This window comes from Streptomyces sp. NPDC037271 (assembly GCF_055603605.1).
Genome location: NZ_JBVJVN010000009.1, coordinates 133762 through 183849, shown reverse-complemented (window position 1 = coordinate 183849; position 50088 = coordinate 133762). Strand labels below are relative to the sequence as shown.

At 74.0% G+C, this 50088-nt stretch carries 39 protein-coding genes and 2 pseudogenes (1 of these 41 only partly in view); 12 read left to right on the top strand and 29 right to left on the bottom strand.

The genetic code is table 11. The features are described 5' to 3' along the window. Positions 1–137: 137 nt before the first annotated feature. The 6 genes from ACZ7G3_RS18245 to ACZ7G3_RS18220 all read right to left on the bottom strand — a co-directional run bounded on the left by ACZ7G3_RS18245 (position 138) and on the right by ACZ7G3_RS18220 (position 12292). Positions 138–527, bottom strand: coding sequence for a hypothetical protein (locus ACZ7G3_RS18245; protein ID WP_470926684.1), 390 nt, complete (start codon positions 525–527; stop codon positions 138–140). Between the two features lie 80 nt (positions 528–607). Continuing rightward, positions 608–4045, bottom strand: coding sequence for an ALF repeat-containing protein (locus ACZ7G3_RS18240; RefSeq protein ID WP_470926682.1), 3438 nt, complete (start codon positions 4043–4045; stop codon positions 608–610). A 258-nt stretch (positions 4046–4303) separates the two neighbouring features. Then, positions 4304–4789: a hypothetical protein gene (locus tag ACZ7G3_RS18235; protein ID WP_426599310.1), complete on the bottom strand. Its 486-nt coding sequence runs from the start codon at positions 4787–4789 to the stop codon at positions 4304–4306. Positions 4790–5004: 215 nt separating this feature from the next. Further along, complete coding sequence (locus tag ACZ7G3_RS18230) at positions 5005–6612, bottom strand: AMP-binding protein (protein WP_470926680.1); 1608 nt, start codon at positions 6610–6612, stop codon at positions 5005–5007. Continuing rightward, the gene (locus ACZ7G3_RS18225) at positions 6609–8282 is read right to left on the bottom strand and encodes an AMP-binding protein (RefSeq protein ID WP_470926678.1); all 1674 of its coding nucleotides are present in this window, start codon (positions 8280–8282) and stop codon (positions 6609–6611) included. Before ACZ7G3_RS18225 ends, ACZ7G3_RS18230 begins: the two co-directional genes overlap by 4 nt. 212 nt (positions 8283–8494) lie before the next feature. Beyond that, positions 8495–12292: a WD40 repeat domain-containing protein gene (locus ACZ7G3_RS18220; protein ID WP_470926676.1), complete on the bottom strand. Its 3798-nt coding sequence runs from the start codon at positions 12290–12292 to the stop codon at positions 8495–8497. Positions 12293–12668: 376 nt separating this feature from the next. Here ACZ7G3_RS18220 and ACZ7G3_RS18215 point away from each other — a divergent pair, with 376 nt between their 5' ends. After that, positions 12669–13049: a hypothetical protein gene (locus ACZ7G3_RS18215; RefSeq protein ID WP_426599314.1), complete on the top strand. Its 381-nt coding sequence runs from the start codon at positions 12669–12671 to the stop codon at positions 13047–13049. Positions 13050–13223: 174 nt separating this feature from the next. Then, positions 13224–14141: a polysaccharide pyruvyl transferase family protein gene (locus ACZ7G3_RS18210; RefSeq protein ID WP_470926812.1), complete on the top strand. Its 918-nt coding sequence runs from the start codon at positions 13224–13226 to the stop codon at positions 14139–14141. Between the two features lie 106 nt (positions 14142–14247). On the opposite strand, the gene fxsT is transcribed toward ACZ7G3_RS18210, so the two are convergent. From fxsT to ACZ7G3_RS18145, 13 genes and pseudogenes are all read right to left on the bottom strand, one after another. After that, complete coding sequence (gene fxsT, locus ACZ7G3_RS18205) at positions 14248–16875, bottom strand: FxSxx-COOH system tetratricopeptide repeat protein (protein WP_470926674.1); 2628 nt, start codon at positions 16873–16875, stop codon at positions 14248–14250. Positions 16876–17092: 217 nt separating this feature from the next. Further along, entirely contained in the window at positions 17093–17989 is an 897-nt protein-coding gene (locus ACZ7G3_RS18200; protein WP_470926672.1) for a glycosyltransferase family 2 protein, read from the bottom strand. After that, positions 17986–18921: a glycosyltransferase family 2 protein gene (locus tag ACZ7G3_RS18195; RefSeq protein ID WP_470926670.1), complete on the bottom strand. Its 936-nt coding sequence runs from the start codon at positions 18919–18921 to the stop codon at positions 17986–17988. Before ACZ7G3_RS18195 ends, ACZ7G3_RS18200 begins: the two co-directional genes overlap by 4 nt. Further along, positions 18918–19955 (bottom strand): glycosyltransferase family 9 protein, encoded by a 1038-nt coding sequence (locus ACZ7G3_RS18190; RefSeq protein ID WP_470926668.1) that lies wholly within the window; start codon positions 19953–19955, stop codon positions 18918–18920. Before ACZ7G3_RS18190 ends, ACZ7G3_RS18195 begins: the two co-directional genes overlap by 4 nt. A gap of 425 nt (positions 19956–20380) precedes the next feature. Continuing rightward, entirely contained in the window at positions 20381–21751 is a 1371-nt protein-coding gene (gene rfaE2, locus ACZ7G3_RS18185) for a D-glycero-beta-D-manno-heptose 1-phosphate adenylyltransferase (protein WP_470926666.1), read from the bottom strand. 8 nt (positions 21752–21759) lie between these two features. Beyond that, positions 21760–22386 (bottom strand): D-sedoheptulose-7-phosphate isomerase, encoded by a 627-nt coding sequence (locus ACZ7G3_RS18180; RefSeq protein ID WP_470926664.1) that lies wholly within the window; start codon positions 22384–22386, stop codon positions 21760–21762. Continuing rightward, the gene (locus tag ACZ7G3_RS18175) at positions 22386–23603 is read right to left on the bottom strand and encodes a glycosyltransferase family 4 protein (protein WP_470926662.1); all 1218 of its coding nucleotides are present in this window, start codon (positions 23601–23603) and stop codon (positions 22386–22388) included. Before ACZ7G3_RS18175 ends, ACZ7G3_RS18180 begins: the two co-directional genes overlap by 1 nt. Next, the gene (locus ACZ7G3_RS18170; RefSeq protein WP_470926661.1) at positions 23600–24553 is read right to left on the bottom strand and encodes a glycosyltransferase; all 954 of its coding nucleotides are present in this window, start codon (positions 24551–24553) and stop codon (positions 23600–23602) included. The genes ACZ7G3_RS18175 and ACZ7G3_RS18170 overlap by 4 nt, the downstream gene beginning before the upstream one ends. Further along, positions 24550–25539 carry a glycosyltransferase family 9 protein gene (locus ACZ7G3_RS18165; protein WP_470926659.1) on the bottom strand — a complete coding sequence of 330 codons (990 nt, stop codon included), beginning with the start codon at positions 25537–25539 and terminating at the stop codon, positions 24550–24552. Before ACZ7G3_RS18165 ends, ACZ7G3_RS18170 begins: the two co-directional genes overlap by 4 nt. Before the next feature lie 422 nt (positions 25540–25961). Then, positions 25962–26528 (bottom strand): annotated as a pseudogene (locus tag ACZ7G3_RS18160) (D-glycero-alpha-D-manno-heptose-1,7-bisphosphate 7-phosphatase); the annotation flags it as partial. Beyond that, positions 26525–27559, bottom strand: coding sequence for a glycosyltransferase (locus ACZ7G3_RS18155; RefSeq protein ID WP_470926657.1), 1035 nt, complete (start codon positions 27557–27559; stop codon positions 26525–26527). The gene ACZ7G3_RS18155 and the pseudogene ACZ7G3_RS18160, both read right to left, overlap by 4 nt. Then, entirely contained in the window at positions 27556–29190 is a 1635-nt protein-coding gene (locus tag ACZ7G3_RS18150; RefSeq protein WP_470926655.1) for a carbamoyltransferase family protein, read from the bottom strand. The genes ACZ7G3_RS18155 and ACZ7G3_RS18150 overlap by 4 nt, the downstream gene beginning before the upstream one ends. Positions 29191–29332: 142 nt before the next feature. Continuing rightward, positions 29333–30325, bottom strand: a complete 993-nt coding sequence (locus tag ACZ7G3_RS18145; protein WP_470926653.1) for a UDP-glucuronic acid decarboxylase family protein — start codon at positions 30323–30325, stop codon at positions 29333–29335. A gap of 129 nt (positions 30326–30454) precedes the next feature. Here ACZ7G3_RS18145 and ACZ7G3_RS18140 point away from each other — a divergent pair, with 129 nt between their 5' ends. The 3 genes from ACZ7G3_RS18140 (at position 30455) to ACZ7G3_RS18130 (ending at position 32675) form a co-directional block, all read left to right on the top strand. Continuing rightward, positions 30455–31240, top strand: a complete 786-nt coding sequence (locus tag ACZ7G3_RS18140) for a polysaccharide deacetylase family protein (protein ID WP_426599326.1) — start codon at positions 30455–30457, stop codon at positions 31238–31240. A 42-nt stretch (positions 31241–31282) separates the two neighbouring features. Continuing rightward, positions 31283–31723: an SRPBCC family protein gene (locus tag ACZ7G3_RS18135; protein ID WP_470926651.1), complete on the top strand. Its 441-nt coding sequence runs from the start codon at positions 31283–31285 to the stop codon at positions 31721–31723. An 85-nt stretch (positions 31724–31808) separates the two neighbouring features. After that, on the top strand, positions 31809–32675 hold the full coding sequence (locus tag ACZ7G3_RS18130; protein ID WP_470926650.1) for an endonuclease/exonuclease/phosphatase family protein: 867 nt from the start codon (positions 31809–31811) through the stop codon (positions 32673–32675). A 216-nt stretch (positions 32676–32891) separates the two neighbouring features. Here the strand turns inward: ACZ7G3_RS18130 and ACZ7G3_RS18125 are convergent, their stop codons facing one another. Further along, on the bottom strand, positions 32892–33557 hold the full coding sequence (locus tag ACZ7G3_RS18125; protein WP_470926648.1) for a YdcF family protein: 666 nt from the start codon (positions 33555–33557) through the stop codon (positions 32892–32894). A 44-nt stretch (positions 33558–33601) separates the two neighbouring features. On the opposite strand from ACZ7G3_RS18125, the pseudogene ACZ7G3_RS18120 reads away from it, so the two are divergent. Beyond that, a pseudogene (locus ACZ7G3_RS18120) lies at positions 33602–33776 on the top strand (SpoIIE family protein phosphatase); the annotation flags it as partial. Positions 33777–33825: 49 nt separating this feature from the next. Here ACZ7G3_RS18120 and ACZ7G3_RS18115 read toward each other — a convergent pair. The 5 genes from ACZ7G3_RS18115 to ACZ7G3_RS18095 all read right to left on the bottom strand — a co-directional run bounded on the left by ACZ7G3_RS18115 (position 33826) and on the right by ACZ7G3_RS18095 (position 40719). Continuing rightward, positions 33826–34977 (bottom strand): XdhC family protein, encoded by a 1152-nt coding sequence (locus tag ACZ7G3_RS18115; protein ID WP_470926646.1) that lies wholly within the window; start codon positions 34975–34977, stop codon positions 33826–33828. A gap of 49 nt (positions 34978–35026) precedes the next feature. Further along, positions 35027–36484 carry an NCS2 family permease gene (locus ACZ7G3_RS18110; RefSeq protein ID WP_426599331.1) on the bottom strand — a complete coding sequence of 486 codons (1458 nt, stop codon included), beginning with the start codon at positions 36482–36484 and terminating at the stop codon, positions 35027–35029. Between the two features lie 316 nt (positions 36485–36800). Next, positions 36801–39185 (bottom strand): xanthine dehydrogenase family protein molybdopterin-binding subunit, encoded by a 2385-nt coding sequence (locus tag ACZ7G3_RS18105; RefSeq protein ID WP_470926645.1) that lies wholly within the window; start codon positions 39183–39185, stop codon positions 36801–36803. 2 nt (positions 39186–39187) lie between these two features. Next, on the bottom strand, positions 39188–39829 hold the full coding sequence (locus tag ACZ7G3_RS18100) for a (2Fe-2S)-binding protein (RefSeq protein ID WP_470926643.1): 642 nt from the start codon (positions 39827–39829) through the stop codon (positions 39188–39190). Further along, complete coding sequence (locus ACZ7G3_RS18095) at positions 39829–40719, bottom strand: FAD binding domain-containing protein (RefSeq protein WP_470926641.1); 891 nt, start codon at positions 40717–40719, stop codon at positions 39829–39831. Before ACZ7G3_RS18095 ends, ACZ7G3_RS18100 begins: the two co-directional genes overlap by 1 nt. Before the next feature lie 290 nt (positions 40720–41009). On the opposite strand from ACZ7G3_RS18095, the gene ACZ7G3_RS18090 reads away from it, so the two are divergent. Both ACZ7G3_RS18090 and ACZ7G3_RS18085 read left to right on the top strand, forming a co-directional pair. After that, entirely contained in the window at positions 41010–42719 is a 1710-nt protein-coding gene (locus ACZ7G3_RS18090; protein WP_470926639.1) for a PucR family transcriptional regulator, read from the top strand. Between the two features lie 162 nt (positions 42720–42881). Then, complete coding sequence (locus ACZ7G3_RS18085; protein WP_426599336.1) at positions 42882–43670, top strand: hypothetical protein; 789 nt, start codon at positions 42882–42884, stop codon at positions 43668–43670. A 174-nt stretch (positions 43671–43844) separates the two neighbouring features. Here ACZ7G3_RS18085 and ACZ7G3_RS18080 read toward each other — a convergent pair whose 3' ends face one another. From ACZ7G3_RS18080 to ACZ7G3_RS18065, 4 genes are all read right to left on the bottom strand, one after another. Further along, positions 43845–44483 (bottom strand): Rv1733c family protein, encoded by a 639-nt coding sequence (locus ACZ7G3_RS18080; RefSeq protein ID WP_470926637.1) that lies wholly within the window; start codon positions 44481–44483, stop codon positions 43845–43847. Between the two features lie 534 nt (positions 44484–45017). Then, on the bottom strand, positions 45018–45842 hold the full coding sequence (locus tag ACZ7G3_RS18075; RefSeq protein WP_470926636.1) for a rod shape-determining protein: 825 nt from the start codon (positions 45840–45842) through the stop codon (positions 45018–45020). Beyond that, positions 45839–46219: a TraR/DksA family transcriptional regulator gene (locus ACZ7G3_RS18070; protein ID WP_470926810.1), complete on the bottom strand. Its 381-nt coding sequence runs from the start codon at positions 46217–46219 to the stop codon at positions 45839–45841. Before ACZ7G3_RS18070 ends, ACZ7G3_RS18075 begins: the two co-directional genes overlap by 4 nt. A 57-nt stretch (positions 46220–46276) precedes the next feature. Then, the gene (locus ACZ7G3_RS18065; protein ID WP_426599457.1) at positions 46277–46603 is read right to left on the bottom strand and encodes a TraR/DksA family transcriptional regulator; all 327 of its coding nucleotides are present in this window, start codon (positions 46601–46603) and stop codon (positions 46277–46279) included. A 377-nt stretch (positions 46604–46980) separates the two neighbouring features. Here ACZ7G3_RS18065 and ACZ7G3_RS18060 point away from each other — a divergent pair, with 377 nt between their 5' ends. The 4 genes from ACZ7G3_RS18060 to secD all read left to right on the top strand — a co-directional run. After that, positions 46981–47934: a HAMP domain-containing sensor histidine kinase gene (locus tag ACZ7G3_RS18060; RefSeq protein ID WP_426599458.1), complete on the top strand. Its 954-nt coding sequence runs from the start codon at positions 46981–46983 to the stop codon at positions 47932–47934. Between the two features lie 2 nt (positions 47935–47936). After that, complete coding sequence (locus ACZ7G3_RS18055) at positions 47937–48665, top strand: response regulator (RefSeq protein WP_426599339.1); 729 nt, start codon at positions 47937–47939, stop codon at positions 48663–48665. Positions 48666–48860: 195 nt separating this feature from the next. Next, positions 48861–49310, top strand: a complete 450-nt coding sequence (locus ACZ7G3_RS18050) for a hypothetical protein (RefSeq protein WP_426599340.1) — start codon at positions 48861–48863, stop codon at positions 49308–49310. Positions 49311–49452: 142 nt separating this feature from the next. After that, positions 49453–50088, top strand: the 5' end (the start) of a protein-coding gene (gene secD / locus ACZ7G3_RS18045; RefSeq protein WP_470926808.1) for a protein translocase subunit SecD. 1710 nt of this gene lie beyond the right edge of the window; 636 of the gene's 2346 nt are visible here — the first part of the coding sequence; its start codon is at positions 49453–49455; the stop codon falls past the right edge of the window.

The window sequence follows — 50088 nt, the reverse complement described above, 5'->3', positions numbered from 1 at the left end:
CCTGGTCGCCCTCCCCCCCTTCCCCCCCCCCCCCCCCCCCCCCCCCCCCCCCCCCCCCCCACCCCCTCTCGCCCCCCCCCCCCCCCCCCCCCCCGGAACCATCCGAGTGAGCGACCACCTCGCCGCGCACCCGAAGACTACTCGACAACACGCCACAAGTAAGCTCCCACCGCGATGCAAACCGTGGCCGAGCCGAGCATCCAATACAGAGAAAAGATATTGAGGGGAACCTTGTCCCACGGCTTCTCTTCCTGCTCCGCAATATCAGCTGCGACCTTTTTCGCAACGGGCGCGAACATAATCACGAACATGAGCAGGACACCACTGTAGATATACAGGGTGTGGTCCACGGAATAACCTTTCACCGCAGCATTGGGAATCAGGAAGACCCAGCCGGCGAACGGGGCCAGAACCGTGCGCAGCCTCGCTTTGGGCGTCGGCATGACCCATGCCATGGTTGCCATGTATACGACGGTGGCGCCGGCGGAGACAAATAACCACTGAGCTGTGGTGAGGTCGGCAGACATTACTTGAGGTCCTCCCGGACAGAACGCAAAACTAATTCAAAAGTATTGACATTTCTATCCGGGAGGCTACCACTCTCGTTCTACCAGGGCGTCAGATCGTCCCAGGTATCACTGACCGCGTCACCCACGGCCTTTCCGGCCTCAACGATCGTGCTGGTGGCCGGGGAGAGAACTGCCGCACCCACGCGCCTGGCCTGGACGCCGACCGACATGGCACCGGCCCCCAGTCCGCGGAAGGCGTCGTCGATGGCGCCGACCGTGCCCCCGAACTTGCCCCACGGAAGACCGGTGGTGTAAATGCCGACGGCGACGCCGAACGCCGAGGTGAGAAACGCCTCGGACGTGAAACCGTCGGTGAATCCGTAGATGACGCTGCTGGCGACACCGGTGATCAGGGAGACGCCACCGAGGGCGCCGTAAAGCACCTCGCCGGCCGGCGGCGGGACCAGGAGGCTCAGTGCCGCGGCGTATCCCGAGTAGGTGGAGATCGTACCGAGCACGGAGGCGGCGTTGCGCCACTCGTCCTTGTCGGCGCCGAGGAAAGTCTCCGGCTCCTTCGCTCCGTCGTTCTCCGCGGTGTCGGCCTGGTCGATGCCCGCCTGCTTGGCCTTGTTCGCCTCCTCCTTGGCCTTCCGGGCCGCCTCTATTTGCTCCTGCCTGCGCTTCTGGGCGGCGATCTGCTTCGCCTCGGACGCGGCCGCCGCCGCCTCCTTGGCGTCCTTGCCCGCCTGCGTCGCCGAGGCACGGGCGGCGTTGGCCGAGGCCTGGGCGTTGTTGGCCGACACCACCGCCGAGGCGGCGGCCGCGGTCGCCCGGTTGGCGGAGTAGTTGGCGCGCCGGGCGGCGGTTCGTGCGGTCAGGGCCGCGTTCTTCGCCTTGTCGGCGGAGGCCTGGGCATCCTTCGCCGACTTCTCGGCGTCGTCCGCGTGGGCGTCCGCCTGCTTCTTGTACACCTCGGCCTGTTCCGCGGACTTCGAGGCGGCCGTGGCCCACCGCTGCGCGTCCTCCGCCGCATCGCGCGCCTCCGCCGCCACCTTCTGCGCGTAGGCCGCGTTCGTCACCGCGTCCTGGGCGTGCTTGGCGGCCTGGGCGAGCAGGGCCTGCATCGCCGCGATGTGAGCGGCGGCGTCCGCGTCGATCTGCAGCATCCGCTGGTACACGGTGTTGACGAAGTTGCGGCGCATCCAGCTCGGGCCCTCGAGCGCCACGGTCGCCGCCGTCCTGGTGTACGGCCCCGCGGAACCGATGGACGAGAAGACGGCTACGTTGTCGTCCTCCGCCAGCGCCGGCCCGTACTTGACGGTGAAAAACTCGTGCACCGCCTTCGCCGAACCGTCGTTGAGTGCCTCGGTCGCTGCCTGGGTGACCGCCTTGCCGGGCTTCTGGCCGAGAATCCGGAAGATAGCCGCGGTCTGGTCCTCCCTCGCCGCCTCGATGGCCCCCGTGGTGAGGAACTCGGTGGGAGCGGCCTCGTCCGTGGACTCCAGCGCCGCCTGGGCCGCGCCGGCCACGTCGGCCGAGGAGACCTGGGCGACGAACACGACCGTCTCGCGGTCGTCCTGCTTCTGCGCGATGCCCCGGTCGGTGTCGACCCAGTTCAGGACCGATTCCTCACCGGCGGCGAGGGCGAAGGCCGCCGCCTCGCGGGTCCAGGTGCCGCTGGAGGAGCACAGGTTGAAGCACGCCTTGCGGCCCTGGTCGACGGCCGTCGCGCGGTCACCGGCCCTGAGCGCCTTCTCCGCCGCCGCGATCAGGTCCCGCGTGGCCGAGTCCATGGCCTGCTGATGGGTCAGCTGATTGCGCGCGTCCTCGATGTCCTGCTTCTCCAGCAGGGCGAGTTCGGCGGCCTCCGCCTTGCCCTGGTCGGCGTACTCCTCGAGCTTGACGAGCTCCGCCTCGCGCGCCTCCTTCTCCACGGCCTGGGCGTCCAGCACTGCCTTGATGGCGGCGTCGGCCGCCTCCTGGGCGTCGGCAGCCCAGGCAGTGCTCTTGTTGGCGAAATCGACGGCCTGCCCGGCGGCCTTCGCTGCCTCCTCGGCTGCGGCGGCGGCCTTCTCCGCGTGGCCAGCGGCGGAGTTGGCCGCGTCGCGTGCCGCCTCGGCCGCGGACGCCGCCTTGTTGGCCAGGGACTGTGCCGTGGAGGCGGCCCGGGTGGCGCGAGCCGCCTGGGCGTCCGCCTGCCGGGCGGCGGCACGGGCGGCGGCGGCCTCCGACTGGGCGGCACCGGCGGCGCCGGCCGCGGTGGCCGAGGCGTTGGCCGCGACCGCGGCGTCCCGCGCGGCGGCGGCGGCCGAGTTGCCGGCCACGACGGACTGGGCGGAGGCGATCCTCGCCTGGTCGGCAGCCGCGGCGGCCGACCGCGCCTTCGCGGCCGCGTTGCGGGCAGCGACGGCCGCGTCCTTCGCGGCGGCCGTCTTCGAAGCGTCCTTGGAGGCGGCCATGGCGGCCTGGTAGGCCGTGGAGGCGGCGCGTGCGGCCGTGGCCGCGGCGGACGTCGCCGCATGGGCGGCCCAGGCGGCCTTGCGGGCCGCGGTCTGTGCGGCGTAGGAAGCGGAGATGGCGGTCGCCGCCGCGTTGGCCGCGCCCTTGGCGGCGCTGGCCGCCTTGCGGGCCGCGGCCGCGGACCTGGCTACGTCCTCCTTCGCGGCCTGAGCCTCGGCGGCGGCCTCCAGCGCGGCCTTCTTGGCCTCGGCGGCGGCCTTCTTCGCCTTGTCCGACTCTTCCTTGGCCTTCGCCGTCGACAACTCGGCACGCGAGGACTGACGTGCGGTCACGGCGACAAGCTGCTCGATGGACGCGGCCTCCTCGTCGCGCGCCCGGGCTATGTTCTGACCGATCTCCAGGAACCAGCGGATGGCTTCGGCGCCGCCGTCCTCCAGCGCGCGCTGCGCGTACGTGGTCAGCTCGGGTCCGGCGCCGCCGAGGAGCTTGAAGACCTCGGCGGTTTCGTCTTCCAGGCGCGCGGTGAACTGCGTCTCGGTGATGAACTTCAGCAGGGCGTCACCGGAGCCGTCGTTCAGCGCGGTGTCGGCGGCGGCCTTGACGCTCCTGCCGCCCAGTCCCTTCAGCGTGAAGGTGAGGGCACTCATGTCCTCCTTCTGCGCCGCCTCGTACCCACCGGCGAGGAAGGCCTCGATCGCCGCGTCTCCGGCGGTCAGCGCGTCGGAGACGGCGGCCGTGGTGCCCTTGCCGGCCAGGGAGAGCGACCTGAAGAGGGCCACGCGGTTGTCCTCGGCGACCGTGACAGGCAGCTTCGTGGCGACGAACTCCTCGACCTCCGCGTCGGTGCCGACGAGAGCGACGGCCGCGGCTGCCTTGGTCGCCTTGCCGCCGGTCTGCCACGCGGTCACGGCTCGCGCGCGGGCTGTGTCCGGAAGCGACGGCAGGTTGGGGGCGTCACCCGAGGCGACCGTCGCGGCGAAGACGCGGGCGGTGGCGGCCAAGGGGAGAGCCGCGGCCGCCGTCGTGGCGGCGGCCACGCTCAGGACCCGGCGTCTGCTCCAGTACGTCGTGTTCAAGGATCGACTCCCGATCGTTTGGCAGCCGACAGCATCCGGGCACGGCAGGGACGCCGCCGGCGGTGAATGGGAAAGCGGATGCGGGACTGACGCGACGGCGCGACGGCGCGACGGGCCCAGAAAGGACGGGCCCGGCGCACGGCGCGCAGAGGCCCTGGTCGGTCTCGTCCGGACGGCGTTCGGACAGGCACGGCCCGCTGTGACCGGATCACCGGCCGACAACGGCGTCCCGTCAGGACGACTGCGGGGCGGCGCCGCCTACTTGCTGGTGGTGATCTCCAGAAGCATGTGGTCCCGGCCCTCGGGATCTGCGGTCTCGCCCACGTTCGTGAGCGTGCCGGCGGGGACGTCGTAGTGCGACTCTTCGTCGTCGACGGTCATCTTCACGTCGGCGGACTGGTCCGCGGCACCCTTGATGCCGTAGACGGCGGGGATCTCCACGCTGAGGTAGCCACTGTTCCCGGTGACACGGAAGCAGACGTGCTCCGCGCGGTAGCGCACCCACAGCTCCATCAGGCCCTCTTCGCTGCCGCACTCAGCGAGCACGATGTGTCCGTCGCCCCGCTTGAGGACGATGCCCTGTTCCTGCTGGATCCTGTCGGCTCCGGGATAGTTGAAATCTTCGACGGCGTAACCGGGGGCCTCGTCCGCGACGGGCGTGGCCACGGACGGCGACGGCTCGGCCGAGAAGGAGACGGAGGCGGACCAGGCGACGGCGGCCGCCGTCGCCAGACAGACAGCCACACCTGTGCGAGCGATAAGTCTCACAGAACGTCCTAACTACGCAGACACCTCCGGAGGGATGCCTGAATCCGCTGGCACGGCGAACCCGGAACGCACCCCCCACACGGCGCCTTGGGCTTATCAACTGGCCTCATCCAAACAACAGTTCACGTACCTGTCCACCAGATCAAACTGGCTTATCACGGAGATCGGCGGGCGAACCTGGAGCTTGCGCCTCACACTCCGTACCGCTGCCGCAGCTCCACCTTGCGCACCTTGCCCGAGACGGTCATCGGGAAGGAGTCGAGGATCTGGAGGCGGCTGGGCACCTTGTAGTGGGCCAGCCGGTCCGCGCAGTAGGCGCGCAGCTCCTCCAGGGTGAGCGGGTCTGCCGGGTCGCGCGGGATGACGCAGGCCAGCACCTCCTCGCCGTAGCGCTCGTGCGGTACGCCGACGACCTGGACGTCCGCGATCTTCGGGTGGGCGTAGAGGAACTCCTCGACCTCGCGCGGGTAGATGTTCTCGCCGCCCCGGATGATCATGTCCTTGATGCGGCCGACGATCTCGACGTAGCCGTCCTCGCGCATCAATGCCAGGTCCCCGGTGTGCATCCAGCGGCCCTCGTCGATGGCCTCGGCGGTCTTCCGGGGCTCGTCCCAGTAGCCGAGCATCACGCTGTAGCCGCGGGTGCGCAGTTCACCGGCCTCGCCGCGCGGCACGGTCACGCCGGTCACCGGGTCGACGACCTTGACCTCGATGTGGGGCAGGACGCGGCCGACGGTGCCGGTGCGGTGTTCGAGGTCGTCGTCCATCCGGGTCTGGAGGGAGACCGGGGAGGTCTCGGTCATGCCGTAGCAGATGGAGACCTCCTCCATGTGCATCTCGGCGACCACCCGCTTCATCACCTCCACCGGGCAGGGCGAGCCCGCCATGATGCCGGTGCGCAGGGACGTGAGGTCGTACGAGGCGAAGTCGGGGTGGTTCAGCTCCGCGATGAACATGGTCGGGACGCCGTACAGGGACGTGCACCGCTCCCGCTGCACCGCCTCCAGCGTGGCGGCCGGCTCGAAGGAGGGGCCGGGGATGACGATGCAGGCGGCGTGGGAGGTTGCTCCCAGATTGCCCATGACCATGCCGAAACAGTGATAGAAGGGCACGGGCAGGCACACCCGGTCCTGCTCGGTGTAGCCGACCGTACGGCCCACCCAGTAGCCGTTGTTGAGGATGTTGTGGTGGGAGAGGGTGGCACCCTTCGGGAAGCCGGTCGTGCCCGAGGTGTACTGGATGTTGACCGGATCGTCGCAGCTCAGCTCGGCTGCGGCGGCCCTCAGCCGGTCCTCGGGCACCGAGGCGGCGCCCGCCGTCAGCGCGTCCCAGGACGGGTCGCCGATGTAGACGGTCTCCCGCAGCGCGGGGCACCGGCCGCGGACCTCTTCCACGATCGCCCGGTAGTCGCTTCCCTTGTGGGCGAGGGACGCGACGAGCACGGTGACGCCGGACTGCTTGAGGACGTACTCCAACTCGTGCGCGCGGTAGGCGGGGTTGACGTTCACCATGACGGCGCCGACGCGGGCGGTGGCGTACTGGACGAGGACCCACTCGGGGCAGTTGACCGCCCAGATGCCGACCCGGTCGCCCTTGGCGACGCCCTTCGCCAGCAGTCCGCGCGCCACCTCGTCGACGTCCGCGCCGAACTCGGCGTAGGTCCAGCGCCGTCCGGACGGTACGTCGACCAGGGCCTCGCGGTCCGGGTGGGCGGCGATCGCGCGGTCGAGGTCGGCGCCGATGGTGTCGCCGAGGAGCGGGGTGGTGCTGGTGCCGTGGGCGTAGGAGAGTTCGGTCACCTGAAGTCCTCCTCGCGGTACTCGTCCTGGGAACCGGCCGCCGTGGCCTCGCGCAGTTCGATGCGGCGGATCTTGCCGGAGACGGTCTTGGGCAGCTCGCCGAACTCCAGGCGGCGGACGCGCTTGTAGGGGGCGAGGGTCTGGCGGGAGTGCTCGAAGAGCACCTTCGCGGTGTCGGGGCCCGGCTCCCAGCCCGCCGCCAGCACGATGTACGCCTTCGGCACGGCCAGGCGCAGCTCGTCCGGGGCCGGCACGACCGCGGCCTCGGCGACCGCCTCGTGCTCCAGCAGCGCGCTCTCCAGCTCGAAGGGGCTGATCTTGTAGTCGCTGGCCTTGAAGACGTCGTCGGCGCGGCCGACGTAGGTGAGGTATCCGTCGGCGTCGCGGGCGCCGATGTCGCCGGTGCGGTAGTAGCCGCCGGCCATCGCCTCCGCCGTGCGGTCGGTGTCGCCGTGGTAGCCGGTCATCAGGCCGACGGGGCGCTCCGACAGGTCCAGGGCGATCTCGCCCTCGGTGGCTCCGGGCGCGCCGGTGACCGGGTCGAGGAGTTCGACGCGGTAGCCGGGGCTGGGGCGGCCCATCGAGCCGGTCTTCAGGACCTGGCCGGGGCTGTTGGAGACCTGGACGGCGGTCTCGGTCTGGCCGAAGCCGTCCCGGATGGTCCTGCCCCACACGCGGCGGACCTGTTCGATCACCTCGGGGTTCAGCGGCTCACCGGCGGCGACGACCTCGCGCGGCGGGGTGGCGAGCTGCGTCAGGTCGGCCTGGATGAGCATGCGCCACACGGTCGGCGGGGCGCAGAAGGTGGTCACCCGGGCCCTGTCCATCTCGGCCATCAGCCGGGCCGCGTCGAAGCGGGTGTAGTTGTACAGGAAGACGGTCGCCTCGGCGTTCCACGGCGCGAACAGGTTCGACCAGGCGTGCTTGGCCCAGCCGGGTGAGGAGATGTTCAGGTGGACGTCGCCGGGCTTCAGGCCGATCCAGTACATGGTCGCCAGGTGCCCGACGGGGTACGACACGTGGGTGTGCTCGACCAGTTTGGGGCGGGCGGTGGTGCCCGAGGTGAAGTACAGCATCAGCGGGTCGTCGGCGGCGGTGGGCCCGTCGGGGGTGAAGGCGTCGGAGGCCGTGTACGCGTCCTCGTAGGGCCGCCATCCGGGCTCCGTCGTGCCGCCGACGGCGATGCGCGTGTAGTCGCCGGGCACGCCGGTGAACTTGGCGGTGTCCTCGGCCCGCACGACGACGTGGCTCACCCGGCCGCGGTCGACGCGGTCGCGCAGGTCGGCGGTGCCGAGCAGCGGGGTGGCGGGGATGACGACGGCGCGCAGCTTCATGGCCGCGAGGGCCGTCTCCCACAGCTCCGTCTGGTTGCCGAGCATGACGAGGACGCGGTCCTGCGGGCCGACGCCCCACTCGCGCAGCCGGTTCGCCACCCGGTTGGAGCGGGCGGACATCTCGGCGAAGGAGACCCGGGCCTCGGTGCCGTCCTCCTCGACGATGTGCAGCGCCGTGCGCGTGTTGCCGTCGGCGACGACGTCGAACCAGTCCAGCGCCCAGTTGAAGTGCTCGGGCCGGGGCCACGTGAATCCCTCGTGGGCGGCGGTGTAGTCCTCGCGGTGTTCCAGCAGGAAGTCCCGTGCGCTGCGGAACAGCTCCGTGGCCGTCGTCATGTGTCCTCCTCTGTGCCGGACCTTGCCGGGCGGCTCCGTGCCATCCTGCAGCCCGTGGCACAGGTCTCACTACCACTTCCCGAAGGCCGGGCGGAAGTGATGCGCCGTGGCGGCGGAGCTCGTGGGCCCGGCGAGCCCGCCGGGTGAGCGGGACGGCCGGTTCCGCCGGCCGGGAACGGTCGGGTTCGCGGAGGGCCGGCCGAGGGCTGTCCTCACGTGTCCCGGCAGGTGCGCCGGAAGGCGAGCCGCGGGAGGAGTTCGTGCCAGGTGGCCGGGGTGAGGTCGCCGCCGGTGCGGGCGCAGATGTGCCGGACCGTCCTTGCCGTGTCGAGCGTCCACAGCCGGGCCGTGAGGTCGTGGCTCGCGGAGGCGAGGGTGTCGCCGTCGGAGCTGAAGGCGACCGAGGTGACGGTCTCCAGGTGGCCGGTGAGTTCGTGGCCGAAGGGCTCGGCGCGGGCCGGGTCCGCGACGTTCCACAGGCGTACCGCGTGGTCCTCGCCGCCGCTCGCGAGGGTGCGGCCGTCCGGGGTGAAGGCCACTGAGGTGACACCGCCGCGGTGCCCGGTCAGTTCCTCGCCCAGCGGGCGGGCCCGGCCGGGCGCCGTGACGTCCCACAGCCGTACCGTGCGGTCCCGGCCGCCGGTGGCGAGGGTGTCGCCGTCCGGGGAGAACGCCACCGAGTTCACCCAGTCCCCGTGGGCGGTGAGGGGTTCGCCCGCGGGACGGGCCCGGTCGGGGTCGCTCACGTCCCACAGCCGGGCCGTCCTGTCCTGGCTGCCGGTGGCGAGGGTGCGCCCGTCCGGCGCGAAGGCCACGGAGGTGATCCAGTCCGTGTGGGCGGTCAGGGGCTCGCCGACGGGGCGTACGTCGTCCCGGTCGCGCACGTCCCACAGCCGGACCCTGCCGTCCGCGCCGCCGGTGGCCAGGGTGCGGCCGTCCGGGGCGAAGGCGACGGTGAGGACACCGCCCGGGTGCGCGTCCGGGAGGGTGCCCGCGGAGGTGGGGCGCGTCGGGGCGGAGACGTCCCACAGCCGTACGGTGCCGTCCTCGGCGCCGGCGGCGACCGTGCGGCCGTCCGGGGCGAAGGCCACGGTCAGTACGGGGGCCTCGTGGCCGGTGAGGTGGCGCGGCAGCGGGCGCGGGCGGCCCGGGCGGCGGACGTCCCAGAGCCGGACCAGGGCGTCGTCGGTGCTGGCGGCGGCGAACAGGCGGCCGTTTCGGCCGTACGCCACGGAGGTGAGCGGGTTGGTGAAGTCGGTCAGGACGTTCTCCGGCAGATGCCAGACGCGGACGCCGCGGTCGGCGCCGGTGGTGGCGAGGGTACGGCCGTCGGGGGCGAACGCCAGGTCCCACAGGCCTTCCGTGTGCCCGGTCAGCGGCTCGCCGATCTGCTGCGGGTACGCGGGGTTGGCCACGTTCCACAGGACCACGGTGTCGTCATGTCCGGCGGTGGCCAGCGTGTGTCCGTCGGGGCTGAACGCCACGGCCCACACGGCGGCGGTGTGCGTGGTGAGCGGGTCGCCCAACGGGGTCGGGCCGCCCGGTGCGGACACCTCCCACAGGCGCACCGTGTCGTCGTAGCCGGCGGTGGCCAGGGTCCGGCCGTCCGGGGAGAACGCCACCGACCAGACCGCCTCCTCGTGTGCGCGCCCCGGCTCGCCGAGCGGCCTCATCCCGTCGTCGCCGGCCAGCCTCCACAGCCGTACGGTCCCGGTGTAGCCGGCCGTGGCGAGGGTGCGGCCGTCCGGGGCGAAGGCGACGTCGCGGACGCTGCGGGCGTCGGCGCGGGCGGGTTCGCCGAGCGGTGCGGGCCTGGCCGGGTCGCCCACGTCCCACAGGCGGACGGTGCCGTCGTCGCCGGCGGTGGCCAGAGTGCCGCCGTCCGGCGCGAAGGCGACGGCGACGACGGTCTCCCCGTCGTGGGTCACCAGGGGCCGGCCGACGGGCCGTGGCCGCTCGCGTTCGCGTGCGTCCCAGAGCCGGACGGCGCCGCCGTGCCCGGCCGCGACCAGCAGGGCGCCGTCGGGTGAGTACCCCACGGCGCCCACCGGTGCACCGGTGATGCGCAGCGGCTCACCGAGCGGCTCGCCCGCGCCCGGTCCCGCGGTGTCCCACAGTCGGACGGTGCCGTCGTGGCCGCCGCTGGCGAGGGTCTCGCCGTCGGGGGCGAACGCCACCGCGCTGCCGACGCCCTCGTGCCCGGGCAGCCGGGTGGACAGCACCCGGCCCGCGTCCGTGGTGAGCCGGGTCCGCAGCTCGGGGGTGGAGCGCATGCCGAGCGCGGCGACGTCGAGCCGGGCGGTCAGCGCGGTGTTGGTGCCGCGCAGCCGGTCGGCCTCCGCGGTGATCCGGCCGAAGACGGCGTCGTCCCGCTCGGCCTGGGCCGTGGCCCGCGCCCTGAGGGCGACGACGGCGGTGCCCGAGGCGACCAGCACCAGCAGGGCGAGGGCGGCCGACAGGCCGCGCCGGAGCCGTACCGCGCGCCGCCGCCGTCCGAGCGAGGCGGCCAGGAACTCGCGTTCCACCGGGGTGAGTTCCGCACTGCGGTGGTCGCGCGGGAAGGCGTCGTGGGCGGCGGACAGGCGCGAGCCCGCGTAGAGCGCGGCGCTCTCCCGGCCCAGGGTCAGCCAGGTGCGGGCCGCTTCGGACAGCGCCCGGTGGACGCGCAGCCGGTCGCGTTCGGCGTCGATCCAGCCGCGCAGCCGCGGCCAGGCCGTGATGAGCGCCTCGTGGGCCAGTTCGACGGTGCCGTCGTCGAGGGTGAGCAGCCGGGCCCGGACCAGCCGGTCCAGCACGGCACGGGTGCCGTCGGGGTCGCCGAGGTCGAGTTCCGCGTGCTCGGCGGGCCGCCGGGTGTCGGGGGTGCCGTCGCCCGGCGCGACGAGCCGCAGCAGGACGCGTCGGGCCAGGTCGGCCTGGGGGGCGGTGAGTTCGCCGTACGCCTCCTCGGCGGTACGGACGACGGCGCCGCGCAGCTGGCCGGCCGCCTCGTACGCGGACTCGGTCAGGGTCCGGCCGGTGCGGTGCCGCCAGGTCTCCAGCAACGCGTGCGACATCAGCGGCAGTCCGCCCGGCGCGTTCTCCACCTCGTCGAGCAGCCGTGCGGTCAGGGAGCGTTCGACGACCAGTCCTGCCGCGGCGGCCGGCCGGACGACGGCCTCCCTCAGCTCCTCCCGGCACATCGGGCCGACGAGCAGCGTGGCGTCCTGCGACGCCGCGGTGAGGCCGGGGTGTTCGGCGCACCGCCCCAGGAAGTCGGCGCGTACGGCGATCACCACCCGCAGTGAGCTGCCGGGTGCGGTGGCGGCGAGCAGCCGGTCGACGAACGCGTTCCGCTCGTCCGGGTCCGCGCAGAGGGTGTACAGCTCCTCGAACTGGTCGACGATCAGCCAGGTGTCCGCGTCCGTGTCCGGGACGGGGGTCAGCCGGCCGGCGTGGGTGCGCGACGGGTCGGGGCCGGGGGTGAGGATGCGTACGGCCGCTGGGGCCGCGGGTGCGTCCGGACCGTCCCCCGGCGCGCGCAGGCGGGGGATCAGGCCGGCCCGCAGCAGGGAGGACTTGCCGCTGCCGGAGGGGCCGAAGACGGCGGTGAAGCGGTGCCGGCGGGTCAGGTCGGCCAGCCGGTCCACGAGCCGGTCGCGCCCGAAGAAGAGGGCGGCGTCGTCCGGTTCGTACCGTGTCAGGCCCCGGTACGGCGGCCGGGCACCCTCGTCCGCGGCGGCGAGGGCGGCGGCCTCCGCGCTCGCCTCGCGCCAGCGCCGCTCCCACTCCCGCGGGTCGCCGCCGCAGACGTCGACGTAGGCGAGGGTCACCGCGAGGGTGGGGAGCTGCCGGCCGGCCGCCGCCTGCGACAGGGCGGTCACCGAGAACGGGACCTTCTCCGCCATCGTCCGGTACGTCGGGCGCCCCACCGACTCCCGCAGGGCGCGCAGTTCCGCGGCGAACCGCTGCACCGGTCCGGCCCCCGGGTCGAGCCGTCGCTCCCGGCGTCCCACTCCGCGTCCGCTCACGTGTCCCCGCCCGCCCCGTCGTCGCTCGTCGCTCGTCGCTCTCGGTTTCCGTACGGGCGCCCACGGTAGGGAGCCGCCGGACGGGGCGGCAACCGGACAGGTGTTCAACGGGGGGTGGCGCACGGGGAGTCCACGGTGTCTTCACCGCGGTTCCGCATGGCTCCGCGCCGTTCCGTGCCGTGCCGTGTCCATGGGCCTCACCGTGTCGTTCCGCGTTGTTCAGTGCCGCGTCCGGGCTGCTGAACAATGGTGTGCCGCGGTGGAATCGGTGGCCGGGGGAGTGCGGGACGGCGCGACCGCCGTGTCCGTCGCGGTCGCGCCGCCCCGCACCCGTTTCGCCCCGCTTCGGGGAAAGGCACACGAAGGAATTGAACGAATGACTCCCGGCATCCTCCGCCGACCGACGAGCGTCACCCTGGCCGTGGTCCTGCTGGTGCTGGGGACGCTGACCGCGGCCGTCGCGGGAACAACCGATCAGCACGCGGGGCAGACCCTGATGCCCGCCCTGTGGCTCGCCTGTGTCTGGTTCGCGGTACGAGCGGGCCGCGGGCGGCGGATCGCCCGTACCACGGCCGCCTGTCTGACCGTGCTGACCCTGCTGCTCGCGGCCCCGTTCGCGCTCGTCGACCCGCTGTACGGCGGCCTCATCCTCCTGGTGGCCGCCGTTCTCGCGATCCCGGGGCTGTTCCTGCTGTACGCGCCCGCCGCCGAGGCGTACGTCCGCTCGCGGCAGGGCGACGCGAGGCGCGAGCCATGACCCACCCGCCGTACGAGCCGGAGCACCCCGCGTTCGAGTCTCCCGGCCGGGGATCCGCCCCCCACCGCCTCGCGGGAGCCCCGGGAGCCCGATCCGCTCGCCGGGGGGGCGGGACGGTGGACCTGACCGGCCACCGGTGATTGCCGCGGCGGCGTCGGGGCACCCGTGCGCACTGTGCACGGACGAGACAGGATCCTGGTGACCGGCTGGTTCAGCTTCCTGCACGGGGAGGCGACCGCCGGGGACGTGCTGGCGCTGCGGCGGGTGGAGGAGGTGCTGCGCGGCGCGGGGCTCGCCTACGACGTCGTGTGGAGCCCCGGGTTCCGGGCGGATGGGCGGCACTTCGCGGACGTGGACCCGGCGGCGTACTCCCGGCTGGTCTTCGTGTGCGGCCCGGCACACGGGCCGCAGGTCGAGGAGGTGCACCGGCGGTTCGCGCACTGCGTGCGGATCGCCGTCGGCGTCTCCGTCGTCGACCCGGAGTCCCCGGCCGTGACCGGCTTCCACCAGGTGCTGGCCCGGGACGCCGCCGGCGCGGCGCCGACCCTGGACCTCGCGGCCCGCGCGCCCGCGCTGCCCGCCCGGCCGGTCGTCGGGGTGGTCCTCACCCACGGGCAGCACGAGTACGGGGGGCAGCGGCGGCACGAGGAGGTCGCCGCGGGGCTGACGCGCTGGCTGGCCGGCAAGGACTGCGCCCGGCTGGAGCTGGAGACGCGGCTCGACGCACACGACTGGCGGCTGTGCGGCACGCCGGCCCAGCTGGAGGCCGTACTGGCCCGGCTGGACCTGGTCGTCACCGACCGGCTGCACGGACTGGTCCTGGCGCTGCGGGCCGGGACGCCCGCGCTGGCGGTGGACCCGGTCGCGGGCGGTGCCAAGGTGACGGCGCAGGCGCGCGCCTGCGGCTGGCCGGCGCTGGTGGCCGCCGAACGGCTGGAGGAGGGCGTGCTGGACCGGTGGTGGGACTGGTGCCTGACCGACGGACGGGAGGAGGCCGGGCGGACCGGCGCCGGGTTCCGGTCGGCCCGGCCGCTCCCGGACGCCGCGGACGCGCTGGTGGCGGCGCTGGGGGCGCGGGCGGCCCGCCGGTAGGGGGCCCGCCCCGCCGTGGTGCCGGCCCGGCCCGGGCGGCCGCAGCCGGGCGGGAGCAGGCCTGGCGGGAACGGGCCGGGCGGGAGCAGGCCGGGCGGCGCGGGCATCAGGATGTGCGCCACCAGCTCCTTCGTCTCGTACCCGTCGTGAGTGCGGCCTGGGCTGCTGCGAGGTTGTCGCGGCTGGTGAGGGTGTGGGGGTGATCGGGTCCGAGGAGCCGTTCACGGTCGGCGAGCACACCTCGGTGCAACTCCACCGCTTCCTCGAAACGACCGAGGCCGCACAGGGCGTTCGCGAGGTTGCCGCGACTGATGAAGGCGTCGGGGTGGCCGGGTCCGAGGACCCGTTCACGGTCGGCGAGCGTGCCCCGGTGGAGATCCGCGGCCTCCTGGAACCGGCCGAGGCCCTCCAGGGTGTTGGCGAGGCTGTTGCGGCTCATGAAGGTGTCGGGGTGATCGGGTCCGAGGAGCCGTTCACGGTCGGCGAGCGCACCTCGGTGCAACTCCACCGCTTCCTCGAAACGACCGAGGCCGGTCAGAGCGTTCGCGAGGTTGCTGCGACTGTTCAGGGTGCGGGGATGATCGGGTCCGAGGACCCGCTCACGGTCGGTGACATTGCGCCGGTGGAGATGTGCCGCTTCCTCGAAACGGCCGAGGGCCTCGAGGGCGTAGGCGAGGTTGTTGCGGCTCATGAAGGTGTCGGGGTGGTCGGGGCCGAGGACGCGTTCGTAGTCGGTGACGTTGCGCCGGTGGAAGTCCGCGGCTTCCTGGTACCTGCCGAGTCCGCGCAGGGCGTAGGCGAGGTTGTTGCGACTGGTGAGGGTGTCGGGGTCGTCCGGGCCGAGGACGCGTTCCCGGTCGGCGAGCGCGCGCCGGTGGAGATCCGCGGCTTCCTGGTACCTGCCGAGTCCGCGCAGGGCGAGGGCGAGGCTGTCGCGGCTGCGCAGGGTGTCGGGGTGGTCCGGGCCGAGGACGCGTTCCCGGTCGGCGAGCGCGCGCCGGTGGAGATCCGCGGCTTCCTGGTACCTGCCGAGTCCGGACAGGGCGTTGGCGAGGCTGTTGCGACTGGTGAGGGTGTCGGGGTGGTCCGGGCCGAGGTGACGGGACGTCGCGTCGAGAAGGTGCCGGCACAGGAGGCGCCGCTCGGCGGCGGCTCCGGCGTCGCCGAGGACGTCGGCGAGCTGTTCGAGGACGGCGCGGTCGGCGGGGAGATTCTCACGGGTGGCGCGGTCCAGGAGAGGAGGCAGGTGGGCGGTGAGGAGGCGAGCGGTCACCCAGCCCGCGCGTTCGGCCCGGACCGTGTCGTCGACGGCGCGAACGAGGTGGGCGTGCAGGGCGGTCAGCCAGTCCTCCCGGTCGTCCTCGGGCACGGCACGAGCCATGACTTCGCGGACCAGCGGATGCAGCAGAACGCGGCCGCCGCCTGTGCCCTCCGTCCCGCCACCGGTCGCGCTGTTCGTCGTCGGCGAGGTGACGAGGCCGTACTGGTCCAGGCCGGCGAGCGCGGACTCCAGGGCCGTAGCCGTGACGGCTTGGCCGGTGGCATCGGCCAGGAGCCCGGTTGTGATCAGGGAGAGGGGAATGGGTGCGGCTTCGAGCAGGGCCAGGAGCTGGAGCAGGGGACGCGCCTGGGTCCTTCCGTCGGCATGCAGCTGCTCCAAGGAGAGATCCCAGGTGTGACGGACGACCGCGCGGGCCACGGCGGGGTCGGCGGCCTGGGGGTGGGCGGCACCGATCAGGTCGCCGAACTCCTGCTCCAGAGCGTGGTGGTAGGCGGTGAAGGTGGTGTAGCGGCTGACGGGAGAGGCGAGGTAGTGGCCGGCCGCCTTCAGGGCCAACGGCAGACCGCCCAGCCGCGCTCCGAGGGCCCGGGCTTCTTCGGGTGTCCCGGCGTCCGGTGCCGCGTCGTACAGGACCGAGCCTGCGGCGGCAGCGTCCAGCGGCTGCAGATGGACGATCTCGGCTTCACGGCCCCAGGTGGCCGGGGCGGTGTCGCGGCTGGTGACCAGGAGCAGACCGGCGCCGCCAGGACGCAGCCATCCCCGGTAGGCGGCCACCGGATCACTGCGCGTGCCCACGTCGGCCGGGGTGTCGGCATTGTCCACGACGATCACCCATCCCGGCGTCGATGTCAGGTGCTCCCAGACGACGTCGACCAGCACGGTGCGTCCCTGCTGGGCTTCGCTGAGGCGGATGTCGGCGAGCCCGAGGAGCTGGGCGACACGGGTGAGGTCGTCGGCGAGCCGGGCGCGGTCGCCCTGCCAGCGCACCCAGAACACCGCCTGCCCCGCCTGCTCGGCTTGGCGGGCTGCTTCGGCGGCGAGTGTGGTCTTGCCCAGGCCGCCCGCCCCGCACACCACTGCCAGCCCGCCTCCGCCCTCCCGGGTGAGCCGGCGCAGCGTGGCGATCTCCTGGTCCCGGCCGCGTACGGGGGTCTGCGGCCGAGGCGGCTGGTAGGAGGAATGCCGGGCCGCGGTGGAGATCCAGGCACGGCCGGTCCCCGCCCCTCCCGTCGGCGCCTCCGCGTCCGCAGGGGTGCGGAGGGGGAAGAGGGAGACCAGCAGGCTGATCAGGCCGACCACGCCTCCGACGACGCCGGAGGTCTGATCCGCCTTGTCCAGCCCGAAGCGGGTGGCCGCCCAGACGACCAGTCCCACCAAACCGGCCGGCAGCAGCGCCAGCATCAGGCGCCCCGGCACCGACCGCCACCGCCCCGTACGCCATCCTGTCGCCACCACTCGGCCCCCTTCGGTCCCCTCTCGGCCCCTCCTTGCGACCGGAGCATCGCCCAAGGCCGGTTGCGCCCGGGCCCCGATCGGTACTTCGGTACGCAGCCGTGACCACGCAGCCGTGGCCACCCGGCCGGCAGGCCGGCAAGGTGACGTTGGAGTGGCGGGCCGACCCCGCGTCCCCTCGGCGCGGAGTCGGCCGGTGTGGTGGTGGGCGGGGGCGTCAGCCCGTGTAGCTGCGGGCGGTCGAGTCGCGCTGGGCGGGTTCCAGTGAGCGCAGGCGGGCCTCGACCTCCGGCGGCAGCACCCGGCGTTCGCGCAGTACCCACGGCAGGGCGGCCGTGGCCTCGGCGAAGGCGCGCAGGGACGCGGTGTCGCGCGGGACGGTGCGGGCCAGGTGGAGGGTGCGGCGCAGGGCCGGGCCGGCCGGGCGGCGCAGCCAGGTGAACCACAGGGTGTTGCGGATGCCGTGGGCCCGGCGCAGCGTCGCGTCCCGGACGACCGAGGGGTGGTGGTGGATCGTCAGGTCGTCGGCGTACGTCAGCCACCAGCCGTTCGTCGCCAGGTCGGCGGCGAGCAGCTCCTCCTCGCCGCCCAGCCACAGCCGGGGGTGGAAGCCGCCCGCGGCCCGGAAGGCGTCGGTGCGCAGTACGGTCGCGGCGGCCAGGAAGGACCCGAGGGCCGGTCCGGGGAGCCAGTCGGGGCGGGGTACGGGCGAGTCGCGCAGTTCTTCGACGATCGGGTCCTCGGTGCCGTCGGGTTCGACGACGATGCGGGCGGTGACCGAGCCGACCGCCGGGTGCCGGTCGAGCAGGTCGGCGGCCCCGGACAGGGAGCCCGGCGCCCACCAGGAGTCGTCGTCGCAGAAGGCGACGTAGGGCGTGGTGACCTGACGCACCGCCAGGTTGCGGCCGACGGCGCCGAGGTTGCGGCCGGGGCGCAGGAGCCGTACGTCCGGGTGGTGGCGGGCGACCGCGGAGGCGGTGCCGTCGGTGGAGGCGTTGTCGGTGACGATCACCGGGGGTTTCTCGGGGAGTTCGGCGAGGCGGTCCAGGGTGCGCAGGAGTTCGGGGCACCGGTTGTGGGTGATGACGACGACGGTGGTCCGGGTGTCGGTCATGAGGTCGCTCCGCTCGCCGTGTCCAGGAGGCGGGCGGCGCGCTCCACGTGCGGGGGCAGGGGCCTGCGGGCGCGCAGGGCGGCGGGCAGGCGGGTGAGCGTCTCGCGCAGGGCGCGCCGGGCGTGCGGGTCGTGGCGGGCGTCGGCGGCGAGGGCGCGGGTGCGGGCGAGGGCGTACGGGAGGGGGCGGCGCAGCCAGGCGGTGAGGAGTTCGTTGCGGCGTACGACGGCCGGGCGGTCGGTGCGGGGGCCGGGGTCCGGGTGGTGGTGGGCGACCACGTCGGGGCAGTGCGTGACGCCCCAGCCGCGGGCGGCGAGGTCGTAGGCGAGGAGGGTCTCCTCGGCGCCGAAGAAGAGCAGCGGGTGGTAGCCGCCGGCGTCGAGGTAGGACGTGCGGCGGGCGACGGCGGCGCAGCCGAGGTAGCCGAGGACCTGGGTGCCGGGCAGGTCGGTGGCCGGGCCGAGGGGGGAGGCGGCGAGCAGGTCGTTGAGGGGGTCCGCGGCGTCGTCGGGGCCGACGAGGGTGCGGGCGGCGAGCAGGCCGAGCCGGGGGTGTTCGTCGAAGTGCCGGGCGGCGGTGGCGAGAGCGCCGGGTGCCCACCAGGAGTCGTCGTCGCTGAACGCCACGTACGGGGTGTCGAGGGCGCGGACGCCGTGGGTGCGGGCGAGGGCGCCGCGGTTGAACGGCAGGGCGAGCAGGCGGACCTTCGGGAAGTCGCGGGCCAGCATGGCGCGGGTGTCGTCGGTGGAGGCGTTGTCGACGACGAGGACCTCGGGGCGTTCGGGCAGGGCGAGCAGGTGGCGCACGGTGACGGCGAGGCTCGCGGAGCGGTTGCGGGTGGCGATGACGACGCCGACGGGGGCGGGCCGGGTGGGGTCGGCGTGGGAGTGTTCGCGGGTGGTCGACGGGCCGCGGTTCGTGGCGTGGTTCATGGTGCCTCTTCCAGGGCGTCCAGTGCGTCGAGGGCTGCCAGGACGTCGTCGGTGGTGATCCGCAGCAGCGCGGGGTCGGGCTGGTGGCCGTGCGGGTCGCCGTGGTCGCCGTCCGGGCCCGGGTGCCACAGGGTGCGGTGCCGGGGATGGTCCGGCGGGCCCCAGCGGCTGGGCGGGACCGGGCCGAACAGGGTGACGGAGGGCGTGGCGTGGGCGACGGCGAGGTGGGCGATGCCGGTGTCGCCGCTGACGACGGCGCGTGCTTCGGCCACCAGGGCGGAGAGCCGGTCGTGGGGCAGGCCTCCGCCGAACACGTCCGTGTCGGGCAGGTGGGCGAGCTTGGCCAGCCTGGCCACCAGGTCGGCCTCGTCCGCTCCCCCGGTGACGACGGCCCGGCGTCCCCGTGCGCGCAGCGCCTCGGCGACGGCCGCGTACCGTTCCACGGGCCAGCAGCGGGACGGGGCGCCGGCGCCGGGGTGCAGGACGACGGCGCCGGGGGCGGGGGACGGTAGGTCAGGACGCGGCAGCCGCAGGTCGGCCGGGTCGGCGGCGATGCCGTACGCCCGCAGCAGCCGGCACCACCGGTCGCGCTCGTGCTCGTCGGCGTACCAGGGCGGCCCGTCGACCTCCGGGGTCCCGGGGTGCGCGAACGCCAGCAGCCTCAGCGGGCGCAGGCCCGTCAGCAGGCGGTGGCTGGGCGGCCCGTTGCCGTGCAGGTCGACGGCGACGTCGGGGGGCGGGCCGGTCCAGTCGAGGGTGCGCGGGACCGCACGGCCGGGCTCGGCGGCGGGCAGCAGCCGGTCCACGGCACCGGTGGCCGCGACGACGGGCGCCAGCTCGGCGGGGGTCGCCAGCACCAGCTCATGCCCGGGGTACGCGCGGCGCAGCGCGCGCAGCGCGGGCACCCCGGCCAGCAGGTCACCGAGCCCGAGGGCACGCAGAACGAGCAGCCGGGGGCGCGCCCGCCCACCGCCCTCGTGCCGCCCCGCGTCCGAGGCGGCGTACGCCGCACCGACGTCGGGCGGGTGCGCCATCCCAGCGGACGGCGGATGCACGGGGTCGCCCGTCACGGGCCCACCGGCGGACGCGGGAGGCCCCGACCCGCCCGCCCCGGCACGTCCGGCGGACACCGCCCGCGTCCCCTCCCCCGGCACCGCACCGCCCGTGGGCGGCCCTGTCCCCCGGCCCACAGACGGCCCGCCGGGCGCCATCGCGCCGCGCGCCGGGCCGACGGCCACCGGACCCACGTCGGGCGGGTGCGCCATCCCGGCGGACGGCGGATGCACGGGGGCGCCCGTCACCGGGCCGCCGGCCGAGGCCGGGGGTGCGGTGCCGTGCGTCGGCGGGCGACCGGCGGACGGCGGGCGACCGGCGGACAGTGGGCGACCGGCGGACAGTGGGCGACCGGTGGACGGTGGGGCCGTGGCTCGGCCGCGCTCCGTGGCCGGAGTGCCGTGCGTCATCGCACCCCCTCGGCGGCGCGAGCCATCAGGGCCGTGGAGGAGCGGCCGTCCAGGTAGGGCAGGAGGACGGCCTGGCCGCCCCACTCCTGGAGGAGGCCGGCCTCGGGGAGGTCCGCGCCCGCGTAGTCGCCGCCCTTGACCCAGACGTCGGGGCGCAGGTCGCCGAGGAGGCGTTCGGGGGTGTCCTCGTCGAAGACGGCGACGGCGTCGACGCAGGCGAGGGCGCGCAGGACGCGGACCCGGTCGGCGAGGGGGTTGACGGGGCGGCCGTCGCCCTTGCGGCGCTGGACGGAGGCGTCGGAGTTGACGCAGACGACCAGGCAGTCGCCGAGCCGCCGGGCGGCCTGGAGGAGGCCGACGTGACCGGCGTGCAGCAGGTCGAAGCAGCCGCCCGCGGCGACCACCGTGCCGTGCTGGGCGCGGACGCGGGCGGCCAGGGAGTGCGGATCGTCGGTGTCGGGCGGCGAGGACGACGGCGGGCCGGAGTCCGCGGGGGGCAGGGCGCCCGCTCCGCCCGCCGCGACGAACGCCGTCGCGGCGGCCACGGCGCCCTCGACGGCCTCCCCCACCAGCGCCCCGTCGGCGAGCAGCCCGGCGGCGGTGGCCGCGAACCGGTCGCCCGCGCCGCAGGAGTCGCCGTGGTGGGCGGCGGGTGCGGGGACGAGCAGGGGGTGTTCGCCGTAGGAGAGGAGGGCGCCGCGGGCGCCGAGGGTCACCGTCACCGCGGCCACCCGCCAGTCCCGTACGAGGGCGGCGGCGGCGAGCGCGGCGGCGCGCAGGCCCCCTGGGGAGTGCCCGTTCCGGGGCGCGAAGCCGTGCGCCTCCTTCTCGGCCGGTGTCACCAGCCGGGTGCCGGGAACCGGCGAGCCTCCGCGCGGGTGCGGGTCCCAGACCAGCGGCGGGCGGGCGGCCAGTACGTCCCGCAGGGCGTCCGCCGTGCCGCGGCCGTAGTCGGAGACCAGGACGGCCCGGGCGGAGCGGAGCGCGGCGCGGGCCTCGTCCGTGGCCTCGCGAGCCCGGCCGCCGCCCCGGTCGAGGCGGACGACGGGCCGGTCCTGCGCCAGGACGCGGGTCTTCTCGGGCAGGGTGCCGGTCAGAGGCAGAGGGATCAGGGTCAGCCAGGGGGCGAGGAGTTCGCGCAGGGCCGTGCTCGCCGGGTCGTCGCCCGCGCCCGTGATCAGCGTGACCTCGCGGCCGTCGCGGGCGGCGAGGTACGCGGCGAGCGCGGCGCCGCCCGGACGTACGCGCTCGGCGCACTCCGACACGACCGGGACGGGCGCGTCGGGCGCCAGCCGGTCGGCGGAGCCGGTCAGGTCGCGGTCCAGCAGGGCGTCGCCGACCACGACCAGGGGGGTCCTGTCCGTCATGCGTCCCGTCACCTCCGCGTTCCCTTGCCGCGTGCTCCCGGTGCGCCTCGTGCGCCCCGTAGGCCTCGTTCCAGTGCGGCGTCGAAGGCCGCGCAGATCATGTGCACGGCGACCAGGTGGATCTCCTGCACGGTGGCCGCCGAGGGGGCCGCCACGCACAGCGACTCGTCGCTGCCCGCCATGAGCGGGTTGGGCTCGCAGCCGGTGAGCGCCCACACGCGTACCCCGGCCGCGCGGGCGGCGTCGGCCGCGGAGAGCAGGTTGGCGCTGGCGCCGCTGGTGGACAGCAGCATCAGGACGTCGCCCTCGCGGCCGTGGGCGCGCACCTGGCGGGCGAACACCTCGTCGACGCCGTAGTCGTTGGCGATGGCGGTGGTGGAGGACGTGTCGGCGTGCAGGGCGATCGCGGAGAACGGCGGGCGGTCGTCGCGGTAGCGGCCGACGAGTTCGGCGGTCAGGTGCTGCGCCTGGGCGGCGCTGCCGCCGTTGCCGGCGGCCAGCAGCCGGCCGCCGCCGGAGAGGACGGCGGCGAGCCGCGAGCCCCAGCGCTCGGTGATGTGCGCGGAGGCGCGGAACGCCCCCAGCGCCTCCTGGAGTTCGTCGCAGTGCCCGACGACGGGCGGGGTCACGGTCATCACGCCACCTCCTTCGACAGTGCGTGGTCGGCGAGGGTCAGGCGGTAGACCTGTTCCGCGCCGTCGGCGACGCGCGCCCAGGTGTAGTGCCGCAGGACGCGGTCGCGGCCGTTCCTGCCGTACTGGCGGCGCAGCCGTTCGTCGGCGAGGAGTTCGCGGGCGGCGTCCGCGATGGCCTCGGGGTCCTGCGGGGTGACCAGGCGGCCCGTGGTCCCGTCGGCCACGGAGTCGCGGTGGCCGCCGACGTCGGTGGCGAGGACCGGCACGCCGCACGCCATCGCCTCCAGCGGCACGATGCCGAAGGGTTCGTAGACCGGGGTGCACAGCACCAGGTCGGCGCTGCGGAGCAGGGCGGGCATGTCCTCGGGGTCGATGGCGCCGAGCAGCCGGACCCGGTCGGCGACGCCGGTGCGGCGGGCGAGCGCGGTCAGGCGCTGTGCCTCCGGGTCGGCGTCGAGTCCGCCGGCCGGCGGGCCGCCCGCGACGAGGAGTTCGGCGTCGGGGATCCGGGCCAGGGCGCGGATGGCCTGGTCGTAGCCCTTGCGGGGCACGAGCCGGCCGCAGGCGAGCAGCCGGTGCCGCTCCGTGCGGGCGGGGGTGCGGCCGGTGTCGGCGGTGGGGTGGAAGTGCTCGGCGTCCACGCCGCAGGGGACGACGGACACCTGCCGGGGCGGTACGCCCATGTCGCCGAGTTCGACGACCTCGTCCGTGCAGGTGGCCAGGACCCTTTCGCAGGCGCGGCCGAGCTGCCGTTCGATGCCGATGCGCTCGTACGGGCTGGTGTCCCGCATGCCCTGGTGGCGCCGCTTGACGGTGCCCAGGGCGTGGAAGGTCTGCACGAGGGGGATGCCGTGCGGCCGGGCGCCGATCCGGGAGGCCATGCCGGACATCCAGAAGTGGGCGTGCACCACGTCCGGTGTCTCCCGCGCCCAGGCGCGGGCCAGGTGGGCGCCGAAGGCGGGCATGTGCGGGAACAGTTCGTCCTTGGGCACGGCCGCGGGTGGTCCGGCCGGCACGTGCTCGACGACCGCGCCGCCGGGCAGCGGCACCCGGTCGGGCAGAGCGGTGGCGTCCCGGCGGGTGTAGACCGTGACGTCGTGGCCGCGCTTGGCCAACTCCTCGGTGAGACGGGCCACGTAGACGTTCTGTCCACCGGCGTCGACGCCGCCGAGCGCGGCGAGCGGGCTCGCGTGCTCGGACACCATGGCGATCCTCATCGGGTCACCTCCTTCAGCAGCCGCTCCCAGTCGTCCAGGAAGCGGGACAGCCCGTAGCGGGACAGGGCCGCCGCACGGGCCCCGTCGCCGACGGTCCGCGCGTGCAGCGGGTCGGCGAGGAAGTCGCGTACGGCGTCGGTCAGTACGTCGATGCGGTTGGAGACCACCCCGGCGCCCGGGGGGACGGCCTCGGTGACCTCGGTGGTGGCGAGGGCGACCACGGGCATGCCCAGGTGCATGGCCTCCAGGAGGGACAGTCCGAGGGAGGTCCAGCGGACGGGGTGGACGTAGAGGCGGCGGCGGGCCAGTTCGGTGTGCAGGTCGCCCTGGGGGACGTCCCGCGTGCGGCAGCGGTCGGGGTCGACGCCGATGTGCTCGGCGAGTCCCTCGGTGCGCATGCCGAAGACGTCGAGCGGGGCGGCGCGGGAGAAGGCGGGGAGCAGGTCGGTTCCGGTCGTACGGCCGCGCCGGATCGGCTCGTTGACGACGACGGCGGCACGGTCCAGCTCGCCGGTCCAGCGGTGGCCGGGGTCGACGATGCCGTGTTCGACGACGGTCGTCGGCGTGGGACCCGCGTCCCACATCAGCCGGTTGAAGTGGGTGACGTGGACGAGGGTGGTGACGTCGGGGAGGTCGGCGGCGGGGTGGCGGGTGTCGGGCACGTCACCGTCGGGGGCGTTGTGCTCCAGGTAGACCAGCGGGGGGCGGCGCCCGAGCCACTGGTCGACCAGGGCGAGTTCGTGCGGGCGCTGGATGATCACGAGGTCGATGTGCTCGTCCCGCAACCGCTCCGGGGGTACTTCCACGACGGAGTCGGGCCAGTCCCAGGTGCGGGCGCGGCCGAGGCCGTCGGGTCCGCGGTCCGGGGTGACGGGGACGAGGTAGGTGTGCGGGCCCTGCACGAAGGCCGTGGTCCACGACCCGTGCACGTGCCAGATGAGGATCCTCATGCCTCCCCCAGGAGTTTCTCGACGGCCGCCGCCACGTCGGTCGCGGTGACGGTGTTCAGGCAGGGGTGGCCGGGGACGGGGCAGTCCCGGGCCCGGCTGTCGGCGCAGGGCGCGTCCTGGTCGCCGAGCAGGACGTACGGGACGCCGTACGGCCGCCAGCGCTCGGCCGGCACGACGGGTGCGAACAGGGACACGACCGGGGTGCCGACGGCGGCGGCGAGGTGGGCGGGCGCGGTGTTGCCGGTGACGACGACGACGGCGCCCGCGAGGACACCGGCCAGTTCCGGGGCCTCGGTGCGGCCGCCGAGGTCGGTGCCGTGCTCGCCCGCGACGTACGCGGTGAGGCCGCGTTCGTCGGGGCCGCCGGTGACCAGCACGCGGTGCCCGGCGGCGGCGAGTTCGCGCACGGCCTCGGCGCCGCGCTCGGGGCTCCAGGCGCGGGCGGGGACGCTGGCGCCCGGGTGGAGGATGACGTAGGGGCCGGGGCCGGTCAGGTCGTCGGTGCGGGGCGGGGTGCGCACCCGCAGGCGTCCGTCGTCGGGCCGCGGGAAGCCCGCCGCCTCGGCGAGGTCCAGCGCCGCCTCGGCCTCGTGGGCGTGCGGGGCGCGCTGGTGGCGCAGGTCGAGGAGGGAGCCGGGGTAATCCACGCTGTCCGCGGCGATGTGCCGGACACCGGCGAGGCGCAGGACCAGGGCGGTGGGCAGCGGGGACTGGTGGAAGGAGGTGAGGATCAGCGCGGTGTCGGCGTCGATCCGGTCCACGAGCGCGTCGATGTCCGCCCGGCTGACGTCGGGCGGCTGGAACCCGCCCCACGGCGCGTCCCACACCAGCACCTCGTCCACGCCGGGCAGCAGGCGGGCGGCGGGCGCGCCGCGCGACCCGCACAGCAGCGTGACGTGGTCGGCCCGGGCGGCGACGGCCCGTACGGCGGGCCCGGCGAGCAGCACGTCGCCGAAGCTGTCGAGCCGCGTGACGAGCGCCTTCATCGCGGCCTCCCGCGGGTCTCCACGGTGGCCTCGGTCCTCGCGGCCCCAGGCCTGCGGGCGGGGGCCGACGCCGAGGCGGGGTCGGGGGCAGTCCCCTCGGCCTCGGGGGCGGTCCCGTCGGCGCCGGCGGTCGACGCGGCACCATCCACGCCGCTGGGAGCGGGAGCCGACGCCAAGGCGGGGTCGGGGGCGGTCCCGTCGGCGCCGGGGGCGGTCCCGTCGGCGCCGGCGGCTGACGCGGCACCATCCACGCCCCTGCGCGGCCTCCCACCGGGCCCCACCACGGCACCAGCCCCGGCCGCCCCAGGCCCAGACCCGGAACCGGACGCGGAAGCGGTTCCCTCGGCAGCAGCGGCCGTCGCGGTGCCCCCCACGCCCGTGGCGGGCGCCCCCTCCTGCCGCGTTCCGTCGCCGTCCGTCCCGAACGCCGCCTCGACGGGGCGTTCGTCCACGAGGACCCGGCCCCGGGGCGGGCCGGCGAGTACCGCCCGTACGGCGGTCAGGAGGTCCGGGGCGACGTGGGCCGCGGTGGCCGTCTCCTCCGGGCGGGTCCGCGCGTTGGGGACGAGGATGCCGTGGGCGCCCGCGCGTTCGGCGGCCTCCGTGTCGGCGCCGATGTCGCCGATGACGACGCAGTCGGCGGGGGTGGTGCAGATGCGTCCGGCCGCCCAGAGGACCAGGCCGGGCCGCGGCTTGCGGCAGTGGCAGCCGTCGTCGGGGCCGTGCGGGCAGACCGCCCAGACGTCGAACGGGCCGATCAGGTCGTCGATCCGCCGGTTGACGCGGCGGACGTCGGTGTCGCTGACGAGGCCGCGGGCGACGCCGGACTGGTTGGTGACGACGCCGACGCGGATGCCGTGTGCGCGCAGCAGCGCGACCGCCTCCCGGGCGCCCTCGACGGGCCGGACCCGCTCGGGGTCGCCGTTGTAGGGGACGTCGTGGACGAGGGTGCCGTCGCGGTCGAAGAGCACGGCCTTGACGGGGCTCATGCGGCCACCTCCCGCCAGGCGGGGGCGGCACGGTGGCGCCACAGTCCGCTCAGCCGGTGCCAGGTCGCGGCGGGCGGGATGAGCACGCTGGTGACCAGCATGGTCGTGACCTCGTGGCGGGTGCGCGGGCCCGGGGCGATGCGGACCCAGGCGAACTCGGCGGTGCCCGCGGCCCAGCCGAGTCCGGCGAGCGCGGCGGTGCGGGGGCGGCCGGCGGCGGCGAGCGCGAGGGCGGCCACGCCGGCGGCGGTGATCGCCGCGTGGCGCCGTATCCGGCCCTTGGGCGCGACCGCCTTGGCCCACCAGTCGGGGCCGTGCAGCCGCCGCATCAGGGCGTCGTCGGCGTTGCCGCGCTGCTGTTTCAGGGACACCCAGCGGGAGGCGTCGCGCACGGGGTGGCGGGTGGTGCGGCGGCCGCGCCGGATGCGCCAGCCCGCGTCGAGGACGCGCAGCGCGAGGTCGGCGTCCTCGCGGAAGGCGCGGGTGAAGCGTTCGTCGAAGCCGTCGACCTCCTTGAGCACGTCGGTGCGGTAGGCCATGTCGGCGGTGATCCACTGCGCCCGCGCGAGTCCGGCGGTGCCGCGCTCCCAGTCGGTGGGGCGGCGCTCGCCGGGCAGCGGGACGGCGATGACGCCCTGCACGGCCCCGGTGTCGGGGGCCGCCTCGGCGAGGTCCTGGACGAGTTGGTCGCACCAGTGCGGGCCGACCTGGACGTCGTCGTCGAGGAAGGCGGTCCAGGGCGAGGTGACCGCGCGGAGGCCGGTGTTGCGGGCGGCGGCGGGCCCGCGGCCCCCGCTGCGCAGCACCACCGTGCGCTCGCGCAGGTCGCCGAGGACGCTCAGCGGGTGTTCCAGCGCGCCGGGGTCCGCCTCGGGGTCGGGCCGGTCGTCGACGAGGATGATCTCGTCGGGGCCGGGTCCGGTCGCGGCGGCCAGCGCGGCCAGGCAGTCGGCCAGCGTGTCGCGCACGAGGGTGGGGACGACCACGGCGTAGCCCGTCCCGGGGCCGCCGGTCGCGGGTGTGCCGGTCATGCGAACGCCTTCCCCCGGCGCACCGCGAACGGTCCGATGGCCAGCAGGTCCACGGGTGCGGAGCCGAAGCACTCCAGCGCGTCGCGCGGGTCGTCGACCATGGGCCGCCCGGCGGTGTTGAGGCTGGTGTTGACCACGACCGGCAGCCCGGTGCGTCGTTCGAAGGCGTTCAGCATGCGGGCGACGAGCGGCTCGCGGCGTTCCTCGACGGTCTGGATGCGGGCGGTGCCGTCGACGTGGACGACGGCGGGGATGCGGTCGCGCCAGGCTGGGGCGACGTCGTGCACGAAGAGCATGTACGGGCTGGGGACCGGCCCGGTGAAGATGTCGGCGGCGCGGTCGGCCAGCACCATCGGCGCGACCGGACGGAACTCCTCGCGGCCCTTGACGTGGTTGAGCCGCTCCAGGTTCTCCGCGCGGCCCGGGTGGGCCATCAGGGAGCGGTGGCCGAGGGCGCGCGGCCCGAACTCGCTGCGGCCCTGGAACCAGGCGACGACCCCGTCCCGGGCGAGTTCCTCGGCGACGGTCTCGGCGATGTCGTGCGGCTCCTCGTAGGGGATCGCGGCCGTCTCCAGCCAGGCGCGGATCTCCTCGTCGCTCCAGCCCCGGCCGAGGTCGGCGCCGGGCATGGGCTCGGGGACGGCGTCCTGCGCGGCCAGGTGCAGGGCGCCGCCGAGGGCCGTGCCCGCGTCGCCGGCGGCGGGCTGCACCCACACGTGCCGGTACGGGCCGCGGGCGGCGATCCTCGAGTTGGCGACGCAGTTCAGCGCGACGCCGCCCGCCATGGTCAGCGCCTCTCCCTGGGCCTCGCGGTGCAGCCAGTGGACGAGTTCGAGGAGCAGTTCCTCCAGTACGGCCTGGGTGCTCGCGGCGAGGTCGGCGTGGTCCTTCGTCCAGTCCTCGCCCTTGGCGCGGGCCGGGGCGAGGGCCGCCCAGTCGACGCCGTGGGCGCGGAAGCCGCCGTCGCCGGTGGCGTGGACGTGCTCGCGCAGGCGGTCGAGGTGGCGGGGGGTGCCGTAGGAGGCGAGGGCCATCACCTTGTACTCGTCGCTGCTGCGCAGGAAGCCGAGGTGCTCGGTGAGTTCCTCGTAGACCAGGCCGAGGGAGTGCGGGAGGGCCTGTGTGGCGAGGGTGTCGAGCTTGCCGTCGCGGTAGCGGCCGGCCAGGTGGGAGGCGGACTCGCCGCGCCCGTCGAGGACGAGGACGTCGTTGTCGGGGTGTGGTGAGGCGGGTCCGGCGGAGGCGGCGTGCGCCACGTGGTGCGGGACGAAGACGACCTGGTCGGGGTCGAGTCCGGGCAGCGCCTCGGCGAGGAACTCGGGGGCGCGGCGGGCGTACTCCAGCCGCAGCGGGTCCCAGGGGTCGTCCAGGCCCATGTCACGGGCGGGCCGGGCGAGCCCCGGGTCGAAGGAGTACGCGACGGCGTCCAGTTCCTCCGGCCGCACCCCGGCGTGCTCCAGACACCACCGTGCCGACAGCTCCGGTACCTCCCACGCGGAGAAGGGCACCGGGCGCTTGCCGTGCTTGCGGCGGCTGAAGCGCTCTTCCTCGGCGGCCGCGACGGTCCGGCCGTCGACGACGAGTGCCGCGGCCGGGTCGTGGAACAGGGCGTTGATACCGAGGATGCGCATGGGGGGTGCTCCGTCCCGGGCGACTACTGGCGTCTCTCTGGGCTCGCGGGTGCCGCACTGCGGCTGACTCAAACACTTGGAGACAACTCGGTTCCGGATATGACCGGACATGTCACCGTCTGTGAGTGTCCGCGGTGGGGGGTCAGGCCGCGACGGAGTGCGCGAACCAGCCGATGGTCCGTTCCAGCCCCTCGCTCCAGCCGACCCGCGGCTGCCAGCCGAGCCGTTCCCGGGCCAGGGTGGTGTCGGGCCTGCGCCGGGCGGGGTCGTCGACGGGGCGTTCCACGAAGCGGATCCGGGAGCCGGAGCCGGTGAGTTCGACGACGCGGCGGGCCAGTTCCAGCATGGTGATCTCGTCGGTGCCGCCGATGTTCACCGGCCCGGTCTCGCCGGACGCGGCGAGTGCCAGGACGCCGTCGACGGTGTCGTCGACGTAGCACAGGGAGCGGGTCTGGCCGCCGTCGCCGGCGACGGTGAGGGGCATGCCGTCCAGGGCCTGCGCGATGAAGGTGGGCACGGCGCGGCCGTCGCCGGTGCGCATGCGGGGGCCGTAGGTGTTGAAGATGCGGACGATGGCGGCGTCGGTGCCGTGCACCTGGCGGTGGGCGGTGACCAGGGCCTCGGCGAAGCGCTTGGACTCGTCGTAGACGCTGCGGGGGCCGATCGGGTTGACGTTGCCCCAGTACGTCTCGCGCTGCGGGTGCTCCAGCGGGTCGCCGTAGACCTCGGAGGTGGAGGCGAGCAGGAAGCGGGCGCCGTCGGCGCGGGCCCGCTCCAGGGCGTTGCGGGTGCCGGTGCTGCCGACGTCGAGGGTCTCCAGGGGCAGCCGGAGGTAGTCGGCGGGCGAGGCGGGGCACGCGAAGTGCAGGACCAGGTCGAACCGGCCGGGCAGGCCGCGCAGGGCCGCCGGGTCGGTGGCGTCGGCGTGGACGAACCGGAAGCCGCGGTGCCGCTCCAGTTCGGCCACGTTGCCGCGGGAGCCGGTGGCCAGGTTGTCCAGGCACACGACGTCGGCGCCGTCCGCCAGCAGGCGGCCGCACAGGTGGGATCCCACGAACCCGGCTCCGCCGGTCACCAGGGCCCGGCGCCAGACGCGTCCGCTCAAGGGGCTGCCGCCCACGGGGCTCTCGCTCACGGGGTCCTCCTCACTCTCGGCGTCACGTGCGTGCCGGCTGAGTAACCCGATGAACGGCCCCACTACCTCGAACATACATTCGACCAACCACTATAAACTGCGTATATACTCGCTATGTATAGTCCTCGCATGCCTTCGCTGACCGGGAAGATGACCAAAACGGGGACCAGGTTGCGTGCACTCGCGACACTCGCGGCCGCCGCCTCACTGACACTCGCACTGAGCAGCTGTACGAAGCTGGAGACGGCCTCCCCCAGCTCCGTCCGGGGCGCGGCGGGCACCCGGGCACAGGCCGGGTTCGGCACCGTCGACTGCGGCCGCGTCAAGTGCATCGCGCTGACCTTCGACGCCGGACCGAGCGAGCACTCCGCCCGGCTGCTCGACATACTCAAGGAGAAGAAGGTCCCGGCGACCTTCTTCCTGCTCGGCAAACGGCACATCGACACGTACCCCGAGCTGGTCAGACGCATGGCCGACGAGGGTCACGAGCTGGCCAACCACACCTGGACGCACCAGATCCTCACGGACGCCGAACCGGACGAGATACGCGAGGAACTGGAGCGCACCGACAAGGAGATAGAGCGCCTGACCGGGCGGCGCCCCACCCTGATGCGCCCGCCGCAGGGCCGCACCAACGACACGGTGCACGAGATCTGCCGCGAACTGGGGCTGGCGGAGGTGCTGTGGAGCGTGACCGCCAAGGACTACACGACGAACGACTCCGACCTGATCACCGAACGCGTCCTGAAGCAGTCGTCCCGGGACGGCATCATCCTGCTGCACGACCTCTACGACGGCACCGTGCCCGCCGTGCCCGGGATCATCGACGCGCTCAAGAAGCGCGGCTACGTCTTCGTGACGGTGCCCCAGCTGCTGGCCCCCGGGAAGGCCGAGCCGGGCAAGGTCTACCGCTAGGCCCTACGCCCGGTCACGCGGCCGGTTCCCTACGATCGCTCCGTGGCCATCTTCTCGCTCGAACGCACCGCCCCGCTCCCCCTCGACGAGGCCTGGCGCCGGCTCACCGCGTGGCAACGGCACGGGGACGCCGTGCCCCTGACCCGGGTCACCGTCACCACCCCCGGGCCCACCCGCCCGGGCACGGTGATCGTGGCCCGTACGGGTGCCGGCCCGCTCACCTTCGACGACCGGATGGAAGTGACCGTCTGGCAGCCACCGCAGGACGACACCCCCGGTCTGTGCCGGCTGGAGAAGCGCGGCCGACTGGTCGGGGGCTGGGCCGAGATCGAGGTCCGTCCCGGCCCCGGCGGCCGCACCCGCGTCGTGTGGCGCGAGGAGCTGCGGGTCCGTCTCCTGCCGTCCGCCTTCGACGGCGCGCTGGGCGGCGCGGGGCGGTACGTCTTCGGCCGCACGGTCAACCAGTTGCTGCGGCGTCCGTGAACCACCGGTGGCGTACGGGGTACGGGTCGCGGACGGGATCGCGCCGCAAGCCTCGCGGCGGGCGTTTCCCGCGTACCGTGCCGGCATGTCTGCCAGAGCACGCACCCTCGTCCAACTGTCCGTGACCGCTGCCCTGTTGAGCCTGGCCGTGGCGACACCGGCCGCCTCCGCCGACCAGGGAGAGGGCGCCGCGGTCCCGCTGCGCATCGCCACCTACAACATCCACGCCGGCACCGGATCGGACGGCGTCTTCGACCTCGACCGGCAGGCCGCCGCACTGCGCGCCCTCGACGCGGACGTGATCGGCCTCCAGGAGGTCGACGTGCACTGGGGTGCACGCAGTCAGGGGCTGGACACGGCCGAGGAGTTGGGGCGCCGGCTCGGCATGCGGGTGTCGTTCGCCCCCATCTACAGCCTCGACCCCGTGGAGGCCGGCGACCCGCGGCGCGAGTACGGCGTGGCGGTGCTGTCCCGCTACCCGGTCCGCTCCGCGACGAACCACGAGATCACACGCCTGTCCACGCAGGACCAGACCCCGGTGCCGGCACCCGCGCCCGGGTTCGGCGAGGTGACGCTCAAGGTGCGCGGAGTGCCGGTACAGGTGTTCGTGACCCACCTTGACTACCGGTCCGACCCGGCGGTGCGGGTGGCGCAGGTCGCCGACACGCGGCGGATCATGGCGCGGGAGCGGGCGGAGCTGCCGGGGGCACGGCAGGTGCTGCTGGGCGACTTCAACGCCGAGCCGACGGCTCCCGAACTGGCCCCGCTCTGGCGGGAGCTGCGCGACGCCGGCACGGGCACCGGTGGCACGTATCCGGCCGCGGCACCCGTCAAGCGGATCGATTACGTGGCCGTGGGCGAGGGCGTGCGGGTGCGCGGCGCCTCGGTCCCGGCGGAGGCCGTGGCGTCGGACCACCGGCCGGTGGTCGCGGAGGTGTCGCTGACCAGGTAGGGGTGCGGTCCTTCGCTGGTCAACGCGCATCCGCTTGTCGGGCCACCGTGTACGCGGGGGCCCGTCTGGGCCCGCCGGCCCCACGTGTAGCGGGATGGTGACGGTGGCGGGCCTGGCGCCGGGGTCCAGGCCCGCCTCAGCCGGACGTCTCGGAGGACTGATGCCTCCCTTGCAGGCCACCGGAGAGCGCGTTCGGCACTGCCTGCCGCCCTCAGGTCAGCTTCTTGCGCTCGTCCGCGGCGCGAGGCGGCTCGTGAAGCCACCCGCTACAAGCCGTTCGTACGCGCGGATGACTCCGTCCGGCACGTCTTGCGTGATCATGAAGCCTTGCGCGGGGTAGATCAGCAAGCGCTGCAGCGAGCCGACGAGCATGTCGACGACCAGCCGTGCGTCCTGGATCCGGTCGACGTACGCGGGAAGGGTCATGGAGGCCGACGCGCTGACGAATTCCACCCCCGGCCACAGCTTCCGGGCCGTTGCGTAGGCGCGACGTTCCTCGTACGGCTTGCTGACGAGGAGTACGGAGGATGTGTCGATCCCCTGCTCTTCGAGCAGCGCACGGGAGAGGGTGATGTTCTCCCCCGTGTTCCGCGCCCGCGGCTCAACGAGGATCGCAGTGGCCGGAACCCCCAACTCCACCGCCCGCTCACGGTAGTGCTCAGCCTCTCCGCGCGGCATACGGTCGCGAGTGGTGCGGCTGGTCGCTCCGGTGAAGACGACCAGCGGCATCATGCCCCGGTGGTACAGATCGGCGGTCGTCTCCGCGACGCCGAGATCATGGCTGCCCAGCCCGATCCCTACGGAGCAGGGGCGCGGTTCATGGCCCATTCGCTGGAAGTCCCACAGTCGTTGAGCATCTGCCCATGCCTGTGCCGAGATCACTTGCGCTCGTCCCCCGGTTTCGCCGAGTCGGGAACCTCGAAGTCGTACGTCGGGCCTACGCTCGGCTCGACCTGCCGCCGCACGAGGTGCTTCATCTGCCCGACGGCCTCGCCGCCGAGATTACGGCAAGCCAGATCGCCACCTCCGTCTACGCGGTCCACGATCCCGACGAGGGCAAGCTGCTCTACGCCTCCGCCGGCCGCCTCCCGATCCTCGCGCTCCCAGCCTGGGAGCTGCGGGTCAAGGGTCAAGCAGGAGTCGGCCCTGATCAGGCCACCGACTCGATGCGCCCCGCCGGCGACGACGGCCCGTCGTGGTGGATCGGGGTGTGGGCGCCGGTCAGGGAGGCGCCCGTGCCGCCGCGGCGGGTCGCGACGATCTCGGCGGCGATGGACAGGGCCGTCTCCTCGGGGGTGCGGGCGCCGAGGTCGAGGCCGATGGGGGACCTGAGGCGGGTCAGCTCCAGGTCGCTCACGCCGACCTCGCGCAGGCGTGCCTCGCGGTCGAGGTGGGTGCGGCGGGAGCCCATCGCGCCGACGTAGGCGACCGGCAGGCGCAGGGCGAGCTTGAGGAGCGGTACGTCGAACTTGGCGTCGTGGGTCAGGACGCACAGCACGGTGCGCGCGTCGACCTCGGTGCGGCGCAGGTACTCGTGCGGCCACTCGACGACGATCTCGTCCGCGTCGGGGAAGCGGACCTGCGTCGCGAAGACGGGGCGGGCGTCGCACACCGTCACGTGGTAGCCGAGGAACTTGCCGGCGCGGACCAGTGCCGAGGCGAAGTCGATCGCGCCGAAGACGATCATGCGGGGTGCCGGGACCGAGGACTCGATCAGCAGCGTGAGCGGCGCTCCGCAACGCGAGCCCCGCTCGCCGATCTCCAGGGTGCCGGTCCGGCCGGCGTCCAGGAAGGCGCCCGCCTCGGCGGCCACCGTGCGGTCCAGCTCGGGGTGGGCGCCGAAACCGCCGGTACGGGTGCCGTCCGGGTGGACGACGAGCGCGCGGCCGGTCAGTTCCGCCGGGCCGCGCACGATCCGCGCCACCGCCGCCGCCTCACCTCGCGCGGCGGCGGCGAGCGCGGCGGCCAGCGCCGGACGGGCGGGGTCGTCCGCCCGTACCGGGGTGACGAGGATGTCGATGATCCCGCCGCAGGTCAGACCCACGGCGAAGGCGTCCTCGTCGCTGTAGCCGAAGCGCTCGACGACGGTTTCGCCGTCCTGGAACGCCTGCCGGCACAGCTCGTACACGGCGCCCTCCACGCAGCCGCCGGAGACCGAGCCGATCGCCGTGCCGTCGGCGTCCACCGCGAGGGCGGCGCCGGGCTGGCGCGGGGCGCTGCCGCCGACGGCCACCACGGTGGCCACGGCGAAGTCGCGTCCCTGCTCGACCCACCGGTCCAGCTCCTCGGCGATGTCCAGCATCTGTCGGTCTCCTTTGACGAAGGGTGGATGACGGGTTCCCGGGCAGCGGCTAGTGCACGCCCAGCCAGCTCTCGATCGGGTTGAGGGCGAAGTAGACGATGAAGATCACCGTCAGGGCCCACATGAACGCGCCGATCTCCCGGGCCTTGCCCTGGGCGGCCTTGATGGCGACGTAGGAGATGACGCCGGCGGCGACACCCGCGGTGATGGAGTACGTGAACGGCATCAGGACGACGGTCAGGAAGACCGGGATCGCGGTGGCCCGGTCGGCCCAGTCGACGTGCCGGGCGTTCATCATCATCATCGCGCCGATGACGACCAGGGCGGCGGAGGCGACCTCCTGCGGCACGATCGCGGTGATCGGCGTGAAGAAGAGGCAGGCCGCGAAGAACAGGCCGGTGACGACCGAGGCGAGTCCGGTGCGGGCGCCTTCCCCGACGCCGGTCGCGGACTCGACGAAGACGGTCTGGCCGGAGCCGCCCGCCACACCGCCGATCGCGCCGCCGGCGCCGTCGACGAACAGCGCCTTCGACAGGCCCGGCATCCGGCCCTTGTCGTCGGCGAGCTTCGCCTCGGTGCCGACGCCGATGATGGTGGCCATCGCGTCGAAGAACCCGGCCAGCACCAGCGTGAAGACGATCATGCCCACCGTCATCGCGCCGACCTCGCCCCAGCCGCCGAACTCCAGGTCGCCGAAGAGCGAGAAGTCCGGCATCGAGACGGCGCTGCCGTGCAGCTCGGGGGCACCGTTGGCCCACTGCTTCGGGTCGATGACCCCGGTGGCGTTCAGTACGGAGGCGACGATCGTGCCGGTGACGATGCCGATCAGGATCGCGCCGGGCATGTCGCGCGCCTGGAGCATGAAGATCAGGAGCAGGGTGCCCGCGAAGAGCAGGACGGGCCAGCCGGCGAGTTCTCCGGCGGGGCCGAGGGTGAGCGGGGTCGCCTTGCCCGCGTGGACGAAACCGCCCTTGACCAGGCCGATGATGGCGATGAACAGGCCGATGCCCATGGTGATGCCGTGCTTGAGGGCGAGCGGGATGGCGTTCATGATCATCTCGCGGAGCCCGGTGACCACGAGCAGCATGATCACCACGCCGTACATCACACACATGCCCATGGCCTGCGGCCAGGTCATCTGGGGAACGACCTGCCCGGCGATCACCCCGGACACCGAGAGTCCGGCGGCCAGGGCGAGGGGCACCTTGCCGACGAAGCCCATGAGGAGCGTGGTGACCGCCGCGGCGAGCGCCGTCGCGGTGATCAGGGCCTTCTGGCCCAGGGTGTCCCCGGCGGCGTCCTTGCCGGACAGGATGACGGGGTTGAGCAGGACGATGTACGCCATCGCCATGAAGGTGGTGGTACCGCCGCGCACCTCACGCGCGACGGTGGATCCTCGGTGGGTGATGTGAAAGTACCGGTCGAGCCAAGACCGGCCGGCGGGGACGCGGGAACCCGCGCCCGCGTCCTCGGCGGTGGTCTTGGGCTCCACTGACTGCTGGGTCATGGGGCCGTCTCCCAAGGTTCATAGGTGCACCCGAGTCGACCGCCGGGGCGGTCGCGGGATTTGGGATGGGTACGACCCGGGGGACGGCCCGAGGCGAACGCGTGTGCGGTGGTGCGTGTGCAGTGATGCTCGTGTTGTGGTGCATGTGCAGTGCTGCGGTCTGCTGTGGTGCATGTGCAGTGCTGCGGCCTGCTGTGGTGCGCGTGCAGTGATGCGTGTGCGGTCGTGCTTCAAGCACCGCGAGCGGAGCGGTACTCGGGCTGTGCTCCGGGCGGCGCGGAGTGTGTGACGTTCCGTGCGCCGCCCGGAGTCCTTGTCACGCCGTGCCGGTGAGGTGTTCCGGTCGTACCGGCGTGCGGTCGAGCGCCAGCCCGGTCGCGTTCCGGATGGCCGCGAGGACCGCCGGGGTCGACGACAGGGTGGGTGCCTCGCCGATGCCGCGCAGCCCGTACGGCGCGTGGTCGTCGGCGAGTTCGAGCACGTCGACCGGGATGGTCGGCGTGTCGAGGATGGTGGGGAGCAGGTAGTCCGTGAAGGAAGGGTTCCTGACCTTCGCGGTCCTGGGATCGACGACGATCTCCTCCATCACGGCGATGCCCATGCCCTGGATGGTGCCGCCCTGGATCTGGCCGATGGCGGAGAGCGGGTTGAGCGCCTTGCCGACGTCCTGGGCGCAGGCCAGCTCGATCACCTTGACCAGGCCCAGCTCGGTGTCGACCTCGACGACGGCGCGGTGCGCGGCGAAGGAGTACTGGACGTGGCCGTTGCCCTGGCCGGTGCGCAGGTCGAAGGGCTCGGTCGGCCGGTGCCGCCACTCCTCCTCGACCTCGACGGCCTCGCCCTCCAGGACGTCCACGAGGTCGGAGAGGACCTCGCCGCCGTCGGTGACGACCTTGCCGCCCTCCAGGAGGAGTTCGGCGGTGGCCCAGGCCGGGTGGTAGGAGCCGAACTTGCGGCGGCCGATCTCCAGGACCTTCTCGCGGACCAGCTCGCAGGCGTTCTTCACGGCGCCGCCGGTGACGTACGTCTGCCGGGAGGCGGAGGTGGAGCCGGCCGAGCCGACCTGGGTGTCCGCCGGGTGGATGGTGACCTGGGTGACGCCCAGTTCGGTGCGGGCGATCTGCGCGTGGACGGTGACGCCGCCCTGGCCGACCTCCGCCATGGCGGTGTGCACGGTGGCCACCGGCTCGCCGCCGACGACCTCCACGCGGACCCTGGCCGTGGAGTAGTCGTCGAAGCCCTCGGAGAAGCCGACGTTCTTGATGCCGACCGCGTAGCCGACGCCGCGGACGACGCCCTCGCCGTGCGTGGTGTTGGACAGGCCGCCGGGCAGCTGCCGTACGTCGGCGCCCTCGCTGGACTCCCACTGGCGCTCCGGAGGCATCGGCATCGCCTTGACGCGGCGGAGCAGTTCGGCGACCGGCGCCGGGGAGTCGACCGGCTGGCCGGTGGGCATGACGGTGCCCTGCTCCATGGCGTTGATCCGGCGGAACTCCACCGGGTCCATGCCGAGTTCCTCGGCCACCTTGTCCATCTGCGCCTCGTAGGCGAAGCACGCCTGGACCGCGCCGAAGCCGCGCATCGCGCCGCAGGGCGGGTTGTTGGAGTAGAGGGCGATGGCCTCGATGTCCACGTCGTCGACCACGTACGGGCCGACGGCCAGGGAGGCGGCGTTGCCGACGACCGCCGGGGAGGCGGAGGCGTAGGCGCCGCCGTCCAGGACGATGCGGCACTTCAGGTGCGTGAGTTTGCCGTCCTTGGTGGCGCCGTGCTCGTAGTGGAGCTTCGCCGGGTGGCGGTGGACGTGGCCGAAGAAGGACTCGAAGCGGTTGTAGACGATCTTGACCGGCTTGCCGGTGCGCATCGCCAGCAGGCAGGCGTGGATCTGCATCGACAGGTCCTCGCGCCCGCCGAACGCGCCGCCGACGCCGGACAGGGTCATGCGCACCTTGTCCTCGGGCAGGCCGAGCACGGGCGCGATCTGACGCAGGTCGGAATGGAGCCACTGGGTGGCGATGTAGAGATCGACGCCGCCGTCCTCGGACGGCACCGCGAGGCCGGACTCGGGGCCGAGGAAGGCCTGGTCCTGCATGCCGAAGTAGTACTCGCCCTTGACGATCACGTCGGCGCGGGCGGCTGCCGCGTCGGCGTCGCCTCGGACGATCGGCTGGCGGTGCACGATGTTGGGGTGCGGGACGTGGCCGACGTGGTGGTCGTCGCGGTTCTCGTGGACGAGGAGCGCGTCGGGGGCGGTCGCGGAGGCCTCGTCGGTGATGACGGGCAGCTCCCGGTACTCCACCTTGATCTTGGCGGCGGCGCGGCGCGCGGTCTCCGGGTGGTCGGCGGCGACGATCGCGACCGGTTCGCCGTGGTGGCGTACCTTGCCGTGCGCGAGGACCGGGGTGTCCCGGATCTCCAGGCCGTAGGTGCGCACTTGGGTGGGCAGGTCGTCGTACGTCATGACCGCGTAGACGCCCGCCATGGCGAGGGCCTCGCCGGTGTCGATGGAGACGATCTCGGCGTGCGCGACGGTGGAGCGCAGGATCTGGCCCCAGAGCATGTCCTCGTGCCACATGTCGGACGAGTACGCGAACTCGCCGGTGACCTTGAGGGTGCCGTCCGGGCGGAGCGTGGACTCGCCGATGCCGCCCTTGGTCTGGGATCCCTGGGTGATTTTCGTGGGTGCGCCGGTGGCAGCCATGTTCAGACCCCCTCGGACTGGCGGGCCGCGGCCAGGCGGACCGCGTCCATGATCTTCTCGTAGCCCGTGCAGCGGCACAGGTTGCCCGACAGCGCCTCGCGGATGTCCGCGTCGGTCGGGTTCGGGTTGCGCTCCAGCATCTCGTCGGCGGCGACCAGCAGACCCGGCGTGCAGAAGCCGCACTGGACGGCGCCGGCGTCGATGAACGCCTGCTGGACGGGCGCGAGTTCGGTGCCCTCGCCGGTCTGCGAGTCGGTGCCCTTGGCCCGCCACCGCTTGGCTTCGTCGAGGGTGGTGCCGTTGCCCGCGCCGCTGCTCTCGCTGCTTCCGCCGCTTCCGCCGCTTCCGCCGTTCGCGCTGCCGCAGGCGCCGGTGGCGCAGCCCCGGGCGCGTTCCTTGGCGAAGTCGGCCAGGCCCTCGACGGTGACGACCTCGCGGCCCTGCGCCTGGCCGGCCGCGACCAGGCAGGAGCAGACCGGAACACCGTCCAGGCGGACCGTGCAGGAGCCGCACTCGCCCTGTTCGCAGGCGTTCTTGGAGCCGGGCAGGCCCATCCGCTCGCGCAGCACGTACAGCAGGGACTCGCCCTCCCACACGTCGTCGGCTTCCTGCGGACGTCCGTTGACAGTGAAGTTGACGCGCATTACGCCGCTCCCTCCGTGGTGTGGCGGGCGCCGCGGTACGACTCCCAGGTCCAGGTGAGCGTCCGGCGGGCCATGACGCCGACCGCGTGGCGGCGGTAGCTCGCGGTGCCCCGGACGTCGTCGATCGGGTTGCAGGCGGCGGAGCACAGGTCCGCGAACTGCTTGGCGACCGACGGGGTGATGATCTTTCCGTTGTCCCAGAAGCCGCCCTCGTCGAGCGCCGCGTTCAGGAACTCCTCGGCGGCCGTGGCCCGGACCGGCGTGGGCGCGGCCGAGCCGATGCCGGTGCGGACGGTGCGGCTCTCGGGGTGCAGGGCGAGGCCGAAGGCGCACACGGCGATGACCATGGCGTTGCGGGTGCCGACCTTGGAGAACTGCTGCGGCCCGTCGGCCTTCCTCACGTGCACGGCCCGGATCAGCTCGTCGGGCTCCAGCGCGTTGCGCTTCACGCCCTTGTAGAAGGCGTCGATCGGGATCAGCCGCCTGCCGCGCACCGACTCCGCCTCGACCTCGGCACCGGCGGCGAGCAGCGCCGGGTGGGCGTCGCCGGCCGGTGAGGCGGTGCCGAGGTTCCCGCCCACGCCGCCGCGGTTACGGATCTGCGGGGAGGCGACCGTGTGCGAGGCGAGGGCGAGTCCGGGGAGTTCGGTGCGGAGGTGTTCCATGATCCGGGTGTACGGGACGGAGGCGCCGAGTCGCACGGTGTCCTCGCCGACCTCCCACTCGGAGAGGTCGCCGATGCGGTTCAGGTCCATCAGGTACTCGGGCCTGCGATGGTCGAAGTTGATCTCGACCATCACGTCGGTGCCACCCGCAATCGGCACAGCGGTGGGGTGCTCGGCCTTCGCGGCGAGCGCCTCCTCCCAGCTGGCGGGGCGAAGGAAGTCCATGACCGGCTCTCTTCTTCGTCTTCGTCTGGTGAGTCGTACAGATTGAGCCAATCCGTGTGCGGCGGGCCCGGCTCGTTCAAGTGCTGTTCACGTGGGGTGCGCTCAGTACACCGGCCGGTGCTCCACCAGGGTCAGTCGCAGAAACCATGAAGGAGTTGGCTGGCCAGCGCGGGCATCTTGTAGATTCGTATGAATGGAGGTCCTCAGTCACCTCCTCGTTTTCCTCCGGAAACGGGCGACACAGCCGCGTGACCTGGAACACTTCGAGACAAAGAACGGCGGCGACGAGAATGCGGCTGCGCGCACTGCTGGACACCGACGCGCTGGGCCTCAAGCTGCTCGGCGGCGAGGACGAGCTGGACCGCTCCGTGCGGGGCGTGATGACCACCGACCTGCGGGACCCCAGCCGCTATCTCTCCGGCGGGGAGCTGGTCCTCACCGGCCTGGCCTGGCGCCGGGACGCCGCCGACTCCGAGCCTTTCGTCCGCCTCCTGGTGCAGGCCCAGGTGGCCGCCCTCGCCGCCGGTGAGGCGGAGCTGGGAAGCGTGCCCGAGGACCTGGTGCTGGCGTGCGCGCGGCACCGGCTGCCGCTGTTCGCGGTGAACGAGTCGGTCGCCTTCGCGACCATCACCGAGCACGTCGTCCGCCAGGTGTCCGGCGAGCGGGCCGGCGACCTCGCGGCCGTGGTGGACCGGCACCGCCGGATGATGACCTCCGGCCCGGCGGGCGGCGGCCCCGACGTCGTCCTGGACCTGCTCGGCTCCGACCTCGACCTGCGGGCGTGGGTGCTGTCCCCGACCGGGCGTCCCGTCGCCGGCCCGAAGGACGCGGGCTCCGCCCTGTCCTCGGAGGTGTGCGCGAACCTGGCGGCGGAACATCTCGCGGCCACCCGCGCGGGCCGGCGCGCGCCGCACCGGGTGGCCCTGGGCGCGACGACGTACAGCCTCTTCCCGGTGCACGGCTCGGGGCACCGCCCGCCCGCGGCCGGCGCGGGACGCCTGCCGCAGGCCCCCCGGGACGTGCGCGAGACGGTGCTGTCCGACTGGCTGCTGGTCGTGGAGGCGGACGCCGGGGACTGGGCCGAGGAGCGGCTCGACCTGCTGTACGGCGTCACGCAGCTGATCGCGGTCGAACGGGACCGCCGGGACGCGGCGCGCACGGTGCGGCGGCGACTCGCGCAGGAAGTCCTGGAGCTCGTGCAGACGGGCGCCGCGCCCGCCGAGATCGCGGCCCGGCTGCGGGTCGCGGCACCGGTGCTGCTGCCGGGCCTCGGCGCGGCCCCGCACTGGCAGGTCGTCGTGGCCCGCGTCGAGTGGGAGGACGGCACGGAAGGCTCGGCGGAGACCGGCCCGGTCGCCCAGACCCTGCTGGAGGAAATCCTCGTCGACCCGCTGGCCACCGGCCCCGAGCACGCCGACCGCATCGCGGTGGCGCACACCGGCGAAGAGGCCGTCGCCCTCGTACCGCTGCCGGCCGTCTCCAGCGAGCACGACGGCTCCGAGACCGGCATACTCGCGGACGCGCTGCTGGCGTCCGTCCAGGAACCGCTGTCGGCCGGACTCGACGGCGACGGGCGGGTCACGCTCGGGGTCAGCGCCGCCGTGCACTCGGCGGAGGGGCTGCGCGGCGCGCTGGAGGAGGCGCGGCACGCACGGCGGGTCGCGGCGGCGCGCCCCGGCCGGGTGTGCGCGGCCGGCCACCAGGAACTGGCCTCGCACGTCCTCCTGCTCCCCTTCGTCCCCGACGACGTCCGCCGGGCCTTCACCGCCCGGCTGCTGGACCCGCTGCGGGACTACGACCGCCGCCACCGCGCCGAGCTCATCCCGACGCTGGAGTCGTTCCTCGACTGCGACGGCTCCTGGACGCGCTGCGCGACCCGGCTCCACCTGCACGTCAACACGCTGCGCTACCGGGTCGGGCGGATCGAGCAGTTGACGGGGCGCGACCTGTCGCGCCTCGAGGACAAGCTCGATTTCTTCCTGGCACTGCGGATGAGCTGAGACCGCGGGGCGCCCGGAGGCCCGGAACGGTCCCAAACCTCGGGACCGGGAAGTCCCACGACTTTGTGAAAAGTTTCACCCATCCCCTTGGCCGGGCCGCCGGATCCGTGCTGAGATGCGGCCACCACTCGAGTGCTCGATGGCGTGCCAAGGGAGGGCGACGTGGCGCATTCCGCCATGGCTGGTTCTGGTTGGGGAACGACCGAAGGTGACGATCCGCTCCAGACCGCGGTATGGCGGTTGCGTTCGCGCGCCTGCTGGGCCGACGCGGCGGCCCTGCTGGAGCCGGTCACCGCGGCCACCGCCTTGCAGCGGACCGCGCTGCTGGTGGAGCGGTGCCTGTACACCGAGCAGGGCTGGGCGGAGGCCGAGGACGCGCTGCGCGCCGCCGAGGCGCTGGCCGACAGCGACGACGAGCGCGGAGCCGCCGCTTGCGAACGCGGGCAGCTCGCCTACGCCGCCACGGTGCACGGGGTGCGGGACCGGGCCGACGAGGCGCGGGCCGCGCTGGGCCGGGCGGCGGCGCTGATCGCGCCGGGGGCCGGGGGGCGGGCGCTGCTGGACTTCCGGCGCGGGCTGCTGGCGGAGAACCTGACCCGCTCGCCGCAGGCCGCCCGCGCGGCGTACCGGCGGGCGCACGCGGGGGCGACCGCGCACGCCGACCCACTGCTCCAGTCCTTCACCTGGCGCCATCTGGCCGGACTCGCCCTGCGGGAAGGGGAGTTGGCCGAGGCCCGGCACGGCTTCGCCGAGTCGCTGCGGATCCGCGAGGAGCTGGGGTACCTCGTCGGTACGGCGCCGGCGCTGGTGTCGCTCGCGGACGCGGAGGCCGAACCGGAGGCGTCGCGGCTGCGGGAGGAGGCGCGGCGGCTGTTCCGGCTGCTGGGCGGCGTGCCGACGTGGCTGGCCCGGCAGCTGGCACCGCCGGCGGCGGGCGCGGCGACGGCGTGACGGCACGCGGCCCGGCGGCGGGCGCGGCAACGGCGTGACGGCACGCGGCCCGGCGACACGAGCAGGACGCCGGGACGGCGCGCGGCCCGGAAACACGCGCAGAGCGCGACGCTACGACACACAGCCCGGCGACACGCACGAAGGACGACGCGGCAACACGCAGCCCGGCCGCCGTCACGGGAGCCTGCTCCAGCGCGGGGCCGTGACGGCCCAGGCGGCGTCCCACCCGGCGAGGTTGCGCCGTCGCAGCAGGAGCCCGGTGATCCCGTGGGCGGCGAGGCCGGTGAGGACGACGCCCAGGAAGGCGACGATCGCCCAGCCCATCGTGCGGCTGCGGATCTGCTCCGCGGTCAGCGGCGGCTCGGTGATCTTCCCCGCCGTGTCGACCCAGACCAGGACGGTGCTGCCGGCGGGCAGCCCCGGCTCGACGTCGGTCTTCCCGGTCCGCGTCTCGCCGCCCGGACCGGTGAACCGCACCTTGACCGGATACCGGGTCTTCCTCGCCTCGTCCGAACCGGGCTCCGGGTGGCGCGGGGCGTCGTGAACGAGGACCGCGGCGCGGTGGTCCCGGCTGACGGCCTCGTGCTCGGCGGTCCCCCGGTAGTGGCGGTAGGCGGTGTCGCCCACCGCGAACATCGCCGCCGGGGCCGCCACCAGCACGGCGAGCAGGAGCCCGAGGGCGACCCAGGCCTGCAGCAGGTCGGTACGGCGCCGCAGGGGGTTGCGCCGCCACCGCCACAGCAGGAGGTGCGGATGTCGTCCGGGGTCGGGAGCTGCGGGCGGTGGCTGTGCGGGAGGTATCTCACCAGCCACGGTGCGCCTCCTTCCTGGGTCGGGTTCCTGGGCCGGGTCCCTGGCTCGGGCTGCCGGAGCGGCGCCGCCGCCGGTGCGACGACGACGGCGAGGTCGGGTGGGATTCGGGAGGGGGCTCGGGGGTTCGGGGGTTCGGGGGTTCAGGGGGACAGGGGGACAGGGGTTCAGGGGGACGGCGGGACGGGGCCGTCGGGGTGGCCGGCACCGCGCCGGCGCAGCGAAGTTTTCCGTTGCCGGTCCGGACGGGCTCGGGCGTTCCGGCCGGGGCGGGTCCGCCGTCCGTTCGGAGGCGGGTCCGCCGTCCGTTCGGAGGCGGCTCGGGACGACGGTGGAGTGGCGGCCGGCGGATGCGGACAGGGCTGTGGCGCCGCCTCCGCGGGGAGCCCGCGGGGGCCGCGGGGGCCGCGGGCCGGTCGGCGGCCCCGGTGACGGGAGGCCACGTGGAGCCGGGGCCCCAGCCCACCCGGTGAGCCGCCGCGGAGCGGCCGGGACCCGCACACACCGGGTGAGTCGCCGCGGACCGCGGCCGCCGGGTCAGTGCGGGTGCTCGTCCGGTGGGTCCGTGCCCGTGGTCGACGGGTGGGAGTGCGCGGCCTCCAGGAGCTTGGCGGCGCCGCGCACGGCGGCCGTGTGCGGCGCGGGCACGCCACGCAGGGGTACGTGCAGCCTGTCGGTGAGGTGACAGGTGACCTCGGGACGCAGGGCGCCCCCGCCCGCGAGCAGCGGTCCCCTGCTCAGGGCGTCGACGGTGAGGGACGTACTGTCCTGCCGCAGCATCGAGGTCGTCATGTCGGCCACCGCCTCGCCGATCCGCGCGGCCGGGGTGACGTCGTCGATGTCCCCCGTGCCCAGCGCGGTGCGGCGCGCGTCGAAAACAGCGCCGTCCACCAGCAGGACCACCTCGGTCAGATGCGCGCCGATGTCGATCACGAGCAGCGGCCGGGACAGGTCCACGCCCGCCGCGAGGGCCACGGCTCGCGCGCTGGGGACGGTCAGCACGCTGCGCGGGCGCAGCACCTCCACGGCCGTACGGGCCTCGGCCCGGTAGGCGAACCCGTCCAGCACCGGCGCGGTCACCACGACCAGGGGACGGGCGAAGCGGGGCAGGCGGTGGCCGAGCAGCCGGTCGAGCATCCGCGCCGTGCCCTGGGTGTCGACGATGGAGCCGCGCTGGATGGGGTAGACCGCGCCGGTGCCGGGGAAGGTCACCGTCGGCACGTCGAGGATCATTCCGCGCCCGGCGACCCAGGCCCGGGTCCGGGCGCTGCCCATGTCGAGGGCCACGCCGCTGCACTGGCGGCACAGCGGCCACGGGCGGTGCCGGCCCGGGGCGGCGCCGGGCCGGCGGACCACGGTCATCGTCCGGCCTCCCGCACCTGCTGGCAGCGAGCGCAGTAGCGGGCCTGCGGCACGATCAGCAGGCGCTCGCGGTCGATGGGGCGCCGGCACAGATGGCAGATGCCGTAACGGCCCTCGGCCATGCGCTCGAGTGCGGCTTCCACGTCGGCGAGGACCATGCGCGCGGAGGCCGCGAGCTTGACCCGCACCTCGGTCTGCGCGGCGGACCGCCGCTGGATCAGCTCGTCGGCGCGGGACGGGACGGTCGCGATCTGCCGCAACTGCTCCTCGCGGAACAGCCGCTGCTCGTGAAGGCTGTCCCGGAGCGCGGCGAGGTCCTCGGGCGACAGCGGCGACACGAGCGTGTCGCGGTCGCCGATGATCTGGTTGTTCACCACTTCACCCACTTCACCCCTTGGGCAGGGCGGGAGACGAAGACTGGACGGGGACGGTGGTCAGGCGGCGGCGCGGCGCTGGCAGGCGACGCAGTACCGCGTGTACGGCAGGATCTCCAGGCGCTCCCCCGGGACGGGCTTGCCGCAGCCCAGGCAGGTGCCGTAGGTGCCGTCGTCGATACGGGCGAAGGCCTCCTCGATCTCCTTGAGGACCCGCTCGATGGCGGCCTTCTGCGCGGACATCAGCTGGTCGTCCGCCTGGCCGCTCTCCCCGAGGGCCTGCAGCTGGGTCAGCCGGGTGTTGCGGGCGTGTTCGAGGCGCTGGCGTGCCTCGTGGGCGGTCAGCCGCTCGGGGCGGGGTTCGATGCGGGAGGTGTCGAGCGACACGGCGAGTCCTCTTCTCGACAGGGCCTGCTTCTCGGAAGGGCCTGCGGGTACGGCGAGCGCCGGGGCCGAACGGACCCGGTCAGCCTCAACCATGGCCGGGCCGCCGGAGGAAACCCATCGGGCGCGGGCCCCATTTGCCCGGGGACGGAGTATCCACTCGGCGGCGTGCCGGGGCGGCCATATGGGTGTGCCGTGATCCAGAAATGGGGGTCGGAACCCATCGACCCGGCAGGGTCCGGGCGGGCAGGCTGGTCGTTTGCTCTGTCGCGATCCAGGCCGCGGCTCCCACCGAGGAGGGTGCGCGATGACCGACAGTGGAGATGACCGACAGTAGAGGCGTACCAGTCGACGCGTCGCAGAAGGAGGCGTACCCCCCGGTGTCCCTGTTCTGGCGGATCTTCGGGCTCAACGCGGTGGTGCTGGGCTTCGCCACGGCACTGCTGTTGTGGGCTCCGGTGACCGTCTCCGTGCCGGTCCTGCTGACCGAGGCGGTCATCCTGGTGGGCGGCCTGGGCGTCATGCTGGTCGCCAACGGCGCCCTGCTGCGCTGGGGCCTCGCGCCACTGGACCGGCTCACGAAGCTGATGACCACCGTCGACCTGCTGCGCCCCGGCCAGCGGCTGCCGGTGTCCGGCGGCGGTGAGGTCCCCGAGCTGATCCGCACCTTCAACGCCATGCTCGACCGGCTGGAGCACGAGCGGGCCACGAGCACTGCCCGCGTCCTGCTCGCCCAGGAGGAGGAGCGGCGCCGTATCGCGCAGGAGCTGCACGACGAGGTCGGGCAGAGCATGACCGCGATCCTGCTGGTCCTGGGGCGCGCCGCGGACGACGCCGACGAGCCGCTGCGCGGCGAGCTGCACCAGGCGCAGGAGATCACCCGGGAGAGCCTGGACGAGGTCCGCCGCCTGGTGCGCCGGCTGCGGCCCGGGGTACTGGACGATCTCGGTCTGATCAGCGCGTTGTCCTCGCTCACGCACGACTTCGCCACCCACACCGGGCTGCGGGTGGTGCGCCGGTTCGAGTCCGATCTGCCCGTCCTGGACCCCGAGACCGAGCTGGTCCTCTACCGTGTCGCGCAGGAAAGCCTGACCAACGCGGCCCGCCACGCGGACGCCGAGCGGCTGGAGGTGAGCCTCGGCCGGTCCGACGGCGCGGTGACGCTCGCCATCGCCGACGACGGCCGCGGCATCGAGGCGGCGTGCGAGGGCGCCGGCATCCGCGGCATGCGTGAACGGGCCCTGCTCATCGGGGCCGCCCTCGACATCACCTCGGCACCCGGTGCCGGCACCCGCATCCGGCTCACCGCACCCGTATCCAGGAAGCAGCCCTGACCATGCCCGACCCGTCCCTGCCCGAGCCGACCGTGTCCGGCCCGTCCGTGTCCGGCCCGCCCGCGGTGCCCGCGCCCGATCCGGCCAGGATCCGCATCCTGCTCGCCGACGACCACGCGCTGGTGCGTCGCGGCGTACGGCTCATCCTCGACCGGGAGCCGGATCTCGAGGTGGTCGCCGAGGCCGGTGACGGCGCGGAGGCCATCGACATGGCACGGACCCACGCCGTCGACCTGGCGGTCCTGGACATCGCGATGCCCCGGCTGACCGGCCTCCAGGCCGCCCGCGAGCTGGCGGCGCTGAAACCGGGGCTGCGCATCCTGATGCTGACGATGCACGACAACGAGCAGTACCTGTTCCAGGCGCTGAAGTCGGGGGCCTGCGGATACGTGCTGAAGTCCGTCGCCGACCGCGACCTGGTCGCCGCCTGCCGGGCCGCGATGCGTGACGAGCCGTTCCTGTACCCCGGCGCGGTGACCGCGCTGATCCGCAACTACCTCGACCGGGTCCGGCACGGCGAGGAGAGTGCCGACCACATCCTCACGCCCCGCGAGGAGGAGGTCCTCAAACTCGTCGCCGAGGGGCACTCCTCGAAGGAGATCGCCGAGATCCTCTTCATCAGCATCAAGACCGTTCAGCGGCACCGGGCGAACCTCCTGCAGAAACTCGGCCTGCGCGACCGCCTGGAACTGACCCGCTACGCCATCCGGGCCGGACTCATCGAACCCTGACGGGCCCCGGTGCGGCCGGGCCGTCCCTGACACCGGATCCGCCCGGCCCCGCCCGGCCCTGACGGCCCCTCCGAACCCCCGGAGGCGCCGGCCGCCCACTCCCCGGCCGGTGCCCCGGGCTTCCTCTCCGCCCGCCCGGCCGTCAGACTGTCAGCTCACCCGCCACGCCTCACCCACCGCGAAAGGGGACGGTGCATGCGCCCCGCACGCCACACCGCCCCCGCGACTCTTCCCGCCACGGCCCACGCGCCCCTCCCCGCCACCGGTCACCGGCTCGCGGCGGCGCTCACCGTGCTGCTGGCCGTCCTGCTGGCCCTGGTCCCGGCCGGGCCCGCGGCGGGCGCTCGGGGCGCCGTCTTCGGGCCGGTCCCGGTGCCCGCGGCGACGACCGTCCCTCATCCGGGCACCGGCTACCACGCCGACGACGGCTGTGCCACCGCCTGCGCCGCCCAGGCCAGGTCCCGTCACGACCACCTCGCCGAACGTCCGGCGCCCCCGGACCGTCTCGCCGTCACCACGCGCTTCACCGGCGCCGCGCCCGCCGCTCGCGGGCGGACCACGGCGCCGTCCGGCGCCGTGCCCGTCTCCCCCGGCCGCACGAGCCACGACCGCGTGCGGGCTCCTCCTGTCTCCTCCGGCACCTGAGACACCCGCCCTTCCACCTTCTTCCACCTTCTTTCGCCGCGGCCGCGCTGGGCCGCTGCCGCGGCGTGCCCGCCGGAGGCCCGTGTTGAAACGTTCCCGTCCCCACTCCCTGAGGGGGCGTGCGCTCGTCGCCCTCCTGGTGATGGCCGGAGCCGTGGCCATCGCCCTGACCATGCCGATCCGCCTCGGACTCGACCTGCGCGGCGGCACCCAGATCGTGCTGGAGACCAAGTCCACCGAAACCACCAAGGCCGACCGGGAGGCCACCGACCGCACCGTGGAGGTGCTGCGCGGCCGTATCGACGCGCTCGGCGTCGCGGAGCCGACCATCGTCCGCTCCGGTGACAACCGCGTCGTCGTCGAACTGCCCGGCGTACAGGACCCGAAGAAGGCGGCCGACGTGCTGGGCCGCACCGCGCAGCTCACCGTCCACTCGGTGCTCGGCCCGGCCGAACCCGAGGGAGCGGACACCGGGAACGACGCCAAGGCCGACGACGCCAAGGCCGATGCCCCCGAGGCCGACGACGCCGAGACGTCCTCCGGCACGGACGGTGAGCGGGTCCTGCCGGACGAGTCCGGCCTGTCCCTCCGTCTCAAGGAGGCCACGCTGACCGGGCAGGACGTCGAGGGCGCCGACGCCCGCTTCGACCAGCAGGGCGGCGCGGGATGGCACGTCACCGTCGACTTCAAGGACGCGGGCAGTGACCGCTGGGCCAAGGTGACCGGCGAGGCCGCCTGTCACCCGGCCGGCGATCCGCAGCGCCGGGTCGCCATCGTG

Bases quoted from the DNA above. Each gene is read 5' to 3' on its own strand.
- ACZ7G3_RS18180 (WP_470926664.1), bottom strand. From the start codon at position 22,386: ATGACCGTGACCCCGCCCGTCGTCGGGCACTGCGACGAACTCCAGGAG.
- ACZ7G3_RS18175 (WP_470926662.1), bottom strand. From the start codon at position 23,603: ATGAGGATCGCCATGGTGTCCGAGCACGCGAGCCCGCTCGCCGCGCTC.
- ACZ7G3_RS18200 (WP_470926672.1), bottom strand. From the start codon at position 17,989: ATGACCGACACCCGGACCACCGTCGTCGTCATCACCCACAACCGGTGC.
- ACZ7G3_RS18105 (WP_470926645.1), bottom strand. From the start codon at position 39,185: ATGGCTGCCACCGGCGCACCCACGAAAATCACCCAGGGATCCCAGACC.
- ACZ7G3_RS18150 (WP_470926655.1), bottom strand. From the start codon at position 29,190: ATGCGCATCCTCGGTATCAACGCCCTGTTCCACGACCCGGCCGCGGCA.
- ACZ7G3_RS18095 (WP_470926641.1), bottom strand. From the start codon at position 40,719: ATGGACTTCCTTCGCCCCGCCAGCTGGGAGGAGGCGCTCGCCGCGAAG.
- ACZ7G3_RS18130 (WP_470926650.1), top strand. From the start codon at position 31,809: ATGTCTGCCAGAGCACGCACCCTCGTCCAACTGTCCGTGACCGCTGCC.
- ACZ7G3_RS18195 (WP_470926670.1), bottom strand. From the start codon at position 18,921: ATGAACCACGCCACGAACCGCGGCCCGTCGACCACCCGCGAACACTCC.
- ACZ7G3_RS18165 (WP_470926659.1), bottom strand. From the start codon at position 25,539: ATGAAGGCGCTCGTCACGCGGCTCGACAGCTTCGGCGACGTGCTGCTC.
- ACZ7G3_RS18100 (WP_470926643.1), bottom strand. From the start codon at position 39,829: ATGCGCGTCAACTTCACTGTCAACGGACGTCCGCAGGAAGCCGACGAC.
- ACZ7G3_RS18090 (WP_470926639.1), top strand. From the start codon at position 41,010: ATGCGGCTGCGCGCACTGCTGGACACCGACGCGCTGGGCCTCAAGCTG.
- rfaE2 (WP_470926666.1), bottom strand. From the start codon at position 21,751: ATGACGGACAGGACCCCCCTGGTCGTGGTCGGCGACGCCCTGCTGGAC.
- ACZ7G3_RS18155 (WP_470926657.1), bottom strand. From the start codon at position 27,559: ATGACCGGCACACCCGCGACCGGCGGCCCCGGGACGGGCTACGCCGTG.
- ACZ7G3_RS18215 (WP_426599314.1), top strand. From the start codon at position 12,669: ATGACTCCCGGCATCCTCCGCCGACCGACGAGCGTCACCCTGGCCGTG.
- ACZ7G3_RS18225 (WP_470926678.1), bottom strand. From the start codon at position 8,282: ATGACGACGGCCACGGAGCTGTTCCGCAGCGCACGGGACTTCCTGCTG.
- ACZ7G3_RS18170 (WP_470926661.1), bottom strand. From the start codon at position 24,553: ATGAGGATCCTCATCTGGCACGTGCACGGGTCGTGGACCACGGCCTTC.
- ACZ7G3_RS18190 (WP_470926668.1), bottom strand. From the start codon at position 19,955: ATGGCGCACCCGCCCGACGTCGGTGCGGCGTACGCCGCCTCGGACGCG.
- ACZ7G3_RS18115 (WP_470926646.1), bottom strand. From the start codon at position 34,977: ATGCTGGACATCGCCGAGGAGCTGGACCGGTGGGTCGAGCAGGGACGC.
- ACZ7G3_RS18110 (WP_426599331.1), bottom strand. From the start codon at position 36,484: ATGACCCAGCAGTCAGTGGAGCCCAAGACCACCGCCGAGGACGCGGGC.
- ACZ7G3_RS18050 (WP_426599340.1), top strand. From the start codon at position 48,861: ATGCGCCCCGCACGCCACACCGCCCCCGCGACTCTTCCCGCCACGGCC.
- ACZ7G3_RS18140 (WP_426599326.1), top strand. From the start codon at position 30,455: ATGCCTTCGCTGACCGGGAAGATGACCAAAACGGGGACCAGGTTGCGT.
- ACZ7G3_RS18245 (WP_470926684.1), bottom strand. From the start codon at position 527: ATGTCTGCCGACCTCACCACAGCTCAGTGGTTATTTGTCTCCGCCGGC.
- ACZ7G3_RS18055 (WP_426599339.1), top strand. From the start codon at position 47,937: ATGCCCGACCCGTCCCTGCCCGAGCCGACCGTGTCCGGCCCGTCCGTG.
- ACZ7G3_RS18075 (WP_470926636.1), bottom strand. From the start codon at position 45,842: ATGACCGTGGTCCGCCGGCCCGGCGCCGCCCCGGGCCGGCACCGCCCG.